This is a genomic window from Enterococcus montenegrensis, assembly GCF_029983095.1.
Classification (GTDB): domain Bacteria; phylum Bacillota; class Bacilli; order Lactobacillales; family Enterococcaceae; genus Enterococcus_C; species Enterococcus_C montenegrensis.
On sequence record NZ_CP120467.1, the window covers coordinates 1,991,542 to 2,049,212 of the forward strand.

Consider the following 57,671-nt stretch of genomic DNA (forward strand, 5'->3'; position numbering starts at 1 on the left):
TTTACTTGGCCTGTAATCTAGGCGCTCAATGACTTCTTTAATCCTGGCTTTTGTTTCTTTGGACATATTGCCATAATTATGATTTAAAAAACGTGAGATGGTTGTCTTTGAGACCCCTGCTTCTTGGGCAACATCATTAATGGTAATTTTTTTCATTTTTCTTTCTCCAACTGTCTTTTTTCTTATTGTAGCGAACTTTTTTTATAAAGAAAAGAAAGACTCATTTAAATTCCACTTGTGCTATGCTTCATTGCATATGAATGTCTAAACAAAAAAGCACTGGTGTAAACCAACGCTTTTGCTCTCTTACTTTGATTACGATATAAATTATTTTTCTGCTTGCTTATTTCCTTTTTTGCGCTTTTTTACTGCTGCTGTTAAAAGATACTCAATTTGCCCATTTACACTTCTAAATTCATCTTCTGCCCAACTCGCTAATTCATCGTACAAATCTGCTGAAAGGCGCAGCGGCACTTGTTTTTTTGCCTTTGTTTTTTTATTATCCACAAGTACCGCTCCTTTTTCATTTTTATTATCCAGTAGTATTATAGCGAACCTTGCTAATATAAGGAACCACTATTTACAATCGGCTGGGCATCACGATTGCCGCAAAGGACCACCATTAAATTACTTACCATTGCTGCTTTTCGCTCTTCATCCAAGTCAACAACGTCTTTTTCATTTAATTTTTCTATTGCCATTTCTACCATACCAACCGCTCCTTCAACAATCAACTGACGCGCATCGACAATCGCTGCTGCTTGTTGACGTTGTAACATTGCGGCTGCAATTTCTGGGGCATAGGCTAAATGCGTAATTTTGGCTTCTAAAATTTCTATTCCCGCAACGTTGACTTTGCTTTGAATTTCTTCAGCCAGACGAGCACTAACTTCTAAGCTTGAACCTCTCAAACTTTTTTCATTCGCATCTTCATCGTCAGTGGCATCATAAGGATATAGGCGCACAATATTTCGTAAAGCAGAATCAGACTGAATAGACAAATAATCAACAAAATTATCCACATCGAACATGGCTTTGGCAGTATCATGCACCCGCCAGATAACGACGATGGAGATGATAATTGGATTTCCTAACTTGTCATTTACTTTTTGTTTATTGTTACTTAAAGCCATTGTCTTTAATGACAAACGTTTTTTTGGTAAATTCCCAGCAGCTTTTTTCGCCCCTGTAACTGGATCAGTTTCAGAATCTGCTGTAGTAAATTCTTGTGAACTACTTTTAGCAACGGGTGCGGCTGTCATAAAAGGATTAACATAATAGAATCCTGCTCCTTTTAATGTTCCCACATATTTACCAAAAAGGGTCATTACTAAAGCTTCATTGGGATGAACAACTTTTAATCCTGCTATAAGTAACCATAAAGGTAATACCCAATAGAAGATACCTAAACCCAGTAAAATTCCACCTAAAACTGGTTGACTACCTTCACTCAAAATAAAAATCCCCCAAATAAAAGCAACAATTGATAAAACAATCCCCAACAACATCATTAAAAATACCGGCATACCCTTATGAGCTTTTAAAATCTTTTCTTCTGTCGGTTGTTTTAACGCTACTTTTTCATTATTCATTTGCTTCCTCCTTTGATATCATTTTGATATCACTTTAATCTTCATGCAAATAATATCATGACAAGATAAAATTAGCAAACTAAAGTAACGTCGCTTACAAAATCAAACAAAAAAGCACCTAAAAAGGCGCTTTTTTTCAAAAATTGTGGTTTAAAAAATTGATCTTTTTGTAAATTCTATTCTTATGGTAAAAAGCTACAAATTCTTATGGTTTTATATAAGCGTAGCCCTGCTCTTGAAGTTCGATTAAATCTAAAACACCAGCAGTAACAACTTCCACTCCCAGTGGCAATTCATCTTGTAGCATATGAAAAGCATTCATAGCATTTTGACAGGCATGAAAAGATACATTAGGATTTTCAGTAATAAAAGTTTGCGCACGTTTTAATTGATAGCTTTGAATGCCACTTCCATTTACGAGCAGGACAATTTTGGCATCACTGCGCAACTTTAGTAAATTGTAAATATTATTTGTTGCCTCTTGCCATTTGTTTATCTCATCAACATGAAATACTACTTTCATTTTTATTCCTCCTTGGCTATTCATGTAATTTGTGAGACTAATTAAATCTTCTTGTCTCATGTAAAAAAGCTTCTAGTCATAAATCTTTTTTGTAAAATATTTTAGTAAAAATGGCGAAGAAAGTGTCGTTAATAAAATTATTAAGACAAAGGCAGAATAATAATTTTCCGCTACCATATTGGCTTGAAATCCTAATTGAAGGATAATCAATGCCATTTCACCTCTTGAGACCATGCCAGAGCCAACCATGAGGCTACTATTGTTATCAAATCCCACAAGTTTGCTTCCAAGAAAGCCCCCAATAAGTTTTGAAAAGATTGCAATCGCGGTCAAAATTATGATCAACGTCAACTGTGATCCAATTCCAACAAAAGATATCTCCAAACCAATACTAACAAAAAAGACTGGAATAAATACGGCATAGCCAATTGCCTCAATATTACGAGAAACTTCTTGCCAAACTTTTGTCTGTCCAATCGCTACTCCCGTAAAAAAAGCCCCAATGACCGAGCTTAATCCAATAAAATCAGCTAAATAAGACATTCCTAGACACAAAACAAGTGAAACGATAATAATGGATGACTCGGCCATTAATTTCTTACTCAGTTCCATTAAGTAAGGTGCACCCCAACGAATTAAAAAGAATACTCCCATAAAAAATAGAAATTGTTCTAATAACATCAGACCTAACGAGGTATTACTGCTAGAACTTGTCCCAACCAATGACATACTAAGGCTAACAATCAGTACAACTAAGATGTCATCAACTACCGAAGCCCCCAAAATTGTTGAACCTTCTTTTGTATTAATCACATTTAATTCCTTTAATACTTCAACAGAGATGCTGACAGAAGTAGCAGCTAGTATTAATCCTAAGAAAAAAGATTGTGATAAGGAAATATGAAAAAGTGTTCCGCCAGCAGTTCCTAAAATAACAGGTAATAAAATTCCTAAAATTGCCACATACATTCCCGGTTTAAAATATTTTTTTAATAAAGATAAGTCACTTTCAATGCCAGCCAAAAACATTAACAATATGACACCAATTTCTGAAAAGTCTTCTACTAAAATATCTGGATGAACCCATTTTAAAGCAGCATTGCCTAATAAAATTCCTACTAGAAGTTGTCCAATTACAGCTGGAATACCTATTCTTCTTGAAAAATGACTTGCAATTGTTGTACTAGCTAAAATTAGACATAAAACCCCAATAAATTCCATCGTTTCCACCCTCTCTTTACCAAATCCAATATGGTTTATTAAATGTCAATTGGATTCACTATCAGTCTAGCGAAAAAGAAGCATTATGAGAAATATTAGTGCTTATTTGCAGCAAATTATTGCGAATTAACTTTTTTGATACTATTAAATTTATGATTAAAAATATCGCAACTAAAAATGGAACCAACACAAAAAAAGAGATGTCCCCCAGAAAGGAATACATCTCTAAATCGTTGGCAAGCCAACGTTCTAACCAAGTTAGAATTATTCCGCAGCGTTGGCGTCTTTGAGACCGTATTGAGAGCTGGATTACTTTCTGGTGGTACCTGACAGGCATAAAACAGCTTGGGTAAGGAATTCTTGAGGAAATTAAAAAGCTAATGTAACTCAGTAAAATTTGATTGAGAAGGTCAAAAGTATGGTCAAAAAATACTCGCCAGTATGTCAGACTATTCAAACTATTAATGGATAATTAGATGGATATTAATAGCAAGATGCTTTGAATGCCTTATCAGTGAATTCTTTTCTTTTCATTTCATCTAAAAGATAGTTGTCAAATTATCATCCTCACCAAAAATTTCAAATTAAAACAGTAATAATACCATCAAATCTTTAGTTTATCATAGCCAAATAATGTCCTCTATCAATCTTATTGATTAAGGTCATCATAAATCGTGCAGATTGAATAATTTCCTTATTACTTCTTTGATCAGTGTGAGATAGCACATTTATTACTTCCAAAAATTTACCTAACTTTGTAAGTTGTGTATTAGACATTTTTTCTTCATCAAGAGAATTGCAAATTAAAGTGACAATCTCCTTTTGATGTGATTTTTGAGGGAAAATACTATTTCCTGTTTTAAATTGTAAAAATTCTTCAAAGACACGTCGCATACTATTGGAAGAATGATAAGTATCACATTCTGTCAATTCATCAGAAAAATTTTTCTTGATAATTGATAAACTTCCTTAAATAGTTTCTTATACGGTTTAACTGCTGAATTTACAACCCTTAAATTACTTTTCGCTTCTATGTCCTTATATACTTCGTAATACTCAACAACTTTTATTCCAGAATTGTTTTTTGGTAATCCATAAGTCAATTGGCAAAAATCATTCCATACATGAGTTAGTACAAAAACTTGAGGATCACTTTCTTTTAACAACTGTTTGACGAGTTCTATTACAAAAAAGCGATTTGCATCGTCTAAACTTGAAATTGGATCATCCAACACTATCAATTCTATACTCTGCTTTAGATTTTCTTGTTTTTCATCTTCATATAATTCGTAAAAGAAAAACAACAGTGCTAATAAGTTTTTTTCGCCTTCACTTATGTCTTCAATACTAAGAGCCTCATTTGTAACTGAATGACCAATCCAATAATATGATTTATCTTTATCAGTTAATAAATTTAGCCTTAAATTAATTTCGTTATTCTCTAGAATAGTATTCACCAATTTTGGAAAGTCTGAAAAATTTGAACTTTTAGTTTCCAGATCAATAATTTTCTGCTTTGTTGCTTCATTATTTTTTTTTACCTGATTATATTCATCTTTATCAGCTTCGAGTTGTTTAAGCATCATTTGTATTCCTTTATCCTGCACAATAGCTAATCCAATTGCACCTCTGACAAGAACACTTTGTTTATTTATCAATGTATTAAGTTCATGTTTTCTATTCCGTATTTCAGTGATAACCTCATTATAATTTTGCTCAGCACTATTAAATATGAGAATGATCTCTTCTTTATTAATTTGAACTAAATCGTCTATGTTTTGAAGTTTTAGTTCAAATTTTTCAATAACTTGATTTACTTTATTTACCATATTATTTAAAGAAGTTATTAAAGTTTCTATTTTTTCTGTCGAGAGAACTTTATCTAGAAAAACTAATTTACTATTGAACTTTTCAATTTTTTCTATCCAATCATTTAAAGTTTCTATTGCTTTTAAAAATGCAAGTGTTGCTCTCTGCTTTTCACTAGAGTTATATAGCTCTACTCTTTGCTTTATCTCATCTAGTTCAATACTGCCGCCACAAAATTGACACTGATTTTCTTTCTGGTGGATATTTACACCATCATTTAACCACTTAACAATAATCGAAGACGGAATTAGTATATCCGTAAATTTTTGAGCCAAAAAACTAGCTGCATCGTCAACTATTAATTTGTCTTTGTCTGAAAATATTATATTTTCTATTACTATGGATTCGATACTTAATAATTCTTTTTCTAAACTTTTATCGCCTTTATACTCAATCAAAATATTTTCGTCTGCTTGAATTTTTTTTGCTGTTGCAATATCAGCTTGATAAAGATCAATAACTCGCTTAATGTCAATATTTCTCTGTTTTCTATTTATCGATAACGAACCTTTTTTTTGGTCGTACTTACTGTCAATTAGTAGCCGTATCTTACTTTCCGATGCATCAATATTTGTTTGATACACTTTTTCGTCTTTCAGCTGATCCTTTATTTCTTTAATTTGCTGTGCGTTACTAACCTGCTGCTCACCAAAAACTGCCCTTACACCTTGAATTTTTGAATCATTGTCTTCAATTAATAAATTATTTTTCACATATTCTCTATTAAAAAGTCGGCTATTATCCAAGCGACCATACTGTTCAACTAACCCTTTAGCTAATGAACTTTTTCCACATCCATTGTATCCAAAAATAATATTTTTTTGACAAAATTTGTCCACTGGTCCACTATAGTCTGAGAATGACTTAAGAGTATACGATTGAAGGTTATTAAGCATTTTTATTAACCTCATTTTTTTCTACTAATATTGGTAACTTGTCAGCTATTTTAGTTACCCATACTGGTGTATTGATACTCGATAATATTGGGCCGGAACCCAGCTTAGTAAAATACGTCTTATTAGTTACTTTACTGCTCAATAAAACAAATCTCATTATGTGATCCCCTTTTACTTTTCCATTTAGAGGTAGCAAATCCACCTCCAATTAACTGTATTAATTATATCACGCTCTTATTTGAACATGATATTTTTATAAGAGCAAAACAATTGTGGTTAAGTAAATAAAAAGGAGTAATGAATTAGCAGCATAAATTGTCAAATAATAAAATATCCATGTCCTTCTTATTCATAAGGCTCAAATTAGTAATACTACGAATTTTACTATGTTTATAACCGGATATATATTGTTCTATCAATCAACAAAAACAACACTTCTCATTAAAGATACTCAAATAAACTCTCATCTGATCCAACTTGAACTAAGGCTACTCCCCAGTTTAAAAGTAATTCATAAAATTCATTGATTTTGTTTACATATGCTTTCTTAATTGAATCTTTGTGCAAGACATAGTTTTTGTTGAGTTCAGATTTAATAATACTATTTTTGTCCCTTGCTATTCTATTACCGTTATAATGCTGTTGTATATCAACTTCCTCAATTATTCTTTTATCAATAAGATAATAGACAAAATACCTCAGCAACCAATATTTTTCCTGCATTCTTACACTTTTATCAGCATCGTAAGTAGAATGAACATCTTTTAACATGTTTTCTAAGATATTTAATAAATCTTTTACAGCATAGTCTTTTTTTATCCACAATATGATACTTAAGCATTTAGAATAATCATCTAAATTACTTTGGAGAATTTTTTTAAGGAGGTTTTGCCTATCAATTCTTTTTCATCAAATATCACCGAATAGAGAAGTATTTGATACACTTCTTGATTCCAACCATTAGATATACAATGATTTAATTTTTGTCTATACAGAGCTTTATTTTCTTTGAAATAAGCTCGGACAATACTTTTTAGTTTCTCTTTGTTGACTCTAAGCTCAATCAGTTGTTCTGTAAATGTAATAAATTTATTTGATAACCTTGAATCTTTCAATGAAGTGTCTAAGAATTTTTCATATATGTTAAACTTTGTCACATTTTCTCTAGTAATAAGAACTTGATTAAGCAATTCAGAAGAAATCTTTGAATACTTGAATTTATTCATTACTACTGAATATACACATTTTATAGCTCCTTTATTACCACGCGCTTCTTCGCTGATACAAAAATCTATGAAGTCATTTATTTTATTTTTCCAAACAAGAACTTTAGATTTATTACTAAGATCATCAAAATAATTAAATATCTCCATTTTTTGTCTATCATTTTTAAATGGAAAAGTATGTATCTCTGTTTTCTTGTCATTTAAAATCAAATTATATTCTCTACAAATTGAATTAAAATCCATAAGAAATTTCTCTTTTTCTGCATCCGTTGAAAAGGAGTACTTTATATCATCCACATACCTTGTGTATTTATGCCCTTTTTCCATTAGTTCTTTATCAACATAGCACATATAAAGCTCCGCTATTAATCTAGAAGTTATGCTACCTGTTGGAATCCCATGAGTCTCCCCATACTGGCATTTTTGAATTATACTATCTAAATCATTAGAGAAGCCCCCGCTTCTATTAGATTTAGAATTCTGTTTTCCATGGATAACCCAAGGAATACTATGTGTATAAAGAGTGTGATAAAAGTTTGACAAATCTAGCGATAATATATTACTTCCTCCAAAAAGGAGTCTCTGCTCCATCTTCTTAGTAAATTTAAAATCAAAGTCTAGTTCATTGAAATATTTAGACGTAGATTGCACATTTTTCTCAAACATCTCAATAAATTCCTCTTTGTGGTCTTCTAGGAAATAACACAGCTGCAAATAGCTAAAAAGATTAGGCATCTTGTACTCTCTTCTAGCATAGTTGCTTTTAGGGATATTAAAATAAATTGGTTCTGTATCTACATTCTTTTTTACTTCTTTAAAATCATAATAGCTTCTCAAATCCGCTGCATTTAATAACTGATACAAATCTTGTAAACTTAAAAGTTTCAAATAAAAATTTTCTGGGATACCATAATGTTCTTCTATTTCATCATCTTGAATATAATCAGATTCAATTTTTTTCATCTTAACATCATAATATCCATATCTAACTAAAAAAGAAGCGTCAAAAATCGTGTTATACAAATTTCTAATATCATGGCTTTTCATACTTGTAATTTCTCCTATAAGATATATCCTATCAAATAAAATTTCTAGAATTTGATAAAAGCTTTAACGTACAGATTTGTAATCCTTTACTTCAAAATAAAGATTTTCTTAATTCATTGTACTACTTTTTCATTTTTTGAACCTGAATTTTAAATTTACTTCTAAAACTCAAGTTACTTAGTTTGAAATATCTCTGTAAGTTTCTCTCGCGTAAATACCACCTATTAAAGAGGATAAGCTCCAAAAATATGATTTAGAAAAAAACAAACCACATCCGAAAATGTAATCTGCCAAATTTTTTTAACAATGCTTTCCTTATTCCATATCACTTATGTCTTTGATTCCGTATTAAGACCTTGAAATAATTTTGCATGTTAACAAATTGAAAAAACAGCTTAAATACGAGATTTTTAGGAATTATAAAACCTAACTAGGATCAGCAAAAGTTTGATTAGGAAGTCAAAAAATATGAGCAAAAAGAATGCATTGGTATATTGTTTTGAATAATTATTCTTGATTATTGATTTAAATTTTCAAAAGCAGAATTACATATATCAGTCTGAAATTCGTCACTCTTTTCACAACCAATAACTATCAGTCATTTTCTTCCATGATGTAAAGATATTTGATGTCTTTAAGATATCTATTGAGAGCTGGATTGCTCTCTAGTGATATCTAATAAACAGAAAACAGTGTAAATACGGGATTCTTGAGGAATTTAAAAATCTAATGCAACCCAGTAAAATTTGATTGAGAAGGTCAAAAGTATGGTCAAAAAATACTCGCCAGTATATTATACTTTTCATATGAGTTAAGATGTTTTATCCGTTTTTGTAAAACCTGATTCATTTACTCAGATTTTATATACGCTTTAAAAGCCATTAATATCAAAGAGTATTACCTAACTTGCACTGTAAAATTTCAACTGTTTTCAAATAATATTAAATCCATAATATCGATTTAACGAGAAAACCATGCGAATTGAAACGATTTTGTCATGTACAATTTGCCAACTTTGAAATTGATGACTTTTCGATCAGATTAAGTATCACAGAATAGCATTCCTTTAACTGAACTAATCATTTTCATAATAAAGAAGTCCCCTTGACATTTCTGTAACTTGGAACCCCTCTATTTCTCGGCCTATTTTTCCACCGACGTAGTTTTCACGATTTTCTAGAAGCTCTTCAATGGTTACAACAATTGGGAAAGTTTTGAGATACTTTTCCCTATCAGGTGACCAAATATCAATAACATCAGCAATTAATAGATTAAAAAAGAATATAAGTGTTGCCTGTTGTTTGTAATCAATCCATTTAGTAGTTTTAACCCATCTTTTATTATTTTTGTCATCTTTTTTTACTTGTAAATATGTTAATGAATCACCATGTACTGATAAAATTTCATTCGTTCCTCTTGTACCACCATAAGAGAACCCATTTTCTTTTTGTGTTATTTGTAGTCCATGCTTGTAAGAGTTATAATCCTGTCTGTTATCCAGATATGTTACCGCAAATTGAATATACCTTTTAAAACGCTCTACTATTTCTTTTTCAGTCAAATTTGTCTTATCAATAATCTCCGCTGGGACACTCTTACTTCCATAAAATACAGCAGTAATAATTTCATCATCTGTAAAGTCAGATAAATTAAAAATATTATAGACTTGCTTTTTCAATTTCTGTATGTTGTTATTATATTTTGTTAAGGTCATGTCCGCTAAATCTAACCAAGGACATCCTCTCATAGAGCAATGTGCCATGTACAAACGTAAAAAAGATTCCAAACAATGGAAAACTGTTACCGCCAGTTCTGTTTTTGCATATTTTAAAATTTCTTCTTCTTCAAAAGATCTTTCATATTCTAAAATGCCTACTTTCATATTTGACCCTTTACAGTAAGATTCCGAGGACTCAATCATTTTGAGTAAAGAATCTAATTTTATTGAATAATAATCTTTGTTGTAATTCTTGTAAAATTCATCATTGAGTTCTTCAAACTGCTCAGAAGCTAGATTGAAGAAAGGATTGTTACTCTTCTTTGCTTTTTTAGACACTTCTTTTCACGCCCCTATACATATCATCAATAACAAACGTTTGCTTTGTTAAATTTTCCCTTATTATATCAATAATTCCAAATCATGAAATCTATTAGTCCATTCATACGCCACAAACGTGATCATTGTGCCTGTCAAGGTGATTGACTACCACAAATTGTCACTAAAAGCTACGAATCAAAATAGGATCAACAAAGGTATCAACAATAAGAATATGCTTCACAAACTTAGATGTGAAATGTCTTATTGGTATAAAGCAAATATTAATACTAAAAAACTATGAAGCTTTACGAGCTTTCTTAAGACCTGGTTAGACCAACCGTTTTTTAAACAGCTTCATAATGCTTTAATAGCAATGATCTAAAGAGATTGAAACATGAAAAATTTTATTGACTTTCAAATTATTTGAAAGCAATGGTGTCAATTATTTGCGAGCCAAATCAATACCATTAAATACATAAAGTATTGAGTGGGAATAAAGGATATAATCTAATTGAAGTTTTTACGCTGATTTAATATGGGTTTACGGGTTATAGAAGGGTTAATTCTATTTAAAATTTGATGGTTCCCCGCCAAAAAAGAGGCGGAAAAATAAGTTAATATTTTGATGGGTTACAGAAGTAGACTCCTTGACGATTTGGTCAAGAAGTCTATTTTATTTCCAAAGAAACTATACTTCAAACTCTCGAACACTTTGTTTCTCATCTTCTGTTAGTTTGAAAAGTTCCATAACTACCTCGTCAATCTCAGTGTTAAGATTGGAAATTAGGTAATCATCCCTTTTCTCTTTTTTACTTTCTTTCATGAGACGATGCACAATAATTTCCAATTTTTTTTGTTGTTCATCTGTCGCATCAGGTATGGGAAATTGTTTAAGTTCTTTGACTTGTAGCCTAGGAAACATTTTCCTTGATAGTTTGTCAAAAGTTATATAATACCAAATTGATACAGGTTTGGAGTTGATTAGAGCAAGTAAATAATAAGGATTTGTCTGGATATTTGTAACAACCAAAGAGCTAATGTTATTAATAAAGTATTCATCTGTATAAGTGGCTTCAAATGCATAGTTTTTTAAAGTTAAGATTTCACGTATTAAAATTCTTGGTTCATTAAATTTAACAGAATATCTTGGTTCAGCCAGATGGTCGCCATATTTTAGCCATTCATTACTCCAAATCAAATTATACCGTTTGACATCCTTCCCTTCAAGGTACCTGACGTATGATTCATCAATCTGTGTCTTCGAATCATAAATGCGGTTTTCTACATCTTCTGCAGATTGCTTTGGTTTTCCTTTTCCCTCTTGATAGGCTTTAATACCAGTTGTTGCCTTTGCAATTTCTGGTCTATTTAAAATTGGAAAAGTTTGTATTTTTTTATAAGCACTAATAACATCTGAATATTTCACCATTGATATACTAAAAATTGGAATATCACCAAAAAAATCTGAAGAAACTCTTCCAATTGTTGTAAACTCTTGAGACTTAAGCTCTACCATTTCAATCCAGTTGGGTTGTTTTTTCTTAAAGAAAATAATGCAATTGTCAACATTAGCATCCGTAAAGATTTTATCTAAGGAATTAATTAATACAACATCACTAGTCTCTTTAGATATGAACTCGCGAATCTTTGAATTCGTTTGAATGGTCAAGAAATTATTTGGAATAATAAAACTAAACGTCCCGCCTTTCCTCATCAATTTATATGCTAACTCAATAAAGAGTGTATACGTGTTGGCCTGATATTCACTAACTCTGTATGTCCTAGAATAATAATTTTTCACATCTTCGCTAAATGAGTGATTACGAGCAAAAATATAAGGTGGATTACCAATAACAAGGTCAAACCCAATAAATTCTCCATCTTCATTTAGAATTTCTGGAAATTCCATCCGCCATTCAAGTCCACTTGCAAACATTGGATTTTGCATAGCTCTATCAAAATCCTTTTGTGCTAATGAGAGTTGCTTATTAACTTCATTAAATCTTTCCTGTTCAGCTTTTTCATCCCCAAACAAATCAAATACACGAGCAGACTTCAATTCATTTTGAATTTTTTTCAGTCTTTTAAGCTCAGGACTTGTAGCCGAATCATCAAATGAAGCTTTGATTTTACTAATTTTTTCAAACATTTCTGCTTTTGTTCGCTTGTTATTTGTATTTTTGTAACTTTTAACAAGTTGTAAATAATCCTTAAAAATAGTCTTACGCATATCAAAACTAAAGTCTAAATCAAATTTATGAAGCAAACTATCTCCGACTTTAATATTAATGTCAATATTGGGAAGCGTCACAAGTTCTCCCGATTCATCATAGTAAGAATTTTTCAATAGCTCAATCCAAAGACGTAGACGACATATATTGGCAGAGTTTGGATTAATGTCAACTCCAAATAAACAATTTTCGATAATAGATTGCTTTTGAATGAACAACGATTTTTGTATCTTCAATGTCTGCTTTTTTTTGGTGTGATAAGAAAAATTGTCTCCATAGCTATCTTGAACAACCAGCTCATCGTTGGTTACATAAGCATTAATCTCTAAGGGTTGATCCTCCTTATCAAAAAGAACACGTAATTCCGATTTTAATGCAATAATTTCATTTAGAACCGAAACAAGAAAGTGACCAGAACCTACTGCTGGATCACATATTTTTAACGTATCAATGATGTTAGATATTTCCAATCGTTTTGCTGTCCGATCAGCAATATTTTCTATTTCATTTATATAACTTTTTATATCCTGTATATTGTTTGCTTTCCAGCCAAGAACAACATTGATTTTATCAACTACCGCGGTTCGTATAGCCTTCCTAGACATATACATTGTGATCTTGCCGGGAGTAAAAAATGAACCATCTGCGTATCCATTAATCTTTTCAAAAATTAATCCTAATACTGAAGCATTTATCAATTCATTTTTTGAGTTCACTTTCCCGGTAATCGTCGTTGAGAAATCAAAGCTATTCAAGAATTCGAACAGATATTGTTGAAAATCTAATTTCCCAGTTTTACGCTTTCCTCCAGCTCCTTTCAAAACTGTTTTACTATAAATATCTATATCTTCTTCCCGTAAGCTATCAATTGTAGTTCCCTTATCACGGTTAAGTTCTAGTTCACTCTCTTCAAATAAGGAACTGTTCAGGTATGGTACATATCCAAACTTTTCTTCTAGTCTTGGATTGCGCTGTTCATGACGTTTAGCTAATATTCCAAAAAATAAATCACTCAAATCACCATACGTCTTAATTTTATCGTAGGTCAAAAATTTGAAGCTTTCATCATTATTGAACGCAACAAGTTGAGACTCCAGAAGTTTTAAAAATAAAATTCGATTTACCCATACAACTGCTAATTGAACCGCATTATCATATTGTTCTTCTTCAGGCACATCATTTTGATCCAATCTACTGATTGTAGATTCCACCAAAGAAGCATACTGCCTTTTTTCCGGTTTAAATCGTTTAATAACTTTTGATGAACCTTCTTTTACCTCTTCTAACCCCATTATATAAAGTAATTCATCATAAAACGCTTTGTTCAATTTATTGGAATCAGTAAAAATTTCTTTATTTAAAAGATTCTCTGATGAGAAAAAACGATAAAGCTGTGTAAGATTATGTTTCTTTAACGTGATTGGTTTAGTTGAAGCCAAGGCATCTCTTAAATCAAAATGAGCAATAGCGATCCCTTTATCAATCGCTTTATCGATTTCCGGTCTAATAACCTCTGTGTAGAGAAAATCCGTATTCGAGCTAGACAGTTGTTTTTTTTGCCATTTTCCATATAAACTCAAAAGCTTCTTATTATTGTAGAAGTATTTTTCAAGTTCCTTTGCTTCAATAACAAACCATGACAAACCATTGGTAATAATTGACTTTTTAATCTCCAAGTTTTCAGAAATAGTACGCTCAAAAAGATAATATGAAACAGCCTCTTGAAAAGCTTTAGTATTGAGATTTTCAGTTGTCATCATTTCGTTAAGATTACTCAATCGCTTTGTTTCAATAGTAACCCCAAGTGTACTATTACTATCTTGTCCATTATATATAGCAAGATCAATGCGATTACTGGTGTTAATAAAGTTATTAGGCAGGACTGATTTTAGGAAACTAGAGATAATATTTTTTTGATGCTCTTCTGATTCATCTTTCTTTGAATCCAGTGTTTCAATATATGAGATAAGTTTGCTCTCAAACTCTTTTTTTTCATCCTCCTGTGGCATAATTGCCTGAACATTTTTGTTCATACTTTCTTTTAATGTGAGCCCTTTTATAGCCATATATTTCCTTTCCATTTCGTTATTCTCACGTAATTTGTTAATAGTCAAGATAATTATATCACAATGCTGTAGACTAGCTAACGAGAACAAACAAAAGTAATCTCTTGAAGCAATCTGGTATAAAGAAACCTTTTAAACTTAAGCTGAAAAAATACTAAAAAAAACAATTGTTAATTAAACATTTATATTCAGTATAAATAGCTGTTCTCAACACGGGTGTTTTATTACTTACTCACTCTTAAACCAATCTTCCAACTCATCTGAACCAACTTCTTCATACAGCTTAATCAAAGCTGGACGCAACGTCTGAATTGTTTTGATTAACTCTTCTCCACCAAATATATTGGTAAAAGGTTTATCTGTCAGTTCTTGAGATAAACGATTTATCATCTGTACTGTTTCTTGATTATTCGCAAGAACATTGATCAATTTACCAATCAGATAGCGTTCATCGAATACTCGATCTGCATAAAAATTAAATTTAGCGATTTCTGCCTTCACTAACTTTCCCATCGTTTCTTTATCTTCATAATTGAACTCGCCTGCTACGTCCATATACTCTAAGATTGAGCTTGTAATGACGAAGATTGCTTCATCTTTTTTCGCATTAGATAATTCACTGGCAAATGGTAAACGAGCAATCTTATTGGCTGTCAGTTTTTCAATTTCTTCTTTGATTACGTCTTGCTGTAACTCATAAAAATAATCATCAATGAATTCCTCGCAAGGATAACCGACTTCATTTTCCCAGGCAGGATTTTTAAACTCCCCAGTGTAAAACTCTTCTTTGATTGCTTTCACAACTTCAGGATGTTCTTGCACAATCCTGTTCTGTCCTTTTAACTGCAAATAGTCCGCAATATATTCTTCAACGTCACCAAAGTAAAACCAGCCTACTGGTTTCCCACTAATACTCGATAATTGATTAATGACACTTTCAGGGGCCAACGCATAACCTTGAACATACGAGCTGATTGTTGGTTTCTTTATCCCCAAGCGATTGCCCAACTCTGTAAAGGACAAATTCATACTCTCTTTGATTTCTTTGATTCGTTGTCCTACCTTCACTTTATCCGGTTGTAATAAACCAAACATAGATTACTTCCTCCTTATCATTTTTCCCCATTATATCACTCGTATAAAATTTCGTATATATTTTTTGCTAATTCTCTTGACTTCGTATAAACAAACGTATAAAATATAAATCATAGATGGCCGTCTATATTTTTTTAAGTCAATCGTATAAAATATCGTATATCTAAAAAGGAGAGCTATTATGCCAATTAAAATCAATGATCTTACCTTACCAAAAGAAAAACTCGAAAAAGAATACCAAGTCGTTAATGTTACTCGCTGGCAAAAAGATGGGGAAATTCTAGGTTGGAGCTACGAATGTATCCTACCGAAACTGCGCTACGAAAAAATCAGTGTCAAAGTCAAATCTGAACATCCTGTGATCACGCTGGAAGAACTTAATCAACAAGGTTTAGCTATGGTTACATTTACTAATTTAGTGATTGCACCTTGGGGACGTTCAAATGGTCAATTTGTCAGCTATGGCTTATCGGCCACGGCAGATGCGGCAACCTTGATTCCGAAAAAGCAAGGCCCCACTGCACAAAACTAATTCCCCTGTGGGTTTGTTGGGTGGTTAGGGCGGGAACGGCAGGGCAGCGCCCACAGAGCCGTTTCTGTCCGTTAAAACCGCCCAATAAACACATAGGCTAGAAGGACTGCAAAGCAGGCCTTCCCCTTAACTTGATTTATAGAACAACATCAGGCGAAAAATGATGGTTCTTTGACAACTGAATACACATCAAGGAGTGATGATTTTTGAAAGCTTATAATCAAAAAATCATTGAAACTCCCACGTACCTTGAAATTTATGATTATGAAGCAATCATTACTCCTAAACAAAAAACAGAAAATATTGAACCCAATCCAAAACGAAAAAAAGGATTAGCTTGGCTTTATGAAGAAGAAAATACCATAACTGATAAGAGAAAAAACTACGATGAATTATCTGCACAAGGACAATACGACAGCTTAAAACGAAAACAAAAATACTATCAAAATATGCGTTTTGAAATTGCCCGACTCGTAGATATGAACTTTGACAATCGAACAAAATTTTTAACCCTCACTTTCAGAGAAAACATTCAAGACATTGCCTATGCGAATAATGAATTTAAAAAATTTATCAAACGACTAAACTACGAACTCTATCACACAAAAAAAGCAAATCTAAAATACCTTGCCACGTGGGAAAAACAAGAACGAGGCGCCATCCATTATCACATTATCCTCTTTGACTTTCCTTTTATCTCCGTCAATCGTCTTACCACGATCTGGGGACATGGATTTGTCAAAATCAACAAGATTGATGTGGATAGTATCGAAAATCGTGGGCGCTACATCAGCAAGTACTTCGATAAAGATTTAGACATGAAAGAGCACAAGAAAAAAGCGTTCTTCAAATCCCGTAACCTCAAAGTGCCCAGCGTCACAAAACAACTCGTGGATCAACCTTTTGATACCACAAATCAAGACGTGCTTTATACCAATGAGTATCTCGTAAGACGTCCAATATTTCACAGTGCGATAAATGAAGGTGGGAATCCTGAACAAGTGATGGATTTTCAAGAAAGCATTGTTCGCTATACAAAAATAAAAAAATGAATCTCGAAAGTAGGTAAAAATATGACTGTTACTGTACCGATTGAATTTAATCAAGAAATAATTGAAGAACTTGTTCAATTAACGAAGCAAAAAATTGAGGAAGAACAAACGCAACAACCAAACTTAAACGAGTTGCCTCCCTATCCAACAAGGAAACAATTAAAACAACACCTAAAAATTGGGGATACTCGCCTCAATAGTTGGATTAATCATGGTTTAAAAATCATTCCTTTTGGGAAAGAAACTCGATTTGACCGTGAGGATGTAAAACTATTTTTAGATAGTCTAAAAATCTAGCCTTGACTTACCTGTTGTGGCTGCCTATGATACCCATAAGAAAGGAGTAAATCTTCTCTTTGATATACTGGCGAGTGAATCAAAGGAGACAATTATGATCAAAAAATATCAAAAGAAAAATGGCACAATCGCCTATATGTTCAAAGCCTATCTTGGCATTGATCCTGTTACAGGAAAAAAGAAATACACCACCAAGCGTGGGTTTAAATCACCGAAAGAAGCCAGAAAAGCTTACAATCGATTGATGGTGCAAGTAGAAGAAAATGATGTAGTGACAGATTCACAACGCCTTTTTTCAGAATTGGCAGATGAGTGGTTTGAACAATACAAAAATACGGTTCGTGAAAGTACCTATGTCGCCCAAAAATTAGCTTACAAAAAGCATATCTTCCCTTTTTTTGGCAATTTGAAAATCTCAAGAATTTCAATTCCATACTGTCAAAAACAAGTAAATCATTGGTATAGCTATTACAAGAAATATTCCAACTTAATTGGTTTGACTTCATCGGTTTTCAAGTATGCTTTGAGTTTACGGCTCATTCGAAGTAACCCCATGGATGCTGTAATTCGTCCAAAACGTAAAAAGCGAATTGACGAAGAACGCTATTCCGCACCTTACTATGAAAAGGAAGAACTATTGGAGTTCCTCGAAATTGCAAAAAACTATCCAGATCCTATTTATCCAATTTTTCGGATTTTAGCTTTTACAGGATTACGTAAAGGTGAACTCTTAGCTTTACGTTGGAAAGACATTGATTTTGAAAAAAGAACCCTTTCCGTCAAACAAACCTTAGCCACATGTGATAAATGGGAAATCAAATTCCAAGTTCCCAAAACAGAAAAGAGCCTTCGAACAATTTCGATAGACTCTGAAACATTACAAGTGATTAAACAATGGCAATTGAAGCAAAAAGAATATTTTCTAAAAATAGGAATCAAACCGGCAAAAAATGGTGAACAGCTCCTATTTGTATCAGAAGAAAATAAACCGCTTTATTTAGATTATGTAAATCACAACTTAAAAATCATCATAAATGAAAATAACTTAAAACGTATCACACCTCATGGTTTTCGTCATACCCATTGTAGTTTGCTATTTGAATCCGGAGCTTCTCTCAAAGAAGTTCAAGTTCGCCTTGGACATACAGATATTAAAACGACTATGGATATTTACACCCATGTCACAAAAAGACAAACAGAAGAAACGGCAAATCGCTTTGCGGATTTCATGAGTTCTACCGAGGAAAATCAAGAAAATTTGCAGAAGGTCAAAAGTATGGTCAAAAGCAAAAAAAAGCAGACTATCCCTATCAGATAGTCTGCTAAACGTTGATATATCAGCGTTTTTCTTATTGAGCAGCGTTTGCGTCTTTGAGACCGTATTTTTTGTTGAAACGGTCCACACGTCCGTCGGCTTGCGTGAATTTTTGACGACCAGTGTAAAATGGATGTGAGTCAGATGTAACTTCGACCCGGATTAATGGGTATGTGTTGCCATCTTCCCATTCAACTGTTTCTTGTGAAGTTTTAGTAGAACCTGACAAGAATTTGAAACCTGTAGTTGAGTCCATGAATACAACTGGATGGTAATCTGGATGGATTTCTGCTTTCATTTACTTTCGCTCCTTTGCCCTGGTTCATTTGCTGCGCCAGAGTTATTTGTCTAATTTACAACAAGAATATACTATCACGTTTTAAACAGAGATGCAATTATCTTTTTACATTTCTTCGGGGTGTTTTTTTACCAAAGGAAACTTCTTTAAAAGCGCCAAAAAGCGCTTGATTATTTTTTGTTTTCTTTATAAATTGAACAAACTGATCCGTGTATTCAAGGGAATCGCCGACCATATTGTTACGTAATTTCCATGTTTCTTCTAACTGTTCTGTCCCCATCAATAATTCTTCTTTACGAGTACCTGATTTTTTAATATCAATCGCTGGGAAGATGCGGCGTTCGGCTAATTCTCGTGAAAGATGAAGTTCCATATTGCCAGTTCCTTTGAATTCTTCGTAAATAACATCGTCCATGCGACTGCCTGTATCTACTAAAGCAGTTGCTAAAATCGTTAAGCTACCGCCCTCCTCGATGTTACGGGCAGCACCAAAGAATTTTTTAGGCTTATATAAAGCGGCTGGATCAATCCCCCCACTTAATGTGCGGCCACTTGGCGGTACGACTAAATTATACGCTCGAGCTAGACGGGTAATGGAGTCCATTAAAATTACAACATCCCGTTTGTCTTCTACTAAACGCATCGCCCGTTCTAAAACTAACTCAGAAACTCGGGTATGGTTTTGTGGTTGTAAATCAAAAGTTGAAGAAACAACATCGCCTTTTACACTGCGTTCTAAATCGGTTACTTCTTCTGGTCGTTCATCAATTAAGAGAACAATTAATTCCACCTCTGGATAGTTGTCGGTAATACCATTGGCGATTTCTTTTAAAATACTAGTTTTACCGGCTTTAGGTGGCGCGACAATCAAGCCACGTTGCCCAAAACCTACTGGGGCAAAAATATCAATCATCCGCGTTGCCAAACGACCTGGTTTTGTTTCCAATTTCACTTGGCGATCAGGATAAAGTGGCGTTAACGCAGGAAAATGTGGCCGCTCTTTTGCATCTTCAGGATCTTTGCCATTAACACTTTCCACATGCATTAAACCATAATAGCGTTCGGATTCTTTTGGTGGTCTAGCTTTCCCGGCTACTTTGTCTCCATTACGCAAGCCAAAGCGGCGAATTTGAGAAGAAGAAATATAAATATCTTCCGCACTAGGGCCATAGTTAATTGGGCGCAAAAAACCATAGCCGTCTTGACCGACGATGTCCAAAACACCTTCCATGTAAAAGAAACCTTGTTTTTCTGCTTGTGCGCGAATGACAGCTAAAGACAATTCTTTTTTGTTCATTTGGCTGTAATAAGGAATTTTAAACTGTTTAGCATATTGGTAAATATCTTTTAGCGTGCTGTTTTCTAGCTCCGCCATCGTTAAATAATCTTTTTTCATGCCCGATCCTCACGTTCTGTTTCTACCATTTGAACATCAGCACCTAGCGCTGTTAATTTTTCAACAATATGGTCATAGCCACGTAAAATATATTCAACATTAGTAATTGTCGTGGTACCTTCTGCCATTAAACCTGCAATAACTAAGCAAGCTCCTGCTCTTAGATCAGAAGCAATAACTTCAGCGCCATGGAGTTGTTTGGGCCCATTTAAAATCATCATATTGCCTTCAATTTGGGCGTCAGCACCCATACGGACCAGTTCAGGGATGTGATTGATTCGTTTGGAATAAATCGTATCGATAATTTCTGAAGTGCCACTTGCTTTAATTAATAGTGGTGTAATCGGTTGTTGCAAATCAGTTGCAAAGCCTGGATAAGGATATGTTTTGATGTGGACAGGATTTAATTTTTCAACGGGGAAAACTTCAATGGTGTCTTCACTGATTTCCATTGGAACACCTAATTCTTCTAATTTGGCGATGTAGCTTTCTAAATGTTCGTAGATAACATTGTGAACTTTAATGCCATCACCACAAGCAGCTGCAAGAGCCAAATAAGTTCCTGCTTCAATACGATCAGGAATAATTGCATGACGACAGCCGTGTAATTCTTCTACACCATCAATTCTAATTTCGTTGGTGCCAGCACCCCGAATTTTTGCCCCCATATTATTAAGTAAAGTTGCAACATCAATAATTTCTGGTTCTCGTGCAGCATTTTCAATAATTGTCCGCCCTTTAGCTTTCACTGCTGCCAACATCACATTGATTGTTGCACCAATTGAGACAACATCCATAAAGATGCGTTCACCTTTTAATTCTTTATTTTCAGTTCTTAAATACATTGCACCATGTTCATTGGTGACTTTTGCACCTAATGCTTCAAATCCTTTAACGTGAAGGTCAATTGGCCGAGGTCCTAGATAACAGCCCCCAGGCAATCCGACAACGGCTTCCCCAAATTTACCTAATAAAGCTCCCATAAAATAATAAGAAGCACGTAGGCTATTAATTTTACCACTTGGCATTGGAATGGAGATGATCCCAGTTGGATCAATGGTCATCGTATTATTTTCAAATTGGACTTTGACGCCCATAATTTCTAAAATTTCCATCAAGGAATGAACATCGTTGATATCGGGTACACCTTCTAAAACAACAGGGGAGTCGGCTAAAATTGCAGCAGGTATCAGGGCAACTGCACTATTTTTGGCACCGCTAATTGTTACTTCACCTTGAAGTTTACGGCCCCCATTAATGATGATTTTTTTCATAAAAAGCCACCTATTCCTAATTTATTCATACTCGCTAATTTTAACACAGAGACAGTCTTTGCAAAAGAGCGGAGGCATCTAGCTTAAAAGAATTACAAAAAAAGACATACTGGTTTTTGTGTCGATCCCCAAAAAGTTAGATTAAAAATCCAACCTTTTGAGGTCACTACAATTACCCGAATATGTCTTTTCTCCTAAATAAAATTATTTACTTGTTATCGTTCCAATCACATCATTTGCTTGGGAAATTTGCGATGATACTTCTAGTTTAGCTAGTTCATTACTATTGGTGCAAACTACCATGATATCTGTATCTTTGCCGCTGGCTGTTATTTTAGCGAGATCCATTTTAGCTAACATTTGGCCATGGCCAACTTGTTGCCCTTCGGTTACAAAAACAGTGAAGGGTTCTCCTTTTAGACTGACTGTGTCAATTCCCATATGAACAAGAATTTCTAAGCCGTTATCTGCTTTGATTCCTACAGCATGTTTTGTTGGGAAAACACTAGTGATAACACCAGCGACTGGTGTAAATACTGCATCATCAGTCGGTGTAACTGCAAAGCCTTCTCCCATCATCTTTTGCGAGAAAACATCGTCACTTACTAAAGTAATATCTTTTACTGTTCCATCACTAATTGCAAAAATATCTTGCTTTTTGCTAGCCGCTTTTACACTGGCTGCTTCTTTTATTACGGCATTGGTTGGTTTTGCTCCACCGTGATGTAAGCGTGTCATTTCATCGGCAACAAATTGTACTTCTGTCCCCACGATAACTTGAATATTATTTCCATCAATAACTTTGACCCCTGGCATGCCTGTTCTTTTAATCTTACCTTGATCGACAGATCCTGTATCTTTTACTTGTAAACGCAAGCGGGTTGTACAATTATCAATTGCCGTAACATTTGCAGCCCCACCCAATGCATTATAAATTTGATTGGCAATAGCAGCAAACTTATCGTCGCCAGAGGCAACGAATTGATCAATATCCTCAGTGGCTTCATCGTCGTCTTCTTCACGACCTGGCGTCATTAAGTTAAATTTCTTAATCACAAACATAAACGTTACATAGTAAATTACAGCCATAATTATTCCTAAAACAATTAACATATAGGGTTTGTTTGCAATTGGCACCCGCAAACTCAAGAAGAAGTCGATAAAGCCGGCACTAAAGTTAAAACCAGCTGTCCAATGGAAAGCCGCAGCTATAAACATTGAAATTCCTGTCAAAGCAGCATGAACGACATATAAAGGCCATGCAACAAACATAAATGAAAATTCTAATGGTTCAGTAACCCCGGTGAAAAAAGAGGCAAAAGCAGCAGCGACCATTAAAGAAGCTGTTACTTTTTTCTTTTCCGGTTTAGCACATTGATAAATAGCTAAAGCTCCTGCTGGTAAACCAAACATCATAACCGGGAAGAATCCTGCTTGATACATCCCTGTAATTCCTTTTGTTCCTTCACTTGCCCAGAATTTACCAATATCGTCAATCCCAGCTAAGTTAAACCAGAATACGTTGTTCAACGCGTGGTGTAAACCAGTTGGAATTAACAAGCGATTGAAAAAGCCATATAATCCTGCTCCTAATGGTCCCATGCTTGAAATCATTTCGCCAAAAGCTACTAATGCGTTATAAACAGGTGGCCAAATAAAAATTAATAATGCCGAAATAATTGCCATTAAACCGGCAGTCACAATTGGAACTGCTCGTTTACCACTGAAAAAAGATAACGCCATTGGCAATTTCACGCCACTAAAACGGTTATACATCGCTGCAGCTACTAAACCGGCTAAAATCCCGATAAATACATTTTTATTATTAATTGCACCAAAAGCTACGTTGACTTTTTCAACGTCTACTTTGGTAAATAGCGCAACTGCTTGACTATTTACCAATGTCATCGGTGTTAAAAAGGCTACCAAACCAGCTAATGCCGCAGCGCCATCTTTATCTTTTGACATACCATAAGCTAAGCCAACGGCAAACAAAATACCTAGATTATCTAGAATTGTGCCCCCTGCTTTAATTAAAAAGGCAGCCAAAATATTATTTCCACCCCAACCGCTCGGATCGATCCAATAACCAATTCCCATAAAAAGTGCCGCTACTGGTAAGGTTGCGACCGGCAACATTAAAGAGCGACCAATTCGTTGTAAATATGCTTTCATTTTTAATTCTCCTCTTCTTTTTGGGCTACGCGCTTCAATCTTTCAATATGAATTGCAATATAGCCTAATTCTTCACTGGAAGTCGCCAATTGATACTGTTTAATCAGCATGACTCGAACTTTTTTGGCAATTTCATAACTTTCCGGGTACTTTTCTCGTACCATTTCGACAATTTCATCGTCTAAAACCGCATATTGCTGTTTTTGATAACGTTGCAATAACAAACGCAAATGATTAGCCAAACGTGAGTAGTTCAGTGCCATTGCTTCTGCATATAAATCAATTTGCAACTCTTTGGCAATTAAGTTCATAATTTCTGAAACAATTGTGACTTCCCGAATGCTACGATGGTTATTCCGCTCGCCATTACGCGCACTGTGTAAATGGATAGCAATATACCCTGCCTCATCATAACTATAAGGAATTTTAAGCTCACTATTTAAATAATCTACTGCCCATTGTGCAATCCCAAATTCTTCTTTGTGGAGTACTTCAATTTCTTTTAGCAATTTATTACGTACAATAATGCCGTTACTTATATTTTCTGCACTAAATGCCAAGTGATCTGTTAAAGCAATTAAAACGTGTTCATTTAATTTTTCCATTAAAATCATTTCTGCATGATTGACGATGTGCTCTGCAGCAAATAAAAATTTCTCGTCAATTTGATTTAGCAGATTTTGCAATTTCATCTGGGAGTCTGGCTCCATGACAAACATCCGCTCGACTTCTTTTGCAAAAATGAGATCATTTCTTTTTTTGTTAAAGCCAATTCCTTTACCAATTGCAACTTTTTCCTGACCATCGTCATCGATTAAGACTGCATTTTGATTCAATAATTTTTTAACTTTCATGGTTCACCTCTGCAGATTTTAGAAAGTATTTTGCAACCAAAGAAATAAAATAGACGTGAAAAAACCAACTTCAACCAATCGCTTGAAGTGAGTCTTTCCACGCCTAGTATTATCTAGTCACATGAAATAATATTATTTACATTCGTCATTATAAAGAAAACGTTCGCAAAGGTCAATACCAATTTTTTAAAAAATTCGCAATTCTTAAAAAAATAAATGAAGCAGCTGATAAAAACAACTATTACAATTCCATAAATGTTATTATTTTCTTGTATTTTTTTAAGCACTCTAAGGATAATAGAGCAGTTAAATAAACTGTTTTTGCGTCACTTGGCGATGAATTTGATAGACAGCACCAATCATACCGGCATCATTTTGTAATTTAGCCGGACGTACAGCTGCGATTATTTGATCTTTTAAATAATGAATTGACTCATGTCGGTTCATTACTTCACTTAGTCTCATTTGGAAGCGTTCATTAAACTCCTTATTGGAGCTGATGCCACCGCCAAATAAAATCACTTCCGGATCAAAGCAGCTGATTAAATTTAGCATCCCGACTGCTAAATCGGTTAAAAACTGATCGACAATTTTTAGTGCCAGTGTTTCGCCTGCTGCTTCTTTGGCAAAGATTTTTCGTGCATCCCAGATATCTATAGCATTCTTATCGGCTGCTTTTTGCGCTAAATTATATTGATAACAAAGCCCACCAACTGTTGCTGCACGCTTATTCCATGACACCTCTTCAATATCGCCGCTCTTTGGTAGAGTATCTATAATACTCCAGCCAAATTCACCAGCCATGCCATGGGCTCCGCGGTATACTTCTCCATTAATAACAATACCGCCACCAATACCTGTACCCAATACAATACACAAATAATTATCCAAACCAATAGCATTGCCGATCCAACGTTCTGCGATTGCTGCAGCATTCGCATCATTTTCAATTGAAACCGCAAGACCGGTACGTCGTTCTAACTCAACTTTGATATTGGCACCATAAAAAGGTTTTATCGCACCGGCAGTCTGCATATAGCCATCTTTTTGAATAATACCTGGTGCACTAATTCCAATACCATCAATTTTTTTATAGTGTTCTTGCGCGTTTTCCACAATTGCTACTAATTCATCTAAGAACTCGGCTAAATCATAATTTGTCGGAATTGCAGCTTTTTCTAGAATATTTCCTGTTTCATCTAACACACCGTATTTCACGGTTGTTCCACCAATATCAAACCCTACGTACATATTCTCAACTTCCCTCTTTCATATTCTCGTATTGACTAAAAACTTTTAGGAGTAATTTTGCATTAATAAAAAATACTGACCCAAATCCAATAAAGAGCCAAGCAAATAGTAACTTGGGTAAATATACCGGCAATAAAAACAGCCCGCCCACCGTTACAAAAAATAAAATAATACTGATTGGTAAATGTTTTAACGATAAAATCATAGCGTTTGTAACAGTTGCGGCCAATGTATTTTCAAAACGGGCAATTAGTGGAAAAAGATACAAACTCAGCAAAATAATAAATGTAAGCCCCATCATGACCATATAATAAGCAACTTTATTTCCCACAATGAGATAACGGAAATACGGTAAAGTAAAAAGCATACCACCAACTATCGCGATTATCAGTAGCCACATTTTGGTAGCTGGAGGAAAATTTTGTTTGAATTGGTGCCAGTACGTTTTATATAAAACACCTTCTTTATGTTCGGTTAATTTATAAGCAGTCCCATATGCTGCGCTGATTGCAGCACCGATAGTAAAAAGTGGCAAACAAGAAATAATAAAAATAACATTCAATAACAATACTTGATAGAGCCGCTCCATCCCGCCATAGATTAGGCCATCGGTACTAAATATTTTTTGCATGATACTTCCTCCTTGTTTTTGTCACAGATTACTTGGTTACTTGTTCTATGTATAGAAGAAGCAAAACTGCTTCTCCTAGAAAAATTACATGTCTAATTTTTTCTTATTTTCTTCAATTTTATCGTTACGAACTTTATTTACATCATTAATCTTATTATCTTTTTGGAAATCTTCGTATTTATTTAACAAACCGTCTAGTTCTTTGTCATCTTTTGCCCGCAACATACCTACAAGAGTTGTGCTCCAATTTGTTTGGATTGCACTTAAAGCTCGCGCTTCTTGACTACCCGCATCAGGACCAATATTTTCTGTTAAAAATTGTGAAGTTAATTTTCCTTCACCCCATTGTTGCATTTGTTTCACTGCATCGACGTATGAATCATCATTCATTGCTTTAAAGCGGTCATGACCAAATTGAATGAACTCACCCATGCGGTACTCCAATTGCCATTTTTCAGGATCATCTTGTTGAATTTTACGTGCTTCATCGGTCCATTTTACCTTATCGCCTTCTTTGGTATAGGTTTGTCCTTCAATACCAAAGTTTGTTAACATTTCACCTTCATCACTTAAAAGATAAGTGAACACTTGCATTGCTTTAGCAGGATCTTTGCAGTTTTTACCAATGTAGTTAATCATCCAACCAGAAATACCAGCTTGTGTTAATGTTGCTTTGTTACCTTGGGTACTTTGAATGCCGTCAATTGCAATATATTCGCTGTCTGGATTTGCAGCTTTAAAGGTTTGTAATGGAATCCCTTGGTTTACAAATGAGCCAATCATAACAGCACCATATTTACCAGTTTGTAATTTTTCTTTGAATTTATCGCCATCATCTGTGAAAGTATCATCAGAAATATTGCCATCTTGGTGAACTTGACGGAAAGCCTTCACCCATTTAATATAATCAGAATCTAAATTACGGTCATAGTATTTGCCATCTTTTGTATAAGGGACACCTAGCATATCTTGTACAACGCTATCCATTGAGCCATTTGAAGAACCATCTTTAGCAAAATCATTAAATCCAAATGGAATTAAATCTGGAAATTGTGCTTTAATCTTCTTCATACCGGCCACAAAGCCTTCTGGTGTTGTGAAGTCGGGTTTTCCAATTGCTTCATAGACATCTTTTCTAATAATAAATGCATCTCGAGCAAAAATATCCCCACTATCAAAGTCTTGTTGCGTATTGGAATAATCTGGATAGCCATAAGATTTTCCATCGGACAATTTATACCAATTTAATGTTTCTTGACGGGCTACTTTATTAAAATATGGATCATATTTTTTCGCTAAATCTTGTAATGGTAATGCCCAAGAATTTGCTTTACGCGCTACTTGTGAGTTGGAGTCAAAGATAGTCACAATGTCTGGCATATCTCCGCCAGCAAAATACGTATTTAATTTGGTGTCATCACCAGTAATGAATTTGATATCGACATTTAAATCTTCTTTGACTTTTTTAGTTACCATATCTTTACCAAATTCTGTATTCCACCAATCAGCGTTTACGTACCAAGTTAATTTGGTCGCTTCTTTTTTGGTATCTAATTTCCAGGCTGGTGTATTTTCATCTGGTTTATATCGGTCTTCAATGGAGGGGAGATCCACCTTTTTTTCTGCTGTTGATTCATCTTTTTTACTACCACAGGCTCCTAATGCTAAGACTACGCTTGCCAGTGCCAAAGTCCCTACGATTTTTTTGCTTGAAAACTTAAACATTTATTACTCCTCCTATTCTTTTACTGCCCCAAGCATCATGCCTGAGATAAAATGTTTTTGTAGCAATGGATAAATAATTAAAATCGGAACGGTCGTGACTACGATAGTTGCCAATTGTACCCCCTTAGATGTTGTGCTAATTTCGACCGCCGCATTTAAGCCTTGTTGGGATGCTGCTTGTGATTGCGTAATAATTTCGTATAATTTCATTTGCAAAGGATATAATGCTTTATCCGTTACGTATAATTTAGCTGTCATAAAGTCATTCCACTGCCAAACCCCGTGAAAAAGGGCAATTGTTGCTAATGCGGGTTTAGATAAAGGCACAAAGATTTTCAAAAATACGCCCCAATCACTTGCTCCATCAATCTTAGCTGACTCTTCCAAAGATGTTGGTACATCTCTAAAAAAGTTCATCAAGATAATAACATCGTAATAAGAAAGTAGGGCTGGGATAATGTAGACCCAAAAAGTATTTAATAGCCCTAAAGATTTAATCAATAAGTATGTTGGAATCATCCCACCAGAAAAGAACATGGTGATAATTCCCATCGTGGAATACAATCCCCGACCTTTTAAATTTCGTTTTGATAAAGCATAAGCCATAATGGCACAAAATGCGGTATGGGCTAAAACACCAATTACTGTCTTTCCCACTGAAATAATTAACGCTTGCCAAATGGAAGCATCGCCTAAAACCTTGCGATAATTATCAAATGAGATTTCTGAAGGCCAGAAAACGAAATCCCCCTTTGCCAATGCATCACTTGAGGCAAAAGATGACGCTACGATATTCCAAACCGGCACGATAATAATGATTGTAAAAACGAGTAGGAGTAAAACATTAACAAAGTTGAAGATTTTACTGTCTTTATCTTGTACAACGTTACTTTTGGGTTTAGCGAGTGACAAACTTCTTTTTTCCATTACGTTTCCTCCTTTTACAAGACCGATTGATTATCGTTTAATTTTTTCGTAACAATATTGGTTGCAGCTAACAAAATAACTGAAATAATTGAGATTCCAAGTCCCACGGCTGTTGCATAAGAAAAGTCTCCTTGCATTAAACCAACACGATAAACGTAAGAATTAATGACTTCTGCTTTAGGCTGATTTTGAGAATTCATCAAAACTAAAGTTTGATCTAAATTCGAATTGAATAAACCGCTTACACTTAAGATCAAATTTAACGAAATGATATTGCGAATCATTGGAATCGTAATACTCCAAATTTGACGTAGTCGTGAAGCACCATCCATTTTGGCAGCCTCATAATACGTTGGATCAATACGCGCCATCGTGGCCAAATATAAAATTGTTCCCCATCCAGCTTCTTTCCAAACATCTGATAAAGAAGCAATCCACCAATATTTACCAACGTCTAGCATGTGATTTTGCTTCGTCTGGATACCGATGAAGTTTAACAACTCATTGATCATCCCGTTTGAAGAAAACCAGGTAATAATCATCCCACCTAAAATAATCCATGATAAAAAGTGTGGTAGATAAGAAATTGTTTGAATCACCCGCTTAAAGACACTGTCTCGTAATTCATAAATCATCACGGCGATAATAATCGGTAAGACAAATCCAAAGGCTAGTTTCAATGCGCTAATGCCCAATGTATTCACAACCGATTGCCAAAAGTACTTATCTTCCATAATGATTTTGAAGTTTTCAAATCCCACCCACTGCGCACTGTCAATGGTGTCAATTACGGTGTAATTTTTAAAGGCAATCACTAAGCCGTAAATAGGAATAAAACTAAAAATAATCATATAAACAATCCCAGGAATTGCCATCGACTGTAATTGCCATTGGTGTCCAAAATCTCGCCACCATTTTTTAAAACGTGCCCCTAGGGTTGGTTTGGCTTTTGCTTCCAACATATTTTCCTCCTAATTTCTAATCTTATTTTTGCAACTCGACTGCTGTTGTCGTTTCACCGCGGATTAAACGACAATCTAAAATTTTATTCTCGCCAGCTTTATCACCGGCAATTAAAGCCAAAAGCTCTATCACTGCTTCTTTTCCTTGTGTTCTAATCGGGTTTTGAACAGTAGTTACTCGCGGCTTGAAATAGCGTAATAACTCGATATCATCAAAACCAATTACACTAAAATCATTAGGAACTTGCAGATTGTTTGCTTCCACAGCTTTAATGACACCAATTGCACTTAAATCATTACCGGCAATCCATGCTGTCGGCCAATCCTTTTTGTCGGTTGTCTTTAAATAGTGATCGATATTTTCAAAACTCGCTTTTTCTTCAAATAATCCAGGGATAATCCAAGTATCATTTACAGTTAGCTCGGCAGCGCGCATCGCTTGAATATAACCTAAGTAACGCTCATCACTGTCATAAACGCCAGGATGTCCCGGCAAAAAACCGATTTTTTGATGTCCTTTTGCAATCAACTCTTTTGTAGCGAGTCTTCCTGCTTTACGAGAAGCAAAAACAATACTGCTGATACTACGATCATTGATTTGTCGATCCATAAATACAGCATTAATTCTTTCTGATTGAATTGTACTGAGCGCCTCATCATCAATTAAATCTTCAAAACCGATAAAACCATCCACCATATTCCCTAACAGATGTGAAGTTAAAACTTGTTTATCAGAAGAGATAATGACATTCACCCCGTAGTGATGTTTTTCTGCTTCTTTTACAATCGCTTCTATCAAAGTGCTAAAGTAAGGACCAATAATGGTATGCGTATAAAAACCAATCATTTTTGTGCGCTTTGCTTTCAAATTTTTCCCCATCAAATTGGGGGTATAATGAAGTTTTTTTGCTGCTGCAATAACTTTTTCTTTTGTCTTTGGTTTCACCACATCAACGTCGTTTAACGCTTTTGAAACAGTTGCAATAGAAACGTTAGCTTCTTTTGCGACTTCCCGAATTGTGACCCTCTCTTTCATAACTCCTCCCAAATAAAAACGTTTTTATTTTATTTAAATAAAAAAGAATGTGTTACTTTTTACATTCATATCATAAATAAAAACGTTTTCAAAAACAACAGTTTACAGTCGAGTTGGTTTTCGTTTCAACTTTTGGAAAAAAATGTCAAAATGGTACCTGTTGTACCACTGATAGGTTTAAAGTTATGAAATAAATCTTACCAAGCTTTTAAGTCAAGCTTGATAAGATTATTTAATTTTAGACAAAGCGTTACCTTTAAAATAGATTTAAAGCAGTTGCAACTGTACCTTGTCCACAATTTCAGTTGCACTAGTGGCTAAAAACAGCTGAATTTCACCTGGATCTGAATATCTTTTTAAGTTTTCATGAACGTAAGCAAAATCTTTAGGTGAAAGAACAAATGAAATTGTTTTTGACTCTCCTGCTTCAAGATAGACTTGTTTCCACTTTAATAATTCGATTTTAGGACGAATCATTTCAGTCACCTCATCTTGAAAATAAACTTGTGGCAAGGCAAAACCAGGAATTTGTGAGTCATTGCCAACGGTAAAACGAAGTGTTGCTTTTTCTCCTTTTGCAAGACTACTTTGTGATAAAGAAAAATCGCTAAAGGTAAAACGACTATAAGATAAACCATGACCAAAAGCATATAACGGTCCATTTTCCTCATCCAAGTAGCGCGAAATATATTTCTCTTGACCATTGTCTTTAGTTTTGGGACGTCCTGTCGACATCTCCTGATAAGAATATGGTAGTTGACCGACACTGCGGGGAAAACTCATTGGTAAATGCCCACTGAAGTTTTCCTCTCCGCTTAATAGCGCAGCTAATGCAGAACCCATCTCACTGCCTAAAAACCAGCCTGAAATAATTGCTGCTGTTTTTGCTGCTTCTTGTGTTAAAACAAGTGGTCGTCCACTAAATGTAATTAAAATCGTAGCCGGATTATTTTGAGCGGCCACAGCCACTAATTTTTGTTCAACCCCAGACAATTCCAAATTTGCACGACTAGCCGCTTCTCCAGCCTCATCACTGGTTTCACCAACAGCTAAAAGTACTTTATCAGCTTCTTTTACAGCCGTTATAACTGTTTGCCAATCTTTTTGATTATCGTCAATTTCCATCACTACAATTTGAGGAAATTTAGCTGTCAGTCCGTCTGCAAGACTGACAGCTTTTTGTCTATCCCCAATCCATGACCAAGCTCCCAAAACATCTTGGGTCGTTCCCTTGGTCCCAATTAATAAAATTTTCTCTGATTTTTTAAGAGGTAAGACTCCTTCATTTTTTAAAAGAACTGCCGAACGAAGAGCTGCTTTATAGGCTAATTTTCTTAATTTGGTTTTATCAACCTGCGTTTTTAAACCACGATACGGATTTTCAAACAAGCCTAAATCATTTTTTAAATTTAATACCCGTAATACAGCTTCATCTAGTTGTTCTGTAAGATTTTCAGCGAGAATGATTTCAGCTAGCTCTTGCAAGTAGCAATCGGTCATCATATCAATATCAATCCCCGCTGTGAAAGCTTTGTAACTTGCTTGATGGGGATTTTCAGCTACACGATGCTGCATTAATTCCCCAATTGCGGCCCAGTCTGAAATAAGAACCCCTTTAAAACCTAATTCATGCCGCAAAACATTTTGAATGAGCTTTTTATTGGCAGTAACAGGAATGCCTTTGAAACTATTAAAAGACGTCATCACCATTTTGACACCACTAGCTATTGCACCTTCAAAAGCAGGTAAATAATTTTGATACATTTCAACATCCGAGATATCCACAGTATTGTAATCGCGACCGCCTTCAGCGGCTCCATAACCAATAAAATGTTTCACACAAGCGGCAATATGATTTTCTTCAGTAGCAAGATTATCTCCTTGATAGCCCCGAACATAACTTTCTGTTAGCACTTTAGAAAGTCTAGGGTCTTCTCCATTACTTTCTAAAACTCGGCCCCAACGTGGATCTTTAACATAATCTGCCATAGGTGAAAAAGTTACGTGAACCCCTTCTGTCGCTGCTTCAGCACCTGTAGCAGCAGCTACTTTTTCAATCATAGCCGCATCAAAACTAGCTGCTAAAGCCAGTGGAATCGGAAAGATTGTTTCATAGCCATGAATAACATCTGCCATAAAAATTAACGGAATCTTATGACGACTATTTGCCAAATAATCTCTTTGAATTTTTTTGACCTCATCGCTACGGTGGGTCCCTAAAACAGAGCCAATCTGATAAAGCTGCTCGTTATTCATTGACCACTGTGACATTGGACCCGTGATTTCTCCTGGATTACCAAAAAAGTCTGGTGTGACTTGAACCAACTGTCCCACTTTTTCTGCCAAAGTTAAATCAGCTAAAATTGCTTTAAGCTTTGTTTTTTCCATACTTGCTCCTCTTAAACTAGTTTTCTTGAATCAGCTTTTGATACCAAGCAAAAGAATCTTTTTTCAAACGCTTCAAAGTCCCATTTCCTGCATTGTCTTTGTCAACATAAATAAAACCATAACGTTTTTCCATTTCACCTGAACCAAAGCTGACTAAATCAATTACCCCCCAAGGCGTATACCCCATTAAATCTACTCCATCCACATTTACTGCCAATTCCATTTGATCGATGTGTTTTTGTAAATAATCAATGCGATAAGGATCATGAATCTTCCCATCTTCTAATTTATCGTACGCACCAAAGCCATTTTCCACAATAAAAAGTGGCAGATTATACCGTTCATAAACGATATTTAATGTGTAGCGTAAACCGACAGGATCAATTTGCCAACCCCAATCACTTGCTGAAACATATGGATTTAAAACCACTTTAGCTTCTGGAAATTCTGTAATTTCATCGCCTGCTACGTCTGGTAGCGTGGTAACTGCACCTGACATATAATAGCTAAAGCCAATATAGTCAACGGTCCCTTCTTTTAACGCTTGCCGTTCTTCTTGTGTGATTTCAATCTCATACCCCTTTTGTTCCCAATATTTTTGGGCATAAGCTGGAATAATCCCCCGAGCATGAATATCCGAATAAAAGAAACGACGATCCATCACTTTCACTGAAGCCATTAAATCACTTGGATTACATGAGTAGGGATAAACGGGTACATAAGCCATCATGCAGCCAATTTGAAAATCAGGATTAATTTCATGGCCCAACTTGACAACTTTAGCGCTGGCAATTAGTTCATTTAAGCCAGCTTGAAATGTTAAGGCTTCTTTATTGTCCCCTTCTTCGAATAATAAAGCTGAATTAGTCCATGTATGTAGCGTATGTTGGCCATCTGCTTGATTGTTGATTTCATTAAAGGTCATCCAATACTTCACTTTGTCTTTGTAACGTGTCATGACGGTTTTAGCATAGTGAACAAAAAAATCAATGAGCTTTTTATTCGTAAAACCACCGTATTTTTCGTATAAGTGATACGGAATTTCAAAATGCGATAGTGTGATTACCGGTTCAATATTATTTTTTAACAGTTCATCAAATAAATCATCGTAAAATTGTAGCCCTGCTTCATTTGGTTTTTCTTCATCCCCATTTGGAAAAATCCGCGTCCAGTTAATGGATGTACGAAACGCCTTTGACCCTAACTCTTTGAATAGCGCAATATCTTCTTTATAGTGATGATAGAAATCAATCGCTTCATGGTTAGGATAATTTTTTCCTTCAATAATTCCTTTTGTAATTTCTCGCGCTACGCCGTTTGCACCAGCTGTCATAACATCAGCAGTACTAACACCTTTTTTATCAACATTCCAAGCACCTTCAACTTGATGGGCAGCGACTGCTCCACCCCATAAAAAATCTTTTGGAAATTTATTTGCCATTTTTTGTCACCTCATTTTCTTAATTACGTTTAGTATAATTGGCAGCGTTTTATTCCTCAATAAACTTTAGGAACTCTGGCATCAGAATCAGTAAAAAGAAAAAAACACCATCCTGGTACCGCTTGTACCACATGGTGTTTTTGGTAACTTATTTTTGGTGTAATTCATCTTCTTGCCTTTGTAAACGTTCTGCCAACTGCTCAATCAAGAAGATACAAGGGATCTGGCTCGTTAAATCTTCATGTTTTTTTACTCGCCTTACATCGACATGATAATCCAAAACATAATCTGACATCCGCCCCAGAGTAGAGTTGATATCCGAAGTAATAGCAATTGTTAAAAAATCATCTTTATTGCGAAAACCATTGGCCACTTCTACGACTTCATTTGTCATTCCTGAAACAGATAGTGTTACTAAAATATTATCACTGGTATTTTGTAATTTGGACATAATAGGATAAGTAGGATCAATTAAAGGATAGCTATTATATCCAATGGATGCAAAGCGTCGTGCAGCATATTCACAAATTGATCCAGAAGCACCAATTCCAAAAAAGATAATATTTTCACAGTATTGGATTTTCTCTACGATTTGATTTAACTTACTTTGGATATCTCGTGGAAAACGTTCACGACTTAAAATAGTCAATGCCTCTTCAAAACCTTCACTTTTAGCTGCTTGCACACTAAATTGGCTACGAAATTCGGTAAAACTCTCATAGCCTAGTTTTCGAATTAGCCGCATAACAGAAGACGCTGAAGTATGGGATTCCTGTGCGATATCTCGGACTCGCATATAAGGAATTTTATCAGCATTGCTACTCATATAATGGTAAATTGCCTGATCTGTATCAGATAGTACGTTAAAATCAATGTTGCCAAAAAAACTCATCTTTTATCCTCCTAGAGCGGCCGACTTTTTGAGCACGCTTTCTTGACTATTCTACCTAAAAAAAGAAAAATCACCAATAGAAAAAAGATTACCGCTAAAGTTACTCAGCTTATTTCTCAGAAAAGCTAGTGGATAAATCACTGGCTTATAAAGAGGTTGTAAGTATAATTTACATTATTTTGGTTAAAATAGAATTTTTTTACTACACCAAAGAGCACAACAGCCTTAGCAGATTGTGCTCTTTGGTAGTAATTATAATTAACTTGCAAACTGACTATTATAAAGATTGGCGTAAAAATCGCCTTTTTTCATTAGACTAGCGTGACTGCCTTGCTCGATAATAGCACCATCTTTCATCACTAAAATCAAATCTGCATTTTTGATAGTTGATAGGCGGTGGGCAATCACAAAACTCGTACGCTCAGCCGTTAAACGGTCCATTGCCTGTTGAATCATTTCTTCGGTACGGGTATCGACGCTTGAAGTTGCCTCGTCCAAAATCAACAGTTGCGGATTGGCAAGAATTGCGCGCGCAATCGTCAAAAGCTGTTGTTGTCCTTGAGAGATTTGACTGCCATCGGTTGAAATTATCGTGTCATAGCCTTTTGGCAATGTCAAAATAAAGTGGTGACATTGCGCTGCTTTTGCCGCAGCAATAATTTCAGTGCGACTGGCATTTTGTTGTCCATAAGCAATATTAGCTGCCACCGTTCCTTCAAAGAGCCATGTGTCTTGCAAGACCATACCAAATTTTTGACGAATCTCGCCCCTTGCAAAATGACGAATATTTTTACCGTCAACTTCAATTTGTCCTTTACTTAATTCGTAAAAACGCATCAATAAATTAATCATGGTCGTTTTACCCGCACCAGTTGGTCCTACAATAGCTACCATTTGCTTTGGTTTTACAGTGAAATTGACATCTTTCATTAACAATTGGTCTTTTTCATAACCAAAAGAAACGTGTTTGAAACTTACTTTTCCACGTATTTGGGATGGTAAGGTAGCATTTAGTTCATTTTCCTTTTCGCAAGGTAAATCAAGAATTTCAAAGATTCGCTCCAAAGCGGCAAAGGCACTTTGCAAACTGTTGATTACATAGGATACTTGTGTAATCGGTTCTGATACTTGATTTACATATTGTAAATAAGCTTGAACTAAACCGATTGATAACTGACCGTTAATAACCATTAGCCCACCGACAACTGCACTAATCACAAAACCAAGCTGGTTAATTAGTCGAATCAAGGGATTAATAGCAAAACTGACAAATTGAGCTTTTTTAAAAGCCTGAAATTGGGCTTCATTCAATTTGTCTAAGTCTGATTCTATTTGCTGCTGGCGGTTATATGCTTTAATAACCAAATTCCCTGAATATGTTTCCTCGGCCTTTGTTCCAACGTAACCTAAAGCTGCCTGATTTTCCGAAAAATAATCTTGATTTTTCTGAGCTAAGAAATTCGTTAGCGCTAAACTAAGCAACAAAATGATCACGATACCAAAGGTCAGTAACGGACTAAGATAAATCATTAACCCCACCCCGATGATAATAGATAAGATTGCTGAAATCATCTGCATCAGTCCTACTTGTAAAACTTCAGATACTTTATCCAAATCAAGAGTTGTCCGTGTCAATATGTCACCTGTTTTATACTGATCAAAAAATTTGATCGGTAAATGATTCATCTTTTGTGTCAATTGTTTTCGTAAGCGTAATGTTAATGTTTCTGCTACGCTTGCCATGGTGTATTCTTGCAAAAGCGAGAATAGCGCAATCCCCCCCCATGCTAAAAATAATAATAAGAGTGGCTGCCACAATACCCGTCTTAAGTTGGCTGTTGTTATTTCACCCGCACGTAATAAAGCAACAATGGCATCTAGCCCCCAGCCTAAAATTAAAGGTGTAATTGCCATTAATGTTGCAAAGAAAATGGCAGAAATAACAATCACTACAAAACGGCGCTTTTGCTCTAATAATAAACGAAATAGCCGCTGACCCGTTTTTTTGAAATCTTGTGGCATTTCGCGATTCTTTAACTCAACCTGCTTTGTGCTCATGTTTTTCCTCCATTCCTTGGGACTTGGCAAACTCTTGATAAACGCTGCAAGTTGTAATTAACGTCTCATGAGTACCTTGACCCACAATTTTTCCTTCATCTAATACGATAATTTGGTCCGCATCCTTAATAGTCGAAAGGCGTTGTGCTACGATCACAATTGCTGCATCTTTTAAATACGTTTTTAAAGCTTGACGTAATTTAGCATCGGTTTGATAATCCAGCGCTGAAAAACTGTCATCAAAGAAATATACTGCTGCTGGTTTAATCAATGCCCGTGCAATACTTAGGCGTTGTTTTTGTCCACCAGAAAAATTGTTTCCTTTTTGAGCAATTGGGGCCTCATACTTTTGTGGCAAAGAAGTGATAAAGTCAGCGGCTTGGGCAACTTCAGCGGCTTTAGCCACTTGCTCTTTTGTTGCCGCAGGATTTCCAAAAAGGAAATTATCGAAAATCGTACCACTAAATAGAAAAGCTTTTTGTGGCACATAACTGATTTTTTGTCGCAATGCTTCTTGCGTGACGTTTTTAATCGGCACTCCACCAAAGAGGATTTCACCTTCAGCCGTATCTTTAAAGCGCAATAGTGCTTTTGCAATTGTACTTTTACCAGAGCCTGTTCCACCAACAATTGCCGTCACACCTTTAAAAATATCAAAGGTAATATTAGATAAGACCGGCTCTTGTGCACCACTATATGTGAAATCAACCTGTTTAAAAGAAACAATCGGTTTATTATCTGCCAGCACAAATTCGGCTATATCACCATCCACGATTTCTTCATTTGCCGCTAAAACTGCACCAATCCGCTCTAATGAAGCGAGTGCTTTTGGTATCATCACAATTACCATTGCAGCCATAGTCAAAAACCATAAACTTAAAACCGTATATTCACTAATCGCAGTTAAACTGCCGATTGGCACCATACCTTGCATCACAAAAACACCACCAAAGGCTAAAACAGCTGTCATACCTAAACCCATCACTAAATTTACCGTTGGATTTAACACTGCAAAAAGTTTATTGACCGCAATCATAACTTCTGCATAACTGCTAAAAGTTTGATCCGTTCTTTTTTTCTCATCATTTGTTTTGTTAAACGCACGAATCACCCGAACACCGGTATAAAATTCCCGCAAAATCTGCATCATTTTATCCATTCGTTGCTGCATCACATCTGCTAAAGGAATAGCTTTTTTAATAACCAGCAGTGCTACAAGTGAAAATAAAGTGATCGAAGCAATGGGAATCCAAATAAACTGCCATGAAATCATCCCTGTCAAAACAATTGATGCCAAACAAATAAGGGGTGCTGGCACAATCATTTGAAAAACCATCATCAAAATTTGTTGAATATTGGTAATATCACTTGTGGTTCTGGCCAAAAGTGTTGGCGTCCCAAATGCATCCAAATCTGCTAAGGATAATTTCTGGGTTTTAGCTACTAATTTTTTTCTCAAAAAATAACCAAATCGACCAGCTAAAATAGCAGAGTAATAACTCGCGGCAATCGCAACTACGCCTGTGATAATGGCAATTGCTAACATCAACAGCCCGTTTTTCCAAATTGCTCCTTGGTTTTGTGTCAAAATACCTTCATCAATAATTTCAGCGACATAATAAGGAATCAACAATGTTCCAACTGCTTGTGCTACCATTAAAATGAAGGTGACAAAGAACATCTTGTGATACTCTTTAAAAAAGATTTTGAATAATTTCATCTTTTTTCCCTCCTTCTCCTATGGTAGGATAAACTGTAACGTAACGTTACAGTCAAGACGGAAAGGAAACTTTTTGATGAAAAAATATTTAACCGTAAGTGAAATGGCAAATTATGCCGGCATCAGCCGCCGAACGTTAATTTATTATGATCAAATAAATCTCTTCAAGCCTGCAAAAATTGGCGCAAACGGCTATCGCTATTACGGCATTGAACAGTATTTTGAACTGGACGTTATCTTACTTTTGAAAAATCTTGACGTTTCACTTGATGAAATTGATACTTTTTTGAAAAATAGAAACGTTACTGCTGTTTTAGCTGGTTTCAAACGCCAAAAAGAAAAAGTCGACGAAGAGATAAAAAAACTTAAACGCATTCGTAATTCCCTTGATAGTTATATTACACGCTACACTACCTTAGAAAATTTCGATTTAAAATCAATCGCATATACCTACAGAGAAGCTGAGTATTTTGTAATCTCAGATATTATCGAAAACTTTGATGACATTGATGCTCTGCAAGTCTATGGGCGTTTTTATAATTCTGTTGACAGCAGCGATCTTTTTAGTGGCTATCCGATTGGTTTTTTAGTAGACGGTGCGGCGTTTTATGAAGAAAATTTTCATGCTGCGCCTTATCGTGCCTTAGTTAAAATTCCACCTGAACGCTTAGCCCATTACGAGAAACAACGTATCATACAACGACCAGCCGGTTATTATGTTTCTGGTTTTATGAAAGATGAAATTCATTATATTAATATTTTTAACAATCGCTTTCGTAATTACTTAAAAGATAATAATTTGGTTTTAAATGGCGATATTTGGGAATTGCTTTGGCAAGATGAAGCCGCCTCAGAAAATCCTGAAGATCAAATTTTTGAAGTCTTAATTCCCGTTAGACCAGCTAATTAAGCATATCCAAACAAATAAACCGATATTCACTGCCAAAATAAAACCTCGTTAAAATCAGCTGATTCTAACGAGGTTTTTGGTCATTTAAAAAGAAAAAACTTCAGACCAAATTGATCTGAAGTTTAAAAGTTTAATGTAATTAAGCTTTGTTTGCTGAACCGAACCAGTCAATGTGTTCTTCAGCATCTTTAACGATAGCAGCTTTACCTGGTGCTAATAATTTACGAGGGTCAAAGCCTTTACCTTCTTGATCTTTGCCAGCTTCGATGTATTCACGAGTTGCTTTAGCAAATGATAATTGGAATTCAGTATTAACGTTAACTTTAGAAACACCCATTGAGATAGCTTTTTGGATTTGTTCTTTTGGAATACCTGAACCGCCGTGTAATACTAATGGTACATCATGACCAACAGCATCTGCGATTTCTTGTAAGTGGTCAAATGCAAGACCTTGCCAGTTTTCTGGGTAAACACCGTGGATGTTACCAATACCACATGCTAAGTAGTCGATACCTGTAGCAACCATTTGTTTACATTCTTCAATGTCAGCTAATTCGCCAGCACCGATGATACCGTCTTCTTCCCCACCAATTGAACCAACTTCACATTCAACTGAGATACCTTTAGCGTGTGCTTTTGCAACAACGTCTTTAGCTAATTTCAAGTTTTCTTCAAATGGTAAATGAGAACCATCGAACATAACTGAAGTGTAGCCAGCTTCGATACATGCTAAAGCTGCTTCGTAGTCACCATGGTCTAAGTGGATTGCAACTGGAACTGTAATATTCATTGATTCAACTAAGTCGTTGATCATGTTAACAGCTAATTTGTAACCACCCATGTATTTTGCTGCACCCATTGAAGTTTGGATTAGAACAGGGGCTTTTTTAGCTTCTGCTGCTTCCAAAATCGCTTGAGTCCATTCTAAGTTATTTGTGTTGTAACCGCCGACAGCGTAACCACCTTTACGGGCTGCTTTTAGAAATTCTGCTGCTGATACTACTGGCATAAAAAATTCCTCCTAAGTTTTAATAAACTTTATTTGTTAGGCATATCCTAACCAACGCTACTATTTTAGCAAATATTTCCTGCTATTACCACTAAAATGGCAGATTAATTCTTTCATAAAAAGATTGCACAAATTTAAATAGCGGCTGTTTTCAAATATTTTTCTGAAAAACTTTGGTACATTCCCCTTTGCCATTGCTTTTCTAATTCAAAAGATAACATCAGCAATTATTTTGCTCTGCAAATTATTTCACAGACTTTTTCTTAATTTTTGAAAATTAGCTTGAACAGCTAACAAAAAACCTGAAACAAAAATATACTTCTGCAACTTTTACATCAAGACGCAGGTATTTTTTGTTTCAGGTATTTGGCTTTTATTTAAATGTTACTCAGGAAAGACACGCCTATTGGTTTTCTAACGCAGCACCAACAAAGGCTTTAATTAGTTGTTGTGGGCGTGTTGGTCGAGAAATTAATTCTGGATGGAATTGGCAACCAACAAAGAACTTCTTGTCTGGTAGTTCCACGATTTCTACTAGTCGATTATCTGGCGAAACACCTGAGAAGACTAAGCCTTCTGCTTCAAACATTTCCCGGTATTTATTGTTAAATTCATAGCGATGACGGTGACGTTCTTGTACAACTTCGGCATCGTTATAAGCAGCTGCTGTTTTTGTTCCTTTTTTCAACTTACATGGATACAAACCAAGGCGCAATGTCCCCCCCATGTTTTCAATATTTTCTTGATCTGCCATTAGGTCAATAATATTGTTTGGTGTATCAGGATTTGTTTCAGCTGAATTAGCATCTTTTAAGCCCACTACATTTCTGGCAAACTCCACACAAGCCATTTGCATGCCTAAACAAATACCTAAAAATGGGACATCATTTTCTCTGGCATAACGAATCGCTTCAATTTTACCTTCTACTCCACGATCGCCAAAACCACCAGGAACCAAAATACCATCAGCATCTTTTAACACTTCTGCTACATTGTCTTTATTCACATCAGCTGATTGAATCCAATCAATAGCAATATCAGAATCAAATGCAAAACCAGCGTGTTTTAATGCTTCTACTACTGAAATGTATGCATCTGGTAATTCAACATATTTACCAACTAAGGCAATTCGGGTGGTTTTCTTCAAGTTGAGTACTTTTTCTTCCAACGCTTGCCATTCAGTCATATCTGCTTCTGGTACATCTAATTTCAAGTGCTCACAAACAATTTGATCCATTTTTTGTGCTTGCAATGCTAATGGAATGGAATACAATGTTTCCACGTCCCGAGATTCGATGACCGCTTCTGGTGCCACGTCACAAAATTGCGCTAATTTATTTTTCGTGCTTTGTGAAACAGGCTGTTCTGTCCGAACTACTAAGATATTTGGTTGAATACCTAAACCACGTAATTCTTTTACGCTATGTTGTGTTGGTTTAGTTTTCATTTCCCCAGCTGCTTTTAAGTATGGAATCAACGTCGTGTGAATGTACATCACATTATCTGAACCCACGTCAGCTTTCATTTGGCGCAATGCTTCTAAAAATGGTAATGATTCAATATCACCAACTGTTCCGCCGACTTCTGTGATAATGACATCAGAATCGGTTAATTTTGCAGCCCGCATGATTTTTTCTTTAATTTCATTCGTGATGTGTGGAATTACTTGAACAGTTGCGCCCAAATATTCTCCTTTGCGTTCTTTACGCAAAACTTCAGAATAAATTTTACCGGTTGTTACATTGGAATACTTATTTAAGTTAATATCGATAAAACGTTCATAGTGACCAAGGTCTAAATCCGTTTCTGCCCCGTCATCTGTTACAAAAACTTCTCCATGTTGGTAAGGACTCATCGTACCAGGATCGACATTGATATAAGGATCAAATTTTTGAATCGTTACCTTTAATCCACGATTTTTCAATAAGCGTCCTAGCGATGCTGCCACAATACCTTTACCAATCGACGACACAACGCCGCCGGTTACAAAAATATATTTTGTCATTAATTAAAAACTCCCTCTATATTTTTTCGCAGGAAAAGCTTCTGTAAAATAAATATGCTCCCTATCCAAAATGAATAGGGAGCATATTTTCCAGAACTTTGACCCTAAGTAATTAGGGTGCCCAAGTAGGATATTACAATCTCTCCTTTCTTTTGTCAACTATCGATTTTTGTAAAGGGGTTTCAATTTAAGAAAGTCTGAAACCTTAAAACTTAATTTTAATTCATTTTTTACGACTAAAGTCGCAAATTCATTTCCGACTTGTGCCTGTTTTTTTTAAATTTCTTCTCAGCTAAAATTAGGCTGTTAGAAAGAAGGAAGAATCAGTATGAAAAAAATTATTTTTACTGCCCTCCCATTTTTGTTAGCTAGTGGCGGGATATTTTATTGGTACCATGATAACTACGGAACCAATGATTATTACACAAAAATTAACCAAGCTGGAACACGTACGTATATCGGTGAAGGAGCTGGACATAAGGTCTATAAATATCGTTACAAATTAGCCAGTTTTAATGCTTATGGCGAAGAATTAGACATTGATTTCAACTCGAGAAAAGACCATCCCATGAAAAAAGATGCTTACCTGATTGTTCATGTAAATCATAAAAAAGGTGTTATGGGTTGGGAAGAAATCGCGAAAAGTCAACTACCTAAAAAAGCTGAAAATCACTTAAACTAAAAACATACACGTCTTAAATACGCGGCTGTGATAATTTTTTATCACAGCCGCTTGTTTGGTAAATAAACCGTACTTTTTAAATTGGTGCTAGCGTGAGGTTTTACATTAAACCACCAGCAGTGTTTCTTTTTTATAGCCACTGTAATCTGCAACATGTAATAATGCTTGAGCATTTTCCACTCTTTGGCGCGTCGGTGGTTCAATTCCTTCTAATGGATATTTTAAACCCAATTCTTGCCACTTGTACTTGCCCATCGTGTGGTAGGGTAAAATCTCAACCTTATCGACATTTTGCAACGTCTTAATAAAGCTATCTAAGCGGATCAAATACGCATCATAGTCACTGCGATAAGGAACCAATACGTGACGAATCCAGACCGGTTTATTTATTTCAGATAAATATTTGGCCATTTCCAAAATAGGGGTATTGGCTTGTTTGGTCAGTTTTTTATGGGCGTCATTGTCGATATGTTTAATATCAAACAACAATAAATCCGTATATTCCATTAAAGTATTGAATTTTGAAAAGAAAGGTTCTTCTCTGGTAAACGGTTGCCCACAGGTATCAATGGTCGTATGAACCCCAGCCGCTTTGGCTTTTTTGAACAAATCAATTAAAAAATCAAGTTGTAACAACGGTTCTCCACCACTTACTGTGATCCCGCCTTTTTCTCCCCAAAATTCTTTATATTTTAAGGCTTCTTCTAAAACATCATCTGCTGTACGCTCTTTACCACTGCCAATTTTCCAAGTATCCGGATTATGGCAAAACTCACACCGCATCCGACAGCCTTGGGTAAAAACGATAAAGCGAATGCCTGGTCCATCGACGGAACCAAAACTTTCGGTTGAATGAATACGACCTGTCACAGTCATGCTTATGACTTCCTTTCGTATATGAAATACTTGAAACAAACGTCTCAAAAAAGAGGCTAGAAATTTTTTATGCCGCAATTCCAACCTCTTTTTCACTACGTTTTTTGTGAAGAAGAGGACAAGCAAAAATAAAAAGTGACGGATAGTTTCCCATCCGCCACCTTGTAGTACGTTTAAAATTGAAATTACATAGATTCGTGCATTGTCCGTGCAATAACGTCATCTTGTTGTTCTTTCGTTAACTTAATGAAGTTTACGGCATAACCAGATACCCGAATTGTTAATTGTGGGTATTTTTCTGGGTGTGCTTGCGCATCTAACAAGGTATCCCGGTTGAAGACGTTAATGTTCAAGTGGTGACCACCTTTTGTTGCATATCCGTCTAACATGGTTGCTAAGTTTTCTTCTTGGGTTGCTTCGTCACGACCTAAGGCTTTTGGTACGATAGAAAACGTATTTGAAATACCATCTAATGAATAGTCGTAAGGAATTTTCGCAACTGAAGACAAGCTTGCTAACGCACCATGTGTGTCGCGTCCATGCATTGGGTTAGCCCCTGGCGCAAATGGTTGGCCCGCACGACGTCCGTCTGGTGTATTCCCTGTTTTCTTCCCATAAACCACATTGGATGTGATTGTAAGAATAGATGTGGTGTGTTTTGCATCACGGTAAGTTTTGTTACGTTTTACTTTCGTCATGAAGGTTTTCAATAAGTTCACCGCGATTTCATCCACGCGATCATCGTTATTGCCGTATTTAGGATAGTCGCCTTCAATCACGTAGTCTTCTACGATTCCATTTTCATCACGAACTGTTTTCACTTTGGCATATTTAATGGCAGATAATGAGTCAACTGCAACAGAGAAACCAGCAATACCAGTTGCCATTGTGCGTAGGATATCTGTATCTTGTAATGCCATTTCAATCCGTTCGTAAGAATATTTATCGTGCATGTAGTGAATGATGTTTAATGTATTCAAGTACAATTCTGTAATCCAGTCCATCATGGCATCATATTTGGCTAAAACTTCATCGTATTCTAGATATTCAGAAGTGATTGGTTGATATTTTGGTCCTACTTGTGCTTTTGATTTTTCATCAACCCCACCGTTAATTGCGTATAACAAGGTTTTCGCTAAGTTTGCACGAGCACCGAAAAATTGCATTTGTTTCCCAATGCGCATTGCCGATACACAACAAGCGATTCCGTAGTCATCGCCCCAATGAGGACGCATCACATCATCGTTTTCATATTGAATCGCAGATGTTTGGATACTCATTTTCGCACAGAAAGTTTTGAAGTTGTGTGGTAAACGTGTTGACCATAAAACTGTCAAGTTTGGTTCTGGCGCAGGACCTAAGTTTGCTAATGTGTGTAAGAAACGGAAGCTGTTTTTTGTTACCATGTGACGTCCGTCTTCACCCACACCACCGATTGATTCTGTTACCCATGTTGGATCCCCAGAAAATAGGGCATTGTATTCAGGTGTCCGAGCGAATTTTACAAGACGTAATTTCATAACGAAATGATCCACGATTTCTTGTGCTTCTTCTTCTGTAATCACGCCGTTTTCTAAGTCGCGTTCCACATAAATGTCTAAGAAAGTCGATGTCCGACCCAATGACATTGCTGCACCATTTTGTTCTTTGATTGCAGCTAAGTAGCCTAAGTATAACCATTGGAAAGCTTCTTTTGCGTTTGTCGCAGGTTGTGAAATATCAAAACCGTAAATGTTACCTAATTCTTTTAATTCAGCTAACGCACGAATTTGTTCACTTAATTCTTCCCGTTGACGGATGATGTCTTCTGACATTGTACCGTTTCCACAGTTGGCTAAATCTTTTTGTTTTTCTTTAATTAAAAAGTCTACCCCGTATAACGCAATCCGACGGTAGTCGCCGATAATACGGCCACGACCATAGGCATCTGGTAAACCAGTAATGACGCCTGAACGGCGTGCTGCGCGCATTTCTGGTGTATATGCATCAAAGACCCCTTGGTTATGGGTTTTGCGGTAGTCGCGGAAGATATGTGAAATTTCAGGATCGATTTCAAAACCGTATTCTTCAGCGGCTTGTTCAGACATACGAACTCCACCAAATGGTTGTAAACCACGTTTGAAAGGTTTGTCTGTTTGGAAACCAACCACTGTTTCTAAATCTTTATTTAAATAACCAGGACCATGAGAAGTAATCGTTGAAACGACTTTTGTGTCCATGTCTAAAACGCCACCGTTGTCGCGTTCTTGTTTGTTTAATTCCATTACTTGATCCCAAAGTTTTGTGGTAGCTTCTGTTGGGCCAGCTAGAAATTCATCTGTGCCGTCAAATTGTGTGTAGTTTGCTTGGATAAAATCACGTACGTTAATTTCTCCTTGCCATTGTTTTCCTTTAAATCCTTGCCAAGCGTTTGTCTGTAAATCTACTGTCTTTTGCATTTGTCAATACTCCTTTATTTTTAAATAATTCCCATTACACTTGCGACAATTGGAACTACCACGGCTGTTGTAATTCCGACAACGACAACGGAAATACTTGCCATCGCTGTTTCTGTTTCCCCCATCTCCATACTAACGGCAACCCCTAAAGCATGACCCGCCGCGCCGAGTGCTAAGCCTTTAGCAATTGGATTTTTAACTTTAAACCATTTCAAAGCAATAGCACCTAATGCATAAACTAAAACACCATTAAAGATAACCGAAAAAGCTGCGATAGAAGCGATACCACCAACTGAAGTAGCAACAGGAACCGCAATTGCTGTTGTTGCCGCTTGGGGAAGTAAAGAGGCAATGAGTTGGGGATGCATCTTAATTATGTAACCAGCTAAAACCACAGAACCGGCTGAAACGACCGAACCAATTGTAATGGCTACCATAATTTCCATAAAGTATTTTTTTAAGATATCGCGTTTTTTATATAAGGGAATGGCAAAGGCGATTGTGGCAGGTTCTAAAAAGAACATGATAATTTTGCCACCTTCATTGTAGTCGTCATAGCTGATACCTGTGATTTCTAAAACTATAACACCTAATATCATCGCGACAAACAACGGAGTAAATAAGAAGAAGCCTTTGCTTTTTTTAAATAAAAATGTACCGATACCAAAAACGACTAGAGAAATGATAATACCAACATATGGTGTCATATTAAGAAACCTCCTTTAAACCTTTGTTAAGTGATTTTTCTTCATCTGCTTGTGCATGGCGATCTTTAATACCCAATAATAAACTTGAGCCCCAACCTGTCGCTGCCATTAAAGCTAAAGTTGCAATGAGAATAACCACTAGAATTTGGATGCCAGAGCTTTTCATAATCCCTAATGAATTAACAAGCGAAATACCTGATGGCACAAATAAGAAAGTAATCACACTTGATAAGCTGTTAGCTAATCCTTCAATTTGCTCCAATTTAACAATGCCCGTACATAAAGCACCAAATAAAAGTAGCATCCCGATTAATGAAGGTGGAATTGCAAGAGGTAATACTTTAGCAATACCATTTGAAATGAGCATAATTAGTGCAAATACGAAAGCCTGTTGTAAGAATGAATAAACTTTTTTTTCCATGTTTTTTCGCTCCTTTGTTTTGTTTACATGCTTAGTATACGAGAATTCCCAACTTTGTTACCGCTTTCTTCATAAGTTGCGTCATTTGAATCATGAAATGCAAAAAAAGGCACATGACTTACACCGTCATGTGTCCTCTTTACAAATGCACCGCGTTTCATCAGTTTCTACAACCTTTTATCGCGATTTTTCACACCTATTTATTCTAAGTTTAACCGCTCTTTAAACGCTTTTAAATAGGAGCGGCTAACAGGAACTTTTTCCCCATTTTCCATCGTAACTTGCAATGTATGATTAAACCAAGGCTGGATTTCCTTTACCTTTGTCACATTAATAATAAAACTACGCTGCGTTTTAATAAAAAGGGCTGGCGGTAATTTTTGTTCAATCCCACTTAAGGTTCCTGTTGTCACGTACTGTTTTTCATCGGTAAAAATGCTGAGACTGCGTTCATCCACTGAAACCATTTGAACCGTTTCAGGATTAATTAAAAAAATACGATCGTCGCTATGAATGGGAAACGTTGAAAATTGTTCTAAGTTTTTAGTTGTTGTTCTTTGGTTTTTATTCACCTGTTTTTTTGCTTTATCAATAATTTCCATCACTCTTTTTTCTTCAAAGGGCTTTAATAAATAGTCACTTGCGTTGACTTGAAACGCCTGCAATGCGTAATCATCATAGGCTGTGGCAAAAACCAAGTAAGGTGGATCACTGAGGGCGACGAGTTTTTCTGCTAATTCAAAACCACTTTCATCAGTTAAATGAATATCTAAAAATAGAATATCTGGTTTTTGTTCCATCATTTTAGTCATCGCCTCTAACACACTTTCTGCCTGCGCCACACTGGTCACAGCAGGATGTTGACTGACCAAATAATTTAACTCTTCTCTTGCTAAGGGTTCATCATCAACTAAAAGCACATGCATTATTCATTTCCTCCTTCAAGCTCCAATGGTAGGCTAATGGTAAAGACCGCACCACCAGCTGCTTTATTTTCCGCTTTTAACTGACCGGCATCGCCATATAAGCTGTGTAAACGTCGATTCAAATTTTCCAACGCTGTCCCCGTTCCTTTTTCAGAAACAACAGCTTGTTTGCCTAATTGCGACAATAACGTAGCTTTTATTCCCACACCATTGTCTTCCACTTGTAAAATTAAAACATCTTTTTTACTGGTAATGGTTACGTGAACATGATTATTTTCTTTACGATTAGAAAAAGCATGTTTAATCGCATTTTCAACCAAAATCTGGACAGCATATGACGGAATCAAAGCTGATTGAAGCTCGTCTTTTATTTTCACATCGATTTGGTAACGATTAGGAAATCGAGCTTGTTCTAATTGTAAATAGGCTGCTAAATGTTGCAATTCTTGGCTTAAAAGTAGCTTTGTTTGGCGTGCACCAGTCAAATTCCCCCGAAAATACGTACTTAACTGTAATAATAAACTGCGAGCCTGATTGGTATCACGGCGCATTAAAGCGGAAATTGTATTAATGGCGTTAAAGAAAAAGTGGGGATTTACTTGAGCTTGTAGCGATTTAATTTCGGCATCCTTTAACAGTTGACTTCTTTCTTCTGCTTCCCCTAGCTCGATTTGAGAAGAAAAAATCGTTGCTAGTCCCTCTGCCAGCTCTTCTTCCACATAAGTCAATTTTGTTTCATCGGTAAAGTACATTTTCAGTGTGCCCACAACTTTTTCATGAGCAAAAAGTGGAATAACAATCGCAGCAGCCAAAGGACAATTAGGATTTTTACACCCAATTTGTTCTTTACTATGGGCAATTAGCATACTTCCAGATTGCAAAACTTTTTTAGAAAGTTCAGTAATCACTTCAATTTCTGGAATATGGTGATCGCTGCCTGCCCCCACATGGGCTAGAATTTGATGTTTATCGGTAATACTGATTGCGGCTAATTTGGTATAGCGTTGAATAATTTCTGCTGCTGCTTGGCTGGACTCCCGCTTTAACCCTGCCCGAAAATACGGTAAAGTTTGAGCTGCTAAATTTAATACATCATGAGTTTGAACCGCTTTAGCTTGTTCTTCTTGTTTTAGGGTGATATTAATAATGGACATGAAAATAAACGTCCCAATGCCATTAATCATAATCATTGGTCCAGCAATCATTTGCGCTAATGCTGGTCCGCTAAAAAAAGCCACGAAGACCATTTGAATGGATTCCATCAAAATACCCACCAGCGCATAGACCCAAGCTTTATTTTGCCACTGCTTTTTAATTAGTAGTAATCGGATTAAGCCTGAAACAAGACCAATCAAAAAAGAAGAAAAGATATAAAAGCTACCTTGCCCGCTACCTTGGAAAAAGCGATGAATCCCTGCAATCCCACCCACGGTTGCGCCAACACTTGGGCCGCCCACTAAACCGGCAACACTGATCACTAGCGTACGGGCGTTGGCGATGGAGGTGTTCTCTGAAATATGGGTTAAAAAATTGCTTGGTACAATCTTATTACCCGCAATTTCAATTCCGGTAAAATTCGTTAAAATGGCAAACAGCCCGAAAACAACAATCAAAATGACTTTAGATGAAAACTGTTCCCGATTTTCTAGTACGCGCTTAAAATAGGAGACATTTACTAATAAAAAGGCTAATAAAATAATTAAGCCTACTCGCTCCATCATCAAAATAAATAAATCCAACATATGTATGCCCTCTTTTATTTTCCATTTTTCCTAATAGTAGTGGTGAAGGACCCTGATTGTCAATTTTCAACAAAATAAAAATAGCCCATTGCTCGCATCAATTTCAGAAAAGCACAAAACAAACCGCCCTAAGCCGTAGCTCAAAGCGGTTTGTTTTCCTGTTTTTAATACAACTCTAAATATTGTTCTCTTTCCCATTCAGAAACAGTTTGACGGAACGATGCCCATTCCAAACGTTTTGCTTCCACAAAATTTTGGTAGATATGATTCCCTAAAGCATCAACCATTACTTCATCTTTGCGTAGCGCTTTAATCGCATTGTGTAATGTTGAAGGTAAATCTTTAATTTGCGCTTCTTCTCTTTCTGTTTCATTCATGACATAAATATTGCGATCGACTGCTGGTGGCGGCGTCAATTCACGACGAATGCCGTCAAGACCGGCTTCTAATAATACTGCCATTGCTAAATATGGATTAGCTGAAGGATCAACTGAACGTAACTCCAAACGTGTTGATAGACCACGAGATTCTGGCACACGAATTAACGGTGAACGATTGCGACCAGACCAAGCTACGTAAACCGGAGCTTCATAGCCGGGAACAAGGCGTTTGTATGAATTGACGATTGGATTGCAGACAGCTGTATAAGCCCGGGCATGTTCAATTAATCCGCCTAAGAAATGATATGCAGTTTGGCTCAAGCCCATTTCTCCTGCTTCATCATAAAAAGCATTTTCTTTGCCTTTAAATAATGACATATTACAGTGCATCCCTGAACCATTAATCCCAAATAATGGTTTTGGCATGAAGGTCGCGTGTAGACCGTGTTTGCGGGCAATTGTTTTTACTACTAATTTAAAGGTTTGGATATTATCACAGGCATCGACAACGTCGGCATATTTAAAGTCGATTTCATGTTGTCCAGGAGCCACTTCATGGTGAGATGCTTCCACTTCAAAGCCTAGACTTTCTAATTCCAACACAATATCCCGGCGGCAATTTTCACCTAAGTCTGTCGGGGCAAAATCAAAATAACCACCAGCATCATTTAATTCCGTTGTAATTTCACCATCTTCATCTAGTTTGAATAAGAAGAATTCTGGCTCTGGCCCTAAATTAAACGAAGTGAAACCTAATTGTCTCATGTTTTCCATAGCGCGCTTCAAATTACCACGGGGATCGCCAGCAAACGGTGTACCATCAGGATTATAAATATCACAAATCAAACGTGCGACTTTACCATGTTCACTTTCCCAAGGGAAGATCATCCAAGTAGATAAATCTGGATACAAATACATATCGCTTTCTTCGATGCGGACAAAACCTTCAATCGAAGAACCATCAAACATCATTTTGTTATCCAAAACTTTTTCCAATTGACTTACTGGAACTTCAACATTTTTGATTGTTCCCATAATGTCTGTGAACATTAGACGTAAGAAACGAACATTTTCTTCTTCGACAATACGTTTGATATCTGTTGCTGTGTAATTTACGCGAGGCATATAATCCCACCCTTAATTAGTTTTTTTATTTTCAAACAACGCCTACATTCGTGGACCCTGCTTAAATGGATTTTGTTGTGTTAAACCACCTTGGCTTAGTAGTTCATCATAAAAAATTTGTCGAACATCTTGGTCAGTCAGCGGTTTTTTATTTTTTGCAATTTTTTCCTGCTGCTTTTGCATTTCATAGGCATGTTTGATCCCTGCCATATTTAAACCTTCAGACAAGTAATCCTTGATTTCAAGTAAAATATCAATATCATTCAAAGAATACATACGACGATTGCCTTCACTTCTTTCGGGATGAATTAAATCTTGCTCTTCGTAATAACGAATTTGTCGCGCAGTAAGATCTGTTAGCTTCATCACCGTCCCAATCGGAAAAACTGACATTGATCGGCGCAACTCTTTTTCTCGCATGAAACTACTCCTTTCCGGTTGGTTTTTTAACTTGGGATAACTATACCAATCCCATTTTTGAAAGTCAAGGCTATATGTTAGCTTTTCTGACATAAATAATAAAAAATTTTCTGACAAATAAAAAGAACCTTGAATTAACAAGGTTCAGTTGAAATTAAAAAAACTAAAATTATTTTTTATTTTGATGAAAAACAGCATTTACTGCGTTAGCGACTGCAATTTTAACATGTTCATAAGTTAGACCACCTTGAACGTACAATGAAAACGGTTCCCGCAAAGGACCATCTGCACTTAACTCAATACTCGCACCTTGAACAAAAGTTCCTGCTGCCATAATAATATCGTCTTCATAACCAGGCATATAAGAAGGTACCGGGGCAACAAAGGCATCTACTGGTGAAAAACGTTGAATAGCTTGTGCGAAGGTAATCATCGCATCTTTTTCTTTAAGTTCGACTAATTGAATCAAATCTGTTCTAGGATCGTCCCACTTAGGAGTTGACGCAATAGCATATTCTGCTAATAACGCTGATGTGAAAACTGCACCTTGAATAGCCTGGCTAACGACATGAGGGGCTAAGAAAAAACCTTGGAGCATATCGTATACATTGCCTAACATGGCGCCGCCTTCTGCCCCTACACCTGGTGTAGTTAAACGATAAGCACACTTTTCAATTAAATCTTTTTTCCCAACTAAGTAGCCACCCGTTTTGGCAATACCGCCGCCAGGATTTTTAATCAAAGAGCCTGCCATTAAATCAGCTCCTACTTGTGTTGGTTCTAATAATTCAGCAAATTCGCCATAACAATTATCAACAAAGATAGTGACATCTGGCGCAATTGTTTTAACAAAATCACACATTTCCTTAATTTTTGCAATGGTAAATGAAGGTCTGGCAGCATAGCCACGGGAACGCTGAATAGCAACCACTTTGGTTTTTTGATTAATTTTTGCTTTTACAGCATCAAAGTCGACTTCCCCTGAGTCTGTCAAATCAGCTTGACGGTATGAAATGTCATACTCTTTCATTGAACCAATTCCATTTCCGGCTAAACCGATTACCTCAAGCAAGGTATCATAAGGTGTCCCCGTAATATAAAGTAGTTCATCCCCAGGACGTAACACCCCAAATAAAGCCGTAGCAATTGCGTGGGTACCCGAAACAATTTGTGGGCGCACTAATGCTGCCTGTGTACCAAACGTTTCTGCATAAACGGCTTCTAAAGCATCCCGTCCCATATCATCATTTCCATATCCTGTTGAAGGTAAAAAATGCGTTTCTGAAATATGCTGATTTGAAAATGCGCGTAAAACTTTATTTTGATTGCTCAAAGCAATTTGCCGTAACTCTTCTTGTCGTGGCGCAATTTTTTGCTCAACTCGCTCAATTGCGGCTACCAAAGACGGATTAAATTCATCTGTCCAATTCATCTTCCATTCTCCTTATCACACTGGCTTCAGGTAATGCAAAACCTTTGACCAAGTATTTTTCTGATTCTGGCAAAAACTCTTCATGCACCAGTAACGTTTCACTTTTCAGTTGTGCCAGTAATTTTCCTTCATTTTGTTTTAAATAAACATTGTAAGGTTCTAAGTTTTCCATCAGTTGCAAGCGCACAGCCGAGGTCAATTCAGCTTTACTGCGGCTACTCTTAGCTGAAATTAATACGTTGGGAAATAGGGTTGGCACAAATTGTGCTTTATCAATTTTATCAGCCTTATTGTAGACCGTTAAAATCGGGGTTTTATCAAAATCCAATTCTTTCATCAGCTCTAAAACTGTCTGCTCTTGTTGGGTACGATCAGGTGAACTGGCATCAACAACATGCAACAACAAGTCCATATCGCGACTTTCCTCTAACGTAGAGTGAAAAGCATCAATCAACTGCGTTGGTAAATCTTGAATAAAACCAACCGTATCCGTTAACGTAACCTCAAAACCTTCCGGCAGTTTCCAGCGTTTTGTCAAAGGATCTAATGTTGCAAAAAGTTCATCTTGTTCATAAGTTTTTGCTTCTGTTAATACATTCATAATCGTGGACTTGCCAGCGTTGGTATAACCAATTAAACCAATTTGAAAGCGATTGTTTTTTCTTCTTTGACGCGTACGTTCCCGATGGGCCGCCACGTCTTTTAATTCTCGCTTAATTGCTGTTATCTTATTACGAATATGGCGTCGATCTGTTTCTAACTTGGTTTCACCAGGCCCTCTTGTACCAATCCCTCCACCTAAGCGAGATAAATATTTACCTTGACCCACTAAACGGGGCAATAAATATTCTAATTGCGCTAATTCTACTTGCAGTTTTCCCGCTTTAGACCGTGCCCGCAAAGCAAAAATATCTAAAATTAACTGCACGCGGTCAATAACTGGCACTGCTACAAAATCGGCAATAGTTTGGCTTTGACGTGGTGTCAGTTCATGGTTGAAAATTACCAAATCTGCTTCATAACTTTCGACTAAATTTTTTAATTCCGTCAATTTTCCTTTTCCGATAATTGTTTGACGATCCACTTGGGGCCGTTTTTGAATTAACGAAAAACAAACTTCTCCTTTAGCCGTTTTGGTCAAACCTTTTAATTCTTGCATAGATTCACCAAAATTTTTCCAAGTCTCTTCGGTTTCTACCCCGACTAAAATAACTTTTTCTTGTTCCATGCTACTCCTCCAACCACGCTTGTATTTTCTGCTGCAAAGCTTCAATTGCTTCTGGTTGCGTAATCAAATCGACCCAAGTTGTCACTTCCATTCGGTTACGAAACCACGTTAATTGTCGTTTTGCGTAACGTCTTGAATCTAATTTAATTGTCTCTTTCACCTCATCAAGACTAATTTCACCTTTAAAATAAGGGAAAAATTCGCGGTAACCAATCCCTTTTGCCGCTTGGACATCTTCATAATCTTCTAAAAGGGTTGCTTCTTTTGCTAACCCAGCAGCAAACATCAACTCTACCCGCTGATTAATACGCTCATAAAGCACCTCTCGCTCTGTGGTTAAAGCGATTAAAAAATCATCGTAAAGCTTTTGCGGTTCATCTTTAGGTTTTGTAATGCTATGACCGGTTAAATCAAAGACTTCTAATGCACGGATGACTTTTCGCTCATTATTAAAATGAATTTTTTCAGCGGCTAGTGGATCTTTTTTTAAAAGCAGCTGCCACAAAGCCACTCTCCCCTCTTTTTGGGCGTAAGTCTGATATTTTTGTCGCAAATGCTCCCCCTGTTGCCCGAAATCTTCTGGCGCGCCTAATTTATAATCATAAAGCAGTGCCTGGATATAAAGACCTGTTCCGCCAACAACAATGGGCAGTTTACCTTTGGCTGAGATTGCCGCAATTTTTGCTCGCGCTTGTTTTTGAAAATCAGCAGCTGAATACGCTGCCGTAAAATCACAAATATCAATCAGGTGATGGGGAATGTCCGCGGCTTCTTTTTTGGTTACTTTGGCTGTCCCAATATCCAATTGACGATAAACTTGTAATGAATCCCCGCTAATAATCTCACCATTGAATTTTTGGGCTAGCTTAATACTTAGTGCTGTTTTTCCCACACCAGTTGGCCCTGCAATCACTAATACTTTCATTTTTATCCTCATTTATTTGGCTTATTTCGTGCATTTTTTACATATTGCTGTACTTTTTCTGGGAAATTGGTAATAATTCCTGCCGTATTTAACGCAACACATTCCTTCACTAGGGTTTCATCATCAATCGTCCAAGGACGCACAGCTAATGGTAAATCAGGTAATGTTGCTTTATTTTTCAAAACCCAGTCGATTTTAGGATGGATACCTTCAATATATGGTCGGTCCAGTGCTTGAAGTACCTTTTTATCACTGGTGCTTAAAATCAAATCTAGTTGTGTGTCAGGTTCTAATTTATGAATAATATCTAAGGAATCAATATTAAAACTACAATACCAATGTTTAAAAGGCCAAAGACGACTTGTCATTAAAGTAGCTGTTTTCATTTCGATTTCAGGATAATGGTAGTGATCGGTT

General features: G+C 36.0%; 49 protein-coding genes (2 of these 49 only partly in view). 6 read left to right on the forward strand and 43 right to left on the reverse strand.

Features of this window, described 5'->3' with window-relative positions; translation table 11 throughout:
- The 13 genes from P3T75_RS09610 to P3T75_RS09670 form a co-directional block, all read right to left on the reverse strand.
- Positions 1-156, reverse strand: the 5' end (the start) of a protein-coding gene (locus tag P3T75_RS09610; protein WP_230711500.1) for a LacI family DNA-binding transcriptional regulator. The gene continues 831 nt to the left of window position 1, outside the view; the window shows 156 of its 987 coding nt (coding positions 1-156); its start codon is at positions 154-156; the stop codon falls past the left edge of the window.
- A gap of 171 nt (positions 157-327) precedes the next feature.
- Complete coding sequence (locus tag P3T75_RS09615; RefSeq protein ID WP_206903782.1) at positions 328-507, reverse strand: TA system antitoxin ParD family protein; 180 nt, start codon at positions 505-507, stop codon at positions 328-330.
- Positions 508-560: 53 nt separating this feature from the next.
- Positions 561-1,592: an SPFH domain-containing protein gene (locus P3T75_RS09620; RefSeq protein WP_407649799.1), complete on the reverse strand. Its 1,032-nt coding sequence runs from the start codon at positions 1,590-1,592 to the stop codon at positions 561-563.
- Between the two features lie 205 nt (positions 1,593-1,797).
- Positions 1,798-2,115: a DsrE family protein gene (locus P3T75_RS09625; RefSeq protein WP_230711501.1), complete on the reverse strand. Its 318-nt coding sequence runs from the start codon at positions 2,113-2,115 to the stop codon at positions 1,798-1,800.
- 72 nt (positions 2,116-2,187) lie between these two features.
- Positions 2,188-3,336 (reverse strand): cation:proton antiporter, encoded by a 1,149-nt coding sequence (locus P3T75_RS09630; RefSeq protein ID WP_282461441.1) that lies wholly within the window; start codon positions 3,334-3,336, stop codon positions 2,188-2,190.
- 612 nt (positions 3,337-3,948) lie between these two features.
- Entirely contained in the window at positions 3,949-4,266 is a 318-nt protein-coding gene (locus P3T75_RS09635; protein WP_282461442.1) for a hypothetical protein, read from the reverse strand.
- Positions 4,263-6,101 (reverse strand): AAA family ATPase, encoded by a 1,839-nt coding sequence (locus P3T75_RS09640; RefSeq protein WP_282461443.1) that lies wholly within the window; start codon positions 6,099-6,101, stop codon positions 4,263-4,265. The genes P3T75_RS09635 and P3T75_RS09640 overlap by 4 nt, the downstream gene beginning before the upstream one ends.
- Positions 6,094-6,258 carry a hypothetical protein gene (locus P3T75_RS09645; RefSeq protein WP_282461444.1) on the reverse strand — a complete coding sequence of 55 codons (165 nt, stop codon included), beginning with the start codon at positions 6,256-6,258 and terminating at the stop codon, positions 6,094-6,096. The genes P3T75_RS09640 and P3T75_RS09645 overlap by 8 nt, the downstream gene beginning before the upstream one ends.
- A gap of 284 nt (positions 6,259-6,542) precedes the next feature.
- Positions 6,543-6,926 carry a hypothetical protein gene (locus P3T75_RS09650; RefSeq protein WP_282461445.1) on the reverse strand — a complete coding sequence of 128 codons (384 nt, stop codon included), beginning with the start codon at positions 6,924-6,926 and terminating at the stop codon, positions 6,543-6,545.
- A gap of 29 nt (positions 6,927-6,955) precedes the next feature.
- Positions 6,956-8,374 carry an RNA-directed DNA polymerase gene (locus P3T75_RS09655; RefSeq protein WP_282461446.1) on the reverse strand — a complete coding sequence of 473 codons (1,419 nt, stop codon included), beginning with the start codon at positions 8,372-8,374 and terminating at the stop codon, positions 6,956-6,958.
- Between the two features lie 1,075 nt (positions 8,375-9,449).
- Positions 9,450-10,430, reverse strand: coding sequence for a hypothetical protein (locus P3T75_RS09660; RefSeq protein ID WP_071863529.1), 981 nt, complete (start codon positions 10,428-10,430; stop codon positions 9,450-9,452).
- Between the two features lie 670 nt (positions 10,431-11,100).
- A complete protein-coding gene (locus P3T75_RS09665) occupies positions 11,101-14,709 on the reverse strand; it encodes a type IIG restriction enzyme/methyltransferase (RefSeq protein WP_282462594.1) in 3,609 nt (1,202 codons plus the stop codon).
- A gap of 228 nt (positions 14,710-14,937) precedes the next feature.
- Positions 14,938-15,804 carry a helix-turn-helix domain-containing protein gene (locus P3T75_RS09670; RefSeq protein ID WP_269015460.1) on the reverse strand — a complete coding sequence of 289 codons (867 nt, stop codon included), beginning with the start codon at positions 15,802-15,804 and terminating at the stop codon, positions 14,938-14,940.
- Positions 15,805-15,985: 181 nt separating this feature from the next.
- On the opposite strand from P3T75_RS09670, the gene P3T75_RS09675 reads away from it, so the two are divergent.
- From P3T75_RS09675 to P3T75_RS09690, 4 genes are all read left to right on the forward strand, one after another.
- Positions 15,986-16,336 carry a hypothetical protein gene (locus tag P3T75_RS09675; RefSeq protein WP_104889217.1) on the forward strand — a complete coding sequence of 117 codons (351 nt, stop codon included), beginning with the start codon at positions 15,986-15,988 and terminating at the stop codon, positions 16,334-16,336.
- Positions 16,337-16,542: 206 nt separating this feature from the next.
- Positions 16,543-17,388: a rolling circle replication-associated protein gene (locus tag P3T75_RS09680; RefSeq protein WP_282461447.1), complete on the forward strand. Its 846-nt coding sequence runs from the start codon at positions 16,543-16,545 to the stop codon at positions 17,386-17,388.
- 21 nt (positions 17,389-17,409) lie between these two features.
- Entirely contained in the window at positions 17,410-17,685 is a 276-nt protein-coding gene (locus P3T75_RS09685; protein ID WP_077452078.1) for a DNA-binding protein, read from the forward strand.
- A 94-nt stretch (positions 17,686-17,779) separates the two neighbouring features.
- On the forward strand, positions 17,780-19,003 hold the full coding sequence (locus tag P3T75_RS09690; RefSeq protein ID WP_282461448.1) for a site-specific integrase: 1,224 nt from the start codon (positions 17,780-17,782) through the stop codon (positions 19,001-19,003).
- A gap of 31 nt (positions 19,004-19,034) precedes the next feature.
- Here P3T75_RS09690 and P3T75_RS09695 read toward each other — a convergent pair whose 3' ends face one another.
- The 16 genes from P3T75_RS09695 to P3T75_RS09770 all read right to left on the reverse strand — a co-directional run bounded on the left by P3T75_RS09695 (position 19,035) and on the right by P3T75_RS09770 (position 40,028).
- Positions 19,035-19,298: a type B 50S ribosomal protein L31 gene (locus P3T75_RS09695; RefSeq protein WP_282461449.1), complete on the reverse strand. Its 264-nt coding sequence runs from the start codon at positions 19,296-19,298 to the stop codon at positions 19,035-19,037.
- Positions 19,299-19,395: 97 nt separating this feature from the next.
- On the reverse strand, positions 19,396-20,694 hold the full coding sequence (gene rho / locus P3T75_RS09700; protein WP_282461450.1) for a transcription termination factor Rho: 1,299 nt from the start codon (positions 20,692-20,694) through the stop codon (positions 19,396-19,398).
- Positions 20,691-21,968, reverse strand: coding sequence for a UDP-N-acetylglucosamine 1-carboxyvinyltransferase (locus P3T75_RS09705; RefSeq protein WP_282461451.1), 1,278 nt, complete (start codon positions 21,966-21,968; stop codon positions 20,691-20,693). Before P3T75_RS09705 ends, rho begins: the two co-directional genes overlap by 4 nt.
- Positions 21,969-22,172: 204 nt before the next feature.
- Entirely contained in the window at positions 22,173-24,143 is a 1,971-nt protein-coding gene (gene nagE, locus P3T75_RS09710) for an N-acetylglucosamine-specific PTS transporter subunit IIBC (protein ID WP_282461452.1), read from the reverse strand.
- A 2-nt stretch (positions 24,144-24,145) separates the two neighbouring features.
- Positions 24,146-24,997 (reverse strand): PRD domain-containing protein, encoded by an 852-nt coding sequence (locus P3T75_RS09715; RefSeq protein WP_282461453.1) that lies wholly within the window; start codon positions 24,995-24,997, stop codon positions 24,146-24,148.
- Between the two features lie 306 nt (positions 24,998-25,303).
- Complete coding sequence (locus P3T75_RS09720) at positions 25,304-26,248, reverse strand: ROK family protein (protein ID WP_282461454.1); 945 nt, start codon at positions 26,246-26,248, stop codon at positions 25,304-25,306.
- Positions 26,249-26,252: 4 nt separating this feature from the next.
- Entirely contained in the window at positions 26,253-26,879 is a 627-nt protein-coding gene (locus P3T75_RS09725; protein ID WP_282461455.1) for a YesL family protein, read from the reverse strand.
- 84 nt (positions 26,880-26,963) lie between these two features.
- Positions 26,964-28,604 carry a type 2 periplasmic-binding domain-containing protein gene (locus P3T75_RS09730; protein WP_282461456.1) on the reverse strand — a complete coding sequence of 547 codons (1,641 nt, stop codon included), beginning with the start codon at positions 28,602-28,604 and terminating at the stop codon, positions 26,964-26,966.
- 12 nt (positions 28,605-28,616) lie between these two features.
- Positions 28,617-29,531 carry a carbohydrate ABC transporter permease gene (locus tag P3T75_RS09735; RefSeq protein ID WP_016172678.1) on the reverse strand — a complete coding sequence of 305 codons (915 nt, stop codon included), beginning with the start codon at positions 29,529-29,531 and terminating at the stop codon, positions 28,617-28,619.
- Between the two features lie 14 nt (positions 29,532-29,545).
- The gene (locus P3T75_RS09740; protein ID WP_016172679.1) at positions 29,546-30,493 is read right to left on the reverse strand and encodes an ABC transporter permease; all 948 of its coding nucleotides are present in this window, start codon (positions 30,491-30,493) and stop codon (positions 29,546-29,548) included.
- A 22-nt stretch (positions 30,494-30,515) separates the two neighbouring features.
- Positions 30,516-31,529 (reverse strand): LacI family DNA-binding transcriptional regulator, encoded by a 1,014-nt coding sequence (locus P3T75_RS09745; protein WP_282461457.1) that lies wholly within the window; start codon positions 31,527-31,529, stop codon positions 30,516-30,518.
- A gap of 267 nt (positions 31,530-31,796) precedes the next feature.
- Positions 31,797-33,917: a glycoside hydrolase family 3 N-terminal domain-containing protein gene (locus tag P3T75_RS09750; RefSeq protein WP_282461458.1), complete on the reverse strand. Its 2,121-nt coding sequence runs from the start codon at positions 33,915-33,917 to the stop codon at positions 31,797-31,799.
- A gap of 16 nt (positions 33,918-33,933) precedes the next feature.
- Positions 33,934-35,358, reverse strand: a complete 1,425-nt coding sequence (locus P3T75_RS09755; RefSeq protein WP_282461459.1) for a 6-phospho-beta-glucosidase — start codon at positions 35,356-35,358, stop codon at positions 33,934-33,936.
- 148 nt (positions 35,359-35,506) lie between these two features.
- Positions 35,507-36,250, reverse strand: a complete 744-nt coding sequence (locus P3T75_RS09760; protein WP_016172683.1) for a MurR/RpiR family transcriptional regulator — start codon at positions 36,248-36,250, stop codon at positions 35,507-35,509.
- Positions 36,251-36,508: 258 nt separating this feature from the next.
- Positions 36,509-38,308, reverse strand: a complete 1,800-nt coding sequence (locus P3T75_RS09765; RefSeq protein WP_282461460.1) for an ABC transporter ATP-binding protein — start codon at positions 38,306-38,308, stop codon at positions 36,509-36,511.
- Positions 38,289-40,028, reverse strand: a complete 1,740-nt coding sequence (locus P3T75_RS09770; protein ID WP_282461461.1) for an ABC transporter ATP-binding protein — start codon at positions 40,026-40,028, stop codon at positions 38,289-38,291. Before P3T75_RS09770 ends, P3T75_RS09765 begins: the two co-directional genes overlap by 20 nt.
- Before the next feature lie 76 nt (positions 40,029-40,104).
- Here P3T75_RS09770 and P3T75_RS09775 point away from each other — a divergent pair, with 76 nt between their 5' ends.
- Positions 40,105-40,938 carry a MerR family DNA-binding transcriptional regulator gene (locus tag P3T75_RS09775; protein ID WP_282461462.1) on the forward strand — a complete coding sequence of 278 codons (834 nt, stop codon included), beginning with the start codon at positions 40,105-40,107 and terminating at the stop codon, positions 40,936-40,938.
- A gap of 139 nt (positions 40,939-41,077) precedes the next feature.
- Here P3T75_RS09775 and P3T75_RS09780 read toward each other — a convergent pair whose 3' ends face one another.
- Positions 41,078-41,947 carry a class II fructose-bisphosphate aldolase gene (locus tag P3T75_RS09780; RefSeq protein ID WP_016172687.1) on the reverse strand — a complete coding sequence of 290 codons (870 nt, stop codon included), beginning with the start codon at positions 41,945-41,947 and terminating at the stop codon, positions 41,078-41,080.
- Positions 41,948-42,350: 403 nt separating this feature from the next.
- Positions 42,351-43,952, reverse strand: coding sequence for a CTP synthase (locus P3T75_RS09785; RefSeq protein WP_206903763.1), 1,602 nt, complete (start codon positions 43,950-43,952; stop codon positions 42,351-42,353).
- A 328-nt stretch (positions 43,953-44,280) separates the two neighbouring features.
- Here P3T75_RS09785 and P3T75_RS09790 point away from each other — a divergent pair, with 328 nt between their 5' ends.
- A complete protein-coding gene (locus tag P3T75_RS09790; protein WP_282461463.1) occupies positions 44,281-44,634 on the forward strand; it encodes a YxeA family protein in 354 nt (117 codons plus the stop codon).
- 105 nt (positions 44,635-44,739) lie between these two features.
- Here the strand turns inward: P3T75_RS09790 and pflA are convergent, their stop codons facing one another.
- From pflA to P3T75_RS09850, 12 genes are all read right to left on the reverse strand, one after another.
- Positions 44,740-45,510 (reverse strand): pyruvate formate-lyase-activating protein, encoded by a 771-nt coding sequence (gene pflA, locus P3T75_RS09795; protein ID WP_282461464.1) that lies wholly within the window; start codon positions 45,508-45,510, stop codon positions 44,740-44,742.
- Positions 45,511-45,695: 185 nt separating this feature from the next.
- Positions 45,696-47,948, reverse strand: a complete 2,253-nt coding sequence (gene pflB, locus P3T75_RS09800; protein ID WP_282461465.1) for a formate C-acetyltransferase — start codon at positions 47,946-47,948, stop codon at positions 45,696-45,698.
- A gap of 20 nt (positions 47,949-47,968) precedes the next feature.
- Positions 47,969-48,655 carry an antiholin-like protein LrgB gene (lrgB, locus tag P3T75_RS09805; protein WP_282461466.1) on the reverse strand — a complete coding sequence of 229 codons (687 nt, stop codon included), beginning with the start codon at positions 48,653-48,655 and terminating at the stop codon, positions 47,969-47,971.
- Position 48,656: 1 nt separating this feature from the next.
- On the reverse strand, positions 48,657-49,076 hold the full coding sequence (gene lrgA, locus P3T75_RS09810; RefSeq protein ID WP_206904231.1) for an antiholin-like murein hydrolase modulator LrgA: 420 nt from the start codon (positions 49,074-49,076) through the stop codon (positions 48,657-48,659).
- Between the two features lie 200 nt (positions 49,077-49,276).
- A complete protein-coding gene (locus P3T75_RS09815) occupies positions 49,277-50,002 on the reverse strand; it encodes a LytR/AlgR family response regulator transcription factor (RefSeq protein ID WP_282461467.1) in 726 nt (241 codons plus the stop codon).
- Positions 50,002-51,744 carry a sensor histidine kinase gene (locus tag P3T75_RS09820; protein WP_282461468.1) on the reverse strand — a complete coding sequence of 581 codons (1,743 nt, stop codon included), beginning with the start codon at positions 51,742-51,744 and terminating at the stop codon, positions 50,002-50,004. The genes P3T75_RS09815 and P3T75_RS09820 overlap by 1 nt, the downstream gene beginning before the upstream one ends.
- A 164-nt stretch (positions 51,745-51,908) precedes the next feature.
- Entirely contained in the window at positions 51,909-53,249 is a 1,341-nt protein-coding gene (gene glnA, locus P3T75_RS09825) for a type I glutamate--ammonia ligase (RefSeq protein WP_206904245.1), read from the reverse strand.
- A 42-nt stretch (positions 53,250-53,291) separates the two neighbouring features.
- Entirely contained in the window at positions 53,292-53,669 is a 378-nt protein-coding gene (locus tag P3T75_RS09830; RefSeq protein ID WP_016172695.1) for a MerR family transcriptional regulator, read from the reverse strand.
- A 169-nt stretch (positions 53,670-53,838) separates the two neighbouring features.
- Complete coding sequence (locus P3T75_RS09835; RefSeq protein ID WP_282461469.1) at positions 53,839-55,101, reverse strand: methionine gamma-lyase family protein; 1,263 nt, start codon at positions 55,099-55,101, stop codon at positions 53,839-53,841.
- Entirely contained in the window at positions 55,085-56,329 is a 1,245-nt protein-coding gene (gene hflX, locus P3T75_RS09840) for a GTPase HflX (protein WP_230711362.1), read from the reverse strand. Before hflX ends, P3T75_RS09835 begins: the two co-directional genes overlap by 17 nt.
- Position 56,330: 1 nt before the next feature.
- The gene (gene miaA / locus P3T75_RS09845) at positions 56,331-57,254 is read right to left on the reverse strand and encodes a tRNA (adenosine(37)-N6)-dimethylallyltransferase MiaA (RefSeq protein ID WP_282461470.1); all 924 of its coding nucleotides are present in this window, start codon (positions 57,252-57,254) and stop codon (positions 56,331-56,333) included.
- Between the two features lie 8 nt (positions 57,255-57,262).
- A protein-coding gene (locus P3T75_RS09850; protein WP_282461471.1) for a glycerophosphodiester phosphodiesterase family protein crosses the window boundary here: on the reverse strand, positions 57,263-57,671 show its 3' portion. The gene runs 338 nt beyond the window's last position; the window shows 409 of its 747 coding nt (coding positions 339-747); the start codon falls outside the window, past its right edge; its stop codon occupies positions 57,263-57,265.

Bases quoted from the DNA above. Each gene is read 5' to 3' on its own strand.
- P3T75_RS09620 (WP_407649799.1), bottom strand. From the start codon at position 1,592: ATGAATAATGAAAAAGTAGCGTTAAAACAACCGACAGAAGAAAAGATT.
- P3T75_RS09625 (WP_230711501.1), bottom strand. From the start codon at position 2,115: ATGAAAGTAGTATTTCATGTTGATGAGATAAACAAATGGCAAGAGGCA.
- P3T75_RS09630 (WP_282461441.1), bottom strand. From the start codon at position 3,336: ATGGAATTTATTGGGGTTTTATGTCTAATTTTAGCTAGTACAACAATT.
- P3T75_RS09640 (WP_282461443.1), bottom strand. From the start codon at position 6,101: ATGCTTAATAACCTTCAATCGTATACTCTTAAGTCATTCTCAGACTAT.
- P3T75_RS09645 (WP_282461444.1), bottom strand. From the start codon at position 6,258: ATGAGATTTGTTTTATTGAGCAGTAAAGTAACTAATAAGACGTATTTT.
- P3T75_RS09655 (WP_282461446.1), bottom strand. From the start codon at position 8,374: ATGAAAAGCCATGATATTAGAAATTTGTATAACACGATTTTTGACGCT.
- P3T75_RS09665 (WP_282462594.1), bottom strand. From the start codon at position 14,709: ATGGCTATAAAAGGGCTCACATTAAAAGAAAGTATGAACAAAAATGTT.
- P3T75_RS09670 (WP_269015460.1), bottom strand. From the start codon at position 15,804: ATGTTTGGTTTATTACAACCGGATAAAGTGAAGGTAGGACAACGAATC.
- P3T75_RS09675 (WP_104889217.1), top strand. From the start codon at position 15,986: ATGCCAATTAAAATCAATGATCTTACCTTACCAAAAGAAAAACTCGAA.
- P3T75_RS09685 (WP_077452078.1), top strand. From the start codon at position 17,410: ATGACTGTTACTGTACCGATTGAATTTAATCAAGAAATAATTGAAGAA.
- P3T75_RS09690 (WP_282461448.1), top strand. From the start codon at position 17,780: ATGATCAAAAAATATCAAAAGAAAAATGGCACAATCGCCTATATGTTC.
- P3T75_RS09695 (WP_282461449.1), bottom strand. From the start codon at position 19,298: ATGAAAGCAGAAATCCATCCAGATTACCATCCAGTTGTATTCATGGAC.
- rho (WP_282461450.1), bottom strand. From the start codon at position 20,694: ATGAAAAAAGATTATTTAACGATGGCGGAGCTAGAAAACAGCACGCTA.
- P3T75_RS09705 (WP_282461451.1), bottom strand. From the start codon at position 21,968: ATGAAAAAAATCATCATTAATGGGGGCCGTAAACTTCAAGGTGAAGTA.
- nagE (WP_282461452.1), bottom strand. From the start codon at position 24,143: ATGAAAGCATATTTACAACGAATTGGTCGCTCTTTAATGTTGCCGGTC.
- P3T75_RS09715 (WP_282461453.1), bottom strand. From the start codon at position 24,997: ATGAAAGTTAAAAAATTATTGAATCAAAATGCAGTCTTAATCGATGAC.
- P3T75_RS09720 (WP_282461454.1), bottom strand. From the start codon at position 26,248: ATGTACGTAGGGTTTGATATTGGTGGAACAACCGTGAAATACGGTGTG.
- P3T75_RS09725 (WP_282461455.1), bottom strand. From the start codon at position 26,879: ATGCAAAAAATATTTAGTACCGATGGCCTAATCTATGGCGGGATGGAG.
- P3T75_RS09730 (WP_282461456.1), bottom strand. From the start codon at position 28,604: ATGTTTAAGTTTTCAAGCAAAAAAATCGTAGGGACTTTGGCACTGGCA.
- P3T75_RS09735 (WP_016172678.1), bottom strand. From the start codon at position 29,531: ATGGAAAAAAGAAGTTTGTCACTCGCTAAACCCAAAAGTAACGTTGTA.
- P3T75_RS09740 (WP_016172679.1), bottom strand. From the start codon at position 30,493: ATGTTGGAAGCAAAAGCCAAACCAACCCTAGGGGCACGTTTTAAAAAA.
- P3T75_RS09745 (WP_282461457.1), bottom strand. From the start codon at position 31,529: ATGAAAGAGAGGGTCACAATTCGGGAAGTCGCAAAAGAAGCTAACGTT.
- P3T75_RS09750 (WP_282461458.1), bottom strand. From the start codon at position 33,917: ATGGAAAAAACAAAGCTTAAAGCAATTTTAGCTGATTTAACTTTGGCA.
- P3T75_RS09755 (WP_282461459.1), bottom strand. From the start codon at position 35,358: ATGGCAAATAAATTTCCAAAAGATTTTTTATGGGGTGGAGCAGTCGCT.
- P3T75_RS09760 (WP_016172683.1), bottom strand. From the start codon at position 36,250: ATGAGTTTTTTTGGCAACATTGATTTTAACGTACTATCTGATACAGAT.
- P3T75_RS09765 (WP_282461460.1), bottom strand. From the start codon at position 38,308: ATGAGCACAAAGCAGGTTGAGTTAAAGAATCGCGAAATGCCACAAGAT.
- P3T75_RS09770 (WP_282461461.1), bottom strand. From the start codon at position 40,028: ATGAAATTATTCAAAATCTTTTTTAAAGAGTATCACAAGATGTTCTTT.
- P3T75_RS09775 (WP_282461462.1), top strand. From the start codon at position 40,105: ATGAAAAAATATTTAACCGTAAGTGAAATGGCAAATTATGCCGGCATC.
- P3T75_RS09780 (WP_016172687.1), bottom strand. From the start codon at position 41,947: ATGCCAGTAGTATCAGCAGCAGAATTTCTAAAAGCAGCCCGTAAAGGT.
- P3T75_RS09785 (WP_206903763.1), bottom strand. From the start codon at position 43,952: ATGACAAAATATATTTTTGTAACCGGCGGCGTTGTGTCGTCGATTGGT.
- P3T75_RS09790 (WP_282461463.1), top strand. From the start codon at position 44,281: ATGAAAAAAATTATTTTTACTGCCCTCCCATTTTTGTTAGCTAGTGGC.
- pflA (WP_282461464.1), bottom strand. From the start codon at position 45,510: ATGACTGTGACAGGTCGTATTCATTCAACCGAAAGTTTTGGTTCCGTC.
- pflB (WP_282461465.1), bottom strand. From the start codon at position 47,948: ATGCAAAAGACAGTAGATTTACAGACAAACGCTTGGCAAGGATTTAAA.
- lrgB (WP_282461466.1), bottom strand. From the start codon at position 48,655: ATGACACCATATGTTGGTATTATCATTTCTCTAGTCGTTTTTGGTATC.
- lrgA (WP_206904231.1), bottom strand. From the start codon at position 49,076: ATGGAAAAAAAAGTTTATTCATTCTTACAACAGGCTTTCGTATTTGCA.
- P3T75_RS09815 (WP_282461467.1), bottom strand. From the start codon at position 50,002: ATGCATGTGCTTTTAGTTGATGATGAACCCTTAGCAAGAGAAGAGTTA.
- P3T75_RS09820 (WP_282461468.1), bottom strand. From the start codon at position 51,744: ATGTTGGATTTATTTATTTTGATGATGGAGCGAGTAGGCTTAATTATT.
- glnA (WP_206904245.1), bottom strand. From the start codon at position 53,249: ATGCCTCGCGTAAATTACACAGCAACAGATATCAAACGTATTGTCGAA.
- P3T75_RS09830 (WP_016172695.1), bottom strand. From the start codon at position 53,669: ATGCGAGAAAAAGAGTTGCGCCGATCAATGTCAGTTTTTCCGATTGGG.
- P3T75_RS09835 (WP_282461469.1), bottom strand. From the start codon at position 55,101: ATGAATTGGACAGATGAATTTAATCCGTCTTTGGTAGCCGCAATTGAG.
- hflX (WP_230711362.1), bottom strand. From the start codon at position 56,329: ATGGAACAAGAAAAAGTTATTTTAGTCGGGGTAGAAACCGAAGAGACT.
- miaA (WP_282461470.1), bottom strand. From the start codon at position 57,254: ATGAAAGTATTAGTGATTGCAGGGCCAACTGGTGTGGGAAAAACAGCA.